This window comes from Bifidobacterium sp. UTCIF-38, from assembly GCF_006454495.1.
Classification (GTDB): domain Bacteria; phylum Actinomycetota; class Actinomycetes; order Actinomycetales; family Bifidobacteriaceae; genus Bifidobacterium; species Bifidobacterium callitrichos.
On record NZ_JFAL01000019.1, the window covers coordinates 115,344 to 173,014 of the forward strand.

The 57,671-nt window shown below is 65.2% G+C and carries 49 protein-coding genes and 1 pseudogene (1 of these 50 only partly in view); 15 read left to right on the forward strand and 35 right to left on the reverse strand.

Annotation, left to right across the window (positions count from 1 at the left end; translation table 11 throughout):
• The 5 genes from sufU to sufB form a co-directional block, all read right to left on the reverse strand.
• Window positions 1-168, reverse strand: the 5' portion of a protein-coding gene (gene sufU / locus BW11_RS06775; protein WP_140445035.1) for a Fe-S cluster assembly sulfur transfer protein SufU. 396 nt of this gene lie to the left of the window's left edge; 168 of the gene's 564 nt are visible here — the first part of the coding sequence; it begins with the start codon at window positions 166-168; its stop codon lies beyond the left edge, outside the window.
• A 61-nt stretch (window positions 169-229) separates the two neighbouring features.
• Window positions 230-1,501, reverse strand: a complete 1,272-nt coding sequence (locus BW11_RS06780; RefSeq protein WP_140445036.1) for a cysteine desulfurase — start codon at window positions 1,499-1,501, stop codon at window positions 230-232.
• 126 nt (window positions 1,502-1,627) lie between these two features.
• Window positions 1,628-2,416, reverse strand: a complete 789-nt coding sequence (gene sufC / locus BW11_RS06785; RefSeq protein WP_043164121.1) for a Fe-S cluster assembly ATPase SufC — start codon at window positions 2,414-2,416, stop codon at window positions 1,628-1,630.
• A 3-nt stretch (window positions 2,417-2,419) separates the two neighbouring features.
• Window positions 2,420-3,649 carry a Fe-S cluster assembly protein SufD gene (gene sufD, locus BW11_RS06790; RefSeq protein ID WP_140445037.1) on the reverse strand — a complete coding sequence of 410 codons (1,230 nt, stop codon included), beginning with the start codon at window positions 3,647-3,649 and terminating at the stop codon, window positions 2,420-2,422.
• Between the two features lie 5 nt (window positions 3,650-3,654).
• Entirely contained in the window at window positions 3,655-5,172 is a 1,518-nt protein-coding gene (gene sufB / locus BW11_RS06795; RefSeq protein ID WP_274518257.1) for a Fe-S cluster assembly protein SufB, read from the reverse strand.
• Between the two features lie 220 nt (window positions 5,173-5,392).
• Between sufB and BW11_RS06800 the strand changes: the two genes are divergently transcribed.
• From BW11_RS06800 to BW11_RS06810, 3 genes are read left to right on the forward strand one after another with little or no spacing between them, the layout of a single operon-like run.
• Complete coding sequence (locus tag BW11_RS06800; protein WP_140445038.1) at window positions 5,393-6,064, forward strand: response regulator transcription factor; 672 nt, start codon at window positions 5,393-5,395, stop codon at window positions 6,062-6,064.
• Complete coding sequence (locus BW11_RS06805; protein WP_140445039.1) at window positions 6,061-7,299, forward strand: sensor histidine kinase; 1,239 nt, start codon at window positions 6,061-6,063, stop codon at window positions 7,297-7,299. Before BW11_RS06800 ends, BW11_RS06805 begins: the two co-directional genes overlap by 4 nt.
• Window positions 7,300-7,356: 57 nt before the next feature.
• Entirely contained in the window at window positions 7,357-8,265 is a 909-nt protein-coding gene (locus tag BW11_RS06810; protein WP_140445040.1) for a TraX family protein, read from the forward strand.
• 131 nt (window positions 8,266-8,396) lie between these two features.
• On the opposite strand, the gene BW11_RS06815 is transcribed toward BW11_RS06810, so the two are convergent.
• The 4 genes from BW11_RS06815 to aroC all read right to left on the reverse strand — a co-directional run bounded on the left by BW11_RS06815 (window position 8,397) and on the right by aroC (window position 13,719).
• Window positions 8,397-10,058, reverse strand: coding sequence for a CTP synthase (locus BW11_RS06815; protein WP_107044014.1), 1,662 nt, complete (start codon window positions 10,056-10,058; stop codon window positions 8,397-8,399).
• 65 nt (window positions 10,059-10,123) lie between these two features.
• On the reverse strand, window positions 10,124-10,573 hold the full coding sequence (aroQ, locus tag BW11_RS06820) for a type II 3-dehydroquinate dehydratase (protein ID WP_140445041.1): 450 nt from the start codon (window positions 10,571-10,573) through the stop codon (window positions 10,124-10,126).
• A 45-nt stretch (window positions 10,574-10,618) separates the two neighbouring features.
• Window positions 10,619-12,271, reverse strand: a complete 1,653-nt coding sequence (locus tag BW11_RS06825) for a bifunctional shikimate kinase/3-dehydroquinate synthase (RefSeq protein WP_140445042.1) — start codon at window positions 12,269-12,271, stop codon at window positions 10,619-10,621.
• A gap of 254 nt (window positions 12,272-12,525) precedes the next feature.
• Window positions 12,526-13,719 carry a chorismate synthase gene (aroC, locus tag BW11_RS06830; RefSeq protein ID WP_140445043.1) on the reverse strand — a complete coding sequence of 398 codons (1,194 nt, stop codon included), beginning with the start codon at window positions 13,717-13,719 and terminating at the stop codon, window positions 12,526-12,528.
• A 173-nt stretch (window positions 13,720-13,892) separates the two neighbouring features.
• On the opposite strand from aroC, the gene BW11_RS06835 reads away from it, so the two are divergent.
• Window positions 13,893-14,351: a prepilin peptidase gene (locus BW11_RS06835; RefSeq protein WP_140445044.1), complete on the forward strand. Its 459-nt coding sequence runs from the start codon at window positions 13,893-13,895 to the stop codon at window positions 14,349-14,351.
• Window positions 14,352-14,479: 128 nt separating this feature from the next.
• On the opposite strand, the gene mltG is transcribed toward BW11_RS06835, so the two are convergent.
• The 10 genes and pseudogenes from mltG to BW11_RS06885 form a co-directional block, all read right to left on the reverse strand.
• On the reverse strand, window positions 14,480-15,658 hold the full coding sequence (gene mltG, locus BW11_RS06840) for an endolytic transglycosylase MltG (RefSeq protein WP_107044010.1): 1,179 nt from the start codon (window positions 15,656-15,658) through the stop codon (window positions 14,480-14,482).
• 10 nt (window positions 15,659-15,668) lie between these two features.
• Window positions 15,669-16,124 (reverse strand): Holliday junction resolvase RuvX, encoded by a 456-nt coding sequence (ruvX, locus tag BW11_RS06845; RefSeq protein ID WP_140445045.1) that lies wholly within the window; start codon window positions 16,122-16,124, stop codon window positions 15,669-15,671.
• 5 nt (window positions 16,125-16,129) lie between these two features.
• Window positions 16,130-18,814: an alanine--tRNA ligase gene (alaS, locus tag BW11_RS06850; protein WP_140445046.1), complete on the reverse strand. Its 2,685-nt coding sequence runs from the start codon at window positions 18,812-18,814 to the stop codon at window positions 16,130-16,132.
• Between the two features lie 174 nt (window positions 18,815-18,988).
• Window positions 18,989-19,225, reverse strand: a complete 237-nt coding sequence (locus BW11_RS06855) for a hypothetical protein (RefSeq protein ID WP_107044007.1) — start codon at window positions 19,223-19,225, stop codon at window positions 18,989-18,991.
• The gene (locus BW11_RS06860) at window positions 19,225-19,608 is read right to left on the reverse strand and encodes a DUF948 domain-containing protein (protein WP_140445047.1); all 384 of its coding nucleotides are present in this window, start codon (window positions 19,606-19,608) and stop codon (window positions 19,225-19,227) included. Before BW11_RS06860 ends, BW11_RS06855 begins: the two co-directional genes overlap by 1 nt.
• Window positions 19,609-19,644: 36 nt before the next feature.
• Entirely contained in the window at window positions 19,645-20,319 is a 675-nt protein-coding gene (locus tag BW11_RS06865) for a histidine phosphatase family protein (RefSeq protein ID WP_140445048.1), read from the reverse strand.
• A gap of 141 nt (window positions 20,320-20,460) precedes the next feature.
• A complete protein-coding gene (gene rpsD, locus BW11_RS06870; RefSeq protein WP_043164149.1) occupies window positions 20,461-21,087 on the reverse strand; it encodes a 30S ribosomal protein S4 in 627 nt (208 codons plus the stop codon).
• Between the two features lie 217 nt (window positions 21,088-21,304).
• A pseudogene (locus BW11_RS06875) lies at window positions 21,305-21,526 on the reverse strand (ABC transporter ATP-binding protein); the annotation flags it as partial.
• Window positions 21,459-21,839, reverse strand: coding sequence for a DUF4418 family protein (locus BW11_RS06880; RefSeq protein ID WP_140445049.1), 381 nt, complete (start codon window positions 21,837-21,839; stop codon window positions 21,459-21,461). The pseudogene BW11_RS06875 and the gene BW11_RS06880, both read right to left, overlap by 68 nt.
• Complete coding sequence (locus BW11_RS06885; protein ID WP_140445050.1) at window positions 21,836-24,481, reverse strand: ATP-dependent helicase; 2,646 nt, start codon at window positions 24,479-24,481, stop codon at window positions 21,836-21,838. Before BW11_RS06885 ends, BW11_RS06880 begins: the two co-directional genes overlap by 4 nt.
• 231 nt (window positions 24,482-24,712) lie before the next feature.
• On the opposite strand from BW11_RS06885, the gene BW11_RS06890 reads away from it, so the two are divergent.
• The 4 genes from BW11_RS06890 (at window position 24,713) to BW11_RS06905 (ending at window position 28,495) form a co-directional block, all read left to right on the forward strand.
• Window positions 24,713-25,294 (forward strand): xanthine phosphoribosyltransferase, encoded by a 582-nt coding sequence (locus BW11_RS06890; RefSeq protein WP_107044002.1) that lies wholly within the window; start codon window positions 24,713-24,715, stop codon window positions 25,292-25,294.
• 234 nt (window positions 25,295-25,528) lie between these two features.
• Window positions 25,529-26,848 carry a nucleobase:cation symporter-2 family protein gene (locus BW11_RS06895; protein ID WP_140445093.1) on the forward strand — a complete coding sequence of 440 codons (1,320 nt, stop codon included), beginning with the start codon at window positions 25,529-25,531 and terminating at the stop codon, window positions 26,846-26,848.
• Between the two features lie 347 nt (window positions 26,849-27,195).
• On the forward strand, window positions 27,196-27,444 hold the full coding sequence (locus tag BW11_RS06900; protein ID WP_181162525.1) for a helix-turn-helix domain-containing protein: 249 nt from the start codon (window positions 27,196-27,198) through the stop codon (window positions 27,442-27,444).
• Window positions 27,445-27,697: 253 nt separating this feature from the next.
• Window positions 27,698-28,495, forward strand: coding sequence for an AIM24 family protein (locus BW11_RS06905; RefSeq protein WP_219846732.1), 798 nt, complete (start codon window positions 27,698-27,700; stop codon window positions 28,493-28,495).
• A 201-nt stretch (window positions 28,496-28,696) separates the two neighbouring features.
• On the opposite strand, the gene BW11_RS06910 is transcribed toward BW11_RS06905, so the two are convergent.
• Window positions 28,697-30,178: a DUF1846 domain-containing protein gene (locus BW11_RS06910; protein ID WP_140445053.1), complete on the reverse strand. Its 1,482-nt coding sequence runs from the start codon at window positions 30,176-30,178 to the stop codon at window positions 28,697-28,699.
• Between the two features lie 140 nt (window positions 30,179-30,318).
• On the opposite strand from BW11_RS06910, the gene BW11_RS06915 reads away from it, so the two are divergent.
• On the forward strand, window positions 30,319-31,806 hold the full coding sequence (locus tag BW11_RS06915) for an ATP-binding protein (protein ID WP_140445054.1): 1,488 nt from the start codon (window positions 30,319-30,321) through the stop codon (window positions 31,804-31,806).
• A gap of 16 nt (window positions 31,807-31,822) precedes the next feature.
• Here BW11_RS06915 and BW11_RS06920 read toward each other — a convergent pair whose 3' ends face one another.
• The 3 genes from BW11_RS06920 to BW11_RS06930 are packed head-to-tail and all read right to left on the reverse strand — an operon-like array spanning window position 31,823 to window position 35,393.
• Window positions 31,823-33,172 (reverse strand): ABC transporter permease, encoded by a 1,350-nt coding sequence (locus BW11_RS06920; protein ID WP_140445055.1) that lies wholly within the window; start codon window positions 33,170-33,172, stop codon window positions 31,823-31,825.
• Window positions 33,159-34,382, reverse strand: coding sequence for an ABC transporter permease (locus BW11_RS06925; RefSeq protein WP_140445056.1), 1,224 nt, complete (start codon window positions 34,380-34,382; stop codon window positions 33,159-33,161). The genes BW11_RS06920 and BW11_RS06925 overlap by 14 nt, the downstream gene beginning before the upstream one ends.
• A 57-nt stretch (window positions 34,383-34,439) precedes the next feature.
• Entirely contained in the window at window positions 34,440-35,393 is a 954-nt protein-coding gene (locus tag BW11_RS06930) for an ABC transporter ATP-binding protein (protein ID WP_140445057.1), read from the reverse strand.
• 252 nt (window positions 35,394-35,645) lie between these two features.
• On the opposite strand from BW11_RS06930, the gene BW11_RS06935 reads away from it, so the two are divergent.
• Together BW11_RS06935 and BW11_RS06940 are read left to right on the forward strand one after the other, a co-directional pair.
• Window positions 35,646-37,016, forward strand: a complete 1,371-nt coding sequence (locus tag BW11_RS06935) for a sensor histidine kinase (RefSeq protein WP_140445058.1) — start codon at window positions 35,646-35,648, stop codon at window positions 37,014-37,016.
• Complete coding sequence (locus BW11_RS06940) at window positions 37,013-37,702, forward strand: response regulator transcription factor (RefSeq protein ID WP_140445059.1); 690 nt, start codon at window positions 37,013-37,015, stop codon at window positions 37,700-37,702. The genes BW11_RS06935 and BW11_RS06940 overlap by 4 nt, the downstream gene beginning before the upstream one ends.
• 39 nt (window positions 37,703-37,741) lie before the next feature.
• Here BW11_RS06940 and BW11_RS06945 read toward each other — a convergent pair whose 3' ends face one another.
• The 3 genes from BW11_RS06945 to BW11_RS06955 are packed head-to-tail and all read right to left on the reverse strand — an operon-like array spanning window position 37,742 to window position 43,358.
• Window positions 37,742-39,910 carry a hypothetical protein gene (locus BW11_RS06945; RefSeq protein WP_140445060.1) on the reverse strand — a complete coding sequence of 723 codons (2,169 nt, stop codon included), beginning with the start codon at window positions 39,908-39,910 and terminating at the stop codon, window positions 37,742-37,744.
• Window positions 39,907-41,460 carry a hypothetical protein gene (locus BW11_RS06950; RefSeq protein WP_140445061.1) on the reverse strand — a complete coding sequence of 518 codons (1,554 nt, stop codon included), beginning with the start codon at window positions 41,458-41,460 and terminating at the stop codon, window positions 39,907-39,909. Before BW11_RS06950 ends, BW11_RS06945 begins: the two co-directional genes overlap by 4 nt.
• Window positions 41,457-43,358, reverse strand: a complete 1,902-nt coding sequence (locus BW11_RS06955) for a DUF6020 family protein (protein WP_140445062.1) — start codon at window positions 43,356-43,358, stop codon at window positions 41,457-41,459. The genes BW11_RS06950 and BW11_RS06955 overlap by 4 nt, the downstream gene beginning before the upstream one ends.
• A gap of 289 nt (window positions 43,359-43,647) precedes the next feature.
• On the opposite strand from BW11_RS06955, the gene BW11_RS06960 reads away from it, so the two are divergent.
• Complete coding sequence (locus BW11_RS06960) at window positions 43,648-44,979, forward strand: alpha-amylase family protein (RefSeq protein ID WP_181162526.1); 1,332 nt, start codon at window positions 43,648-43,650, stop codon at window positions 44,977-44,979.
• Here BW11_RS06960 and BW11_RS06965 read toward each other — a convergent pair.
• The 3 genes from BW11_RS06965 to BW11_RS06975 all read right to left on the reverse strand — a co-directional run bounded on the left by BW11_RS06965 (window position 44,967) and on the right by BW11_RS06975 (window position 47,885).
• Window positions 44,967-46,751, reverse strand: coding sequence for a DEAD/DEAH box helicase (locus BW11_RS06965; RefSeq protein WP_140445064.1), 1,785 nt, complete (start codon window positions 46,749-46,751; stop codon window positions 44,967-44,969). The genes BW11_RS06960 and BW11_RS06965 overlap by 13 nt on opposite strands.
• A 157-nt stretch (window positions 46,752-46,908) precedes the next feature.
• Window positions 46,909-47,622: an SDR family oxidoreductase gene (locus BW11_RS06970; RefSeq protein WP_140445065.1), complete on the reverse strand. Its 714-nt coding sequence runs from the start codon at window positions 47,620-47,622 to the stop codon at window positions 46,909-46,911.
• A gap of 80 nt (window positions 47,623-47,702) precedes the next feature.
• Window positions 47,703-47,885, reverse strand: coding sequence for a hypothetical protein (locus tag BW11_RS06975; RefSeq protein WP_107044752.1), 183 nt, complete (start codon window positions 47,883-47,885; stop codon window positions 47,703-47,705).
• Window positions 47,886-48,136: 251 nt separating this feature from the next.
• Between BW11_RS06975 and BW11_RS06980 the strand changes: the two genes are divergently transcribed.
• Window positions 48,137-49,171, forward strand: coding sequence for an AraC family transcriptional regulator (locus BW11_RS06980; protein ID WP_140445066.1), 1,035 nt, complete (start codon window positions 48,137-48,139; stop codon window positions 49,169-49,171).
• 339 nt (window positions 49,172-49,510) lie between these two features.
• Window positions 49,511-50,710, forward strand: a complete 1,200-nt coding sequence (locus BW11_RS06990; RefSeq protein ID WP_140445068.1) for an IS110 family transposase — start codon at window positions 49,511-49,513, stop codon at window positions 50,708-50,710.
• A gap of 647 nt (window positions 50,711-51,357) precedes the next feature.
• Here BW11_RS06990 and BW11_RS06995 read toward each other — a convergent pair.
• The 3 genes from BW11_RS06995 to BW11_RS07005 all read right to left on the reverse strand — a co-directional run bounded on the left by BW11_RS06995 (window position 51,358) and on the right by BW11_RS07005 (window position 54,513).
• Window positions 51,358-52,665, reverse strand: a complete 1,308-nt coding sequence (locus BW11_RS06995) for a uracil-xanthine permease family protein (protein WP_140445069.1) — start codon at window positions 52,663-52,665, stop codon at window positions 51,358-51,360.
• Window positions 52,666-52,765: 100 nt separating this feature from the next.
• Window positions 52,766-53,596, reverse strand: coding sequence for a histidine phosphatase family protein (locus BW11_RS07000; protein ID WP_107044755.1), 831 nt, complete (start codon window positions 53,594-53,596; stop codon window positions 52,766-52,768).
• A gap of 185 nt (window positions 53,597-53,781) precedes the next feature.
• On the reverse strand, window positions 53,782-54,513 hold the full coding sequence (locus BW11_RS07005; protein WP_375137645.1) for a L,D-transpeptidase: 732 nt from the start codon (window positions 54,511-54,513) through the stop codon (window positions 53,782-53,784).
• 202 nt (window positions 54,514-54,715) lie between these two features.
• Between BW11_RS07005 and BW11_RS07010 the strand changes: the two genes are divergently transcribed.
• Window positions 54,716-55,501, forward strand: a complete 786-nt coding sequence (locus BW11_RS07010) for an SDR family oxidoreductase (protein WP_140445070.1) — start codon at window positions 54,716-54,718, stop codon at window positions 55,499-55,501.
• Here the strand turns inward: BW11_RS07010 and BW11_RS07015 are convergent.
• Genes BW11_RS07015 through BW11_RS07025 form a run of 3 tightly spaced genes read right to left on the reverse strand, consistent with a single transcriptional unit; the run spans window position 55,498 to window position 57,606 of the window.
• On the reverse strand, window positions 55,498-56,475 hold the full coding sequence (locus BW11_RS07015) for an AEC family transporter (protein ID WP_140445071.1): 978 nt from the start codon (window positions 56,473-56,475) through the stop codon (window positions 55,498-55,500). The two genes, BW11_RS07010 and BW11_RS07015, sit on opposite strands and share 4 nt — an antisense overlap.
• A 19-nt stretch (window positions 56,476-56,494) precedes the next feature.
• Window positions 56,495-56,827 carry a branched-chain amino acid transporter permease gene (locus BW11_RS07020; RefSeq protein WP_140445072.1) on the reverse strand — a complete coding sequence of 111 codons (333 nt, stop codon included), beginning with the start codon at window positions 56,825-56,827 and terminating at the stop codon, window positions 56,495-56,497.
• Window positions 56,824-57,606, reverse strand: a complete 783-nt coding sequence (locus BW11_RS07025) for an AzlC family ABC transporter permease (RefSeq protein WP_181162527.1) — start codon at window positions 57,604-57,606, stop codon at window positions 56,824-56,826. Before BW11_RS07025 ends, BW11_RS07020 begins: the two co-directional genes overlap by 4 nt.
• Between the last annotated feature and the right edge of the window lie 65 nt (window positions 57,607-57,671).

The following is a 57,671-nucleotide window of genomic DNA, read 5'->3' on the forward strand; positions in this document are numbered from 1 at the left end:
GTGCGTGGCCCGCACCACGGTCTCGCCCGAGACGTTGCCGTCACCGGCGGTCTCCTTGGTCAGGTCCGTTGCGAAATGCTCCTTGCCGTGCGGATTCTTCGCCGCTTCGAGGATGACCTCCTGATACATCTGTTCGAGGTCATCGCCGCTCATGCCGTAATCGTTCATAGTCTCCTCAATATAGCGCCCTCCCCTTGACGGGGAGGGCGAAACAACAGTTTTGGGCTTTTCAGGCTCCGAAGAACTTCCTGATGCCCTTCGCCGCCTCGACGAGCGCCTGCGCGTCCTCGACGGTGTTGTACACGCCGGACGAGGCACGGTTGGAGGCGTACAGGCCGAAGTGACGGTGCACCGGCTGCGCGCAGTGGTGACCGACGCGGATGGCGATGCCCTGCGCGTCGATGTACTGGCCGACGTCGTGCGGGTGCACGCCCTTGACGTCGAACGCGACGGTGCCGATGCGGTCCACGTTCTCACGCGGGCCCAGAATGCGGATGCCGTCGATGTCGCCGAGCTTGAGCAGTTCGGCGGCGATGGTCCGCTCATGGGCCTCGATGTTCTCGAGCCCCACCTTCATCATCCATTCGGCGGCGACGCCTGCGGCCACGACCTGCGCGACCGGCTGGGTGCCGGCCTCGAAGCGTGCCGGAGGCTCCATGTACTGGGCGGGCTGGTCCATCCACGCGAGTTCGACCATGGACCCGCCGAAGCTTGCCGGCGGCAGGGCCTCGAGCAGTTCGCGGCGTCCGTAGAGGAAGCCGACGCCGGTGGGACCGTACATCTTGTGCGCGCTCCACGCGGCGAAGTCCACGTCGAGCGCATGGAAGTCGACCTTGAGATGCGGCACCGACTGGCAGGCGTCGAGGATGAAGATCGCGCCGACCGCGTGCGCGCGGGCGATGATCGGGGCGATGTCGGTGATCGCGCCGGTGGTGTTGCCCACGTGCGTGACGGCGACGACCTTGGTGCGTTCGGTGATGACCTCGTCGAGGTTGTCGGTGCGCACGCGGCCGTCCTCGGTCAGGTCGATCCACTTGAACGTGGCGCCCGTACGGTAGGCGAGCTCCTGGAACGGCAGCAGCACGGAGTGGTGCTCGGCCTTGGAGACGACGATCTCGTCACCGGGCTTCAGCGCGAAACGCCTGGCGGCCTCTCCCCCACGGCCGAGCGACGCGTTGCCGAATGCGGTGGCCAGCAGGTTGAGACCCGCGGTGGCACCCGCCGTGACGACGATCTCCTCCTCGCCTTCGGCGGCGTTCGCGCCGACCAGCTTGGCGACCTTGGCACGGGCGTCCTCGAAGGCCATCGTGCTGCGGGCCGCAAGCTCATGGGCGCCACGGTGCACGCCGGCGTTGATCGTGCGGTAGAACTCGCTCTCCGCGTCGATCACGCACTGCGGCTTCTGCGAGGTGGCCGCCGAGTCGAGATACACGAGCGGATGCCCGTGGATCTCCTGCTTCAGAATCGGGAACTCGTCCCGAATGCTTGCGAAGTCTGTCATGTTTCCCCCTTGCCCATACAGTGGCTGACGAGTGTGGGATTGCGGCGTCCGATTCTCGACCGTAGGCTTGGCCGAACGACCTTGAGTGCGTCGAGAACCGGACACCGCAATCCCACACGGAAGTTTTCAGGCGAGTGCCGATTCGGAATCCGCGCCCTCCGGCAGATACTCGTCGTAGCCGTGCTCCTCGAGGTAGTCGGCGAGCTCCGGGCCGCCGGTCTTGACGAAGTGGCCGTCGGCGAAGACGTGCACGATGTCCGGCTTGATGTACTTGAGGATGCGCGTGTAGTGCGTGACCATGAGGATGCCGAGGTCGGTGTTCTCCTTGGCGCGGTTGACGCCTTCGGACACGATGCGCAGCGCGTCGACGTCGAGGCCGGAGTCGGTCTCGTCCATGATCGCGAACTTCGGCTTGAGCAGCTCGAGCTGCAGGACCTCGGCACGCTTCTTCTCGCCGCCGGAGAAGCCGTCGTTGACGGAGCGGGACGCGAACTTCGGGTCCATGCGCAGGCGCTTCATCGCCTCGCCGAGCTCCTTGGCCCACGTGCGGATGGCCGGGGCCTGGCCGTCGATCTCGGTCTTGGCGGTGCGCAGGAAGTTGGTCATGGAGACGCCCGGCACCTCGACCGGGTACTGCATGGCGAGGAAGAGGCCCTCCTTGGCGCGCAGGTCCGGGGTCTGCTTGAGGATGTCGACGCCGTCGAGCAGCGCCTGACCGGAGTCGACCTCGTACTTGGGGTGTCCGGCGAGCGTGTAGGCGAGCGTGGACTTGCCGGAGCCGTTGGGGCCCATGATGGCGTGGGTCTCGCCCGAGTGGACGGTGAGGTTCACGCCTTTGAGGATCTGCTTGCGACCCTCCTTGGTCTCCACGGATGCGTACAGATCCTTGATTTCGAGGGTGTGCTGTCCAGCCATCGTTTACTTGTCCTCCAATACGGCTTGCATGGCGTCGCTTTCTCCTCGTGCGAGACGCCGGTCGATTACGTCCATCAGGTGTTCGGAAATATAGGGCACGCCGATCTCCTCGACGAGTTCGCCGAAGAAGCCGCGCACGACGAGCTTGCGCGCGTCGGTCTCGCTGATGCCGCGGGACTCCAGGTAGAACAGCTCCTCGTCGTCGAAGCGGCCCACGGAGCTCGCGTGTCCGGCGCCGATGATGTTGCCGTTCTCGATCTCGAGGTTCGGCTCGGAATCGGCGATGGCGCCCGGGGTGAGCACCAGATTGCGGTTGAGCTCGTAGGAGTCGGTGCCGGGGGCGGTCGGCTGGATGAGCGCGTTGCCGACCCATGTGGAGTGCGCGTCCTTGCCGTCGAGCGCACCCTTGTAGACGACGCGGGACTTGCACTCGGGGGCGTTGTGCACCACCATCGTGCGGTGCTCGATGTGCTCGCCGGGATCGACGAAGTAGATGCCGAGCATGTTGAGGTCGCCTTGCTCGCCGCCGAAGTCCTGATCCATGCGGATGCGGACCACGTCGCCGCCGAGCGTGACGACGGAGTGGCGCAGGGATGCGCCCTCGCCCACCCGGATGCGGTGGTTGGCGACGTGCTTGGAGCCCTTCGCCCATTCCTGCACGAACGTGGCGGACACGTGCGAGTACCTGCCGGTGACGATCTCCACACCCTCGGCGAGACGCGCGAGTCCGTGGTGTTCGACGATGACGTCGGCGTGGGTGTTGTCGGCGGCCGCGATGACCAGATGCAGCGCGTCGAGATCGGCGCCCTGTCCGTTGACGTCGATGAGCACCGGCTGGTCGATCTCGCCGTTCAGTTCGACGATGGTCGCGGTGCGGCCGGAGTTCCATTCGACGACGGAGGCGCGGTCGTTCGGCTTGGAGACGGTGCCGGACAGGCCCTCGCCGAGCGGCACCTGGCTGATGCGCACACGCTCGGGGTCGACCGGCGAGCCGTCGGAGTAGCCCACTGCGATGGTCGTCTCGCCGCTCGGGGAGAACACGTCGAAGAACTCCTCGATGCGTTCGAGCGGGGTGTAGCGCCAATCCTCCTGCTTGCGGGTCGGCATGGCGAAGTCGTTCACGTCGAAGGAACGGGGTTCCTTGTCGGCGCTGGACGGCATGGCCGCCGGAATCGCGTACGGATCGTTCGGATCCGCGACGGGGATAGTGATTTCAGTGTTGTTCTGCGCCATGGGAATCAGCCCACCGATCCTTCCATCTGCAGTTCGACCAAACGGTTCAATTCGAGCGCGTACTCCATCGGCAGCTCGCGGCTGATCGGCTCGACGAAGCCGCGTACGATCATGCCCATGGCCTCCTTCTCCTCGAGGCCGCGGCTCATCAGGTAGAACAGCTGGTCCTCGGAGACCTTGGAGACGGTGGCCTCATGCGCCATCGTCACGTCGTCCTCTCGAACGTCGACATGCGGGTACGTGTCGGAGCGGCTGAAGTCGTCGACGAGCAGCGCGTCGCACACGGTGGAGTTGGACGAGCCTTCGGCGCCGTCGACGATCTTGACGAGTCCGCGGTAGGCGGAGCGGCCGCCGCCACGCGAGATCGACTTGGCGACGATCGTGGAGCTGGTGTGCGGGGCGAGGTGGATCATCTTCGCGCCGGTGTCCTGATACTGGCCCTTGCCGGCGAAGCCGAGGGACATGGTCTCCGCCTTCGCGTACGGCTCGGCGAGGATGCAGGCCGGGTACTTCATCGTGGCCTTGGAGCCGATGTTGCCGTCGACCCACTCCATCGTGCCGCCCTCGCGCACGTAGGCGCGCTGGGTGACGAGGTTGTACACGTTGTTCGACCAGTTCTGCACGGTGGTGTAGCGCACGCGCGCGTGCTTCTCGACGATGATCTCGACGATGGCGGCGTGCAGCGAGTCCTCGGACCAGATCGGGGCGGTGCAGCCCTCCACGTAGTGCACATAGGAGCCTTCGTCGGCGATGATCAGGGTGCGCTCGAACTGGCCCATGGCCGGGGTGTTGATGCGGAAGTAGGCCTGCAGCGGGATGTCCACGTGCACGCCCTTCGGCACGTAGACGAACGAGCCACCGGACCATGCGGCGGTGTTGAGCGCGCCGAACTTGTTGTCCTCCGGCGGAACGACGGTGCCGAAGTACTTCCGGACGAGATCCGGGTACTCGCGCACGGCGGTGTCGGTGTCGACGAAGATCACGCCCTGCTTCTTGAGGTCCTCCTGGATGGAGTTGTAGATGACCTCGGACTCGTACTGCGCGGCGACGCCGGAGACGAGACGGTTCTTCTCCGCCTCGGGGATGCCGAGACGATCATACGTGTTGCGGATGTCGTCGGGCAGCTCGTCCCAGCTCTTGGCCTGCTTGTCGATCGGCTTGACGTAGTACTTGAAGTCGTCGGCGTTGAATCCGGACAGGTCGACGCCCCAGTCGGGCATCGGCTTGTCGAGGAACGCCTTGTAGCCGCGCAGACGCATGTCGAGCATCCATTCCGGCTCGTGCTTGTCCGCGGAGATGGCGCGCACGACGTTCTCGTCGATGCCTCGCTTCGCGGCCTCGCCGGCCGCGTCGGAATCATGCCAGCCGTAGGTGTAGTCACCGAATTGGCTGATGATCTCGTCATCCTTCTTCAGTTTCTCTTCGTCCACACGCGCTCGATCGGCCACATACTGGCTCATCTCCACGTCGGACGCGGCGTTGGGCGCCTGTTGGGTGTCGCTCACCTTGACGCTGCCTCCCATCGTTCGAAAGTTCCTACGTAAACCTAGCAGAAGGGCCGCCGGAACTCCATAACGACACCGCATGTCGGCTATGCGCGCAACGTGAGCTTGATTACGACGGGTTCCGTTACGACGGGATCTTCTGCTTCGGCCGTTCCCGTGTTCACAGACGGTGCGATGACCAGTGTGATAATGATGCGGGAAACCTGTCTCCTATAGTCTCTTACGAGAGGACACGAACATGGATGCACACGATTGGCGTCTGGGATTGGTCGATGATGACGCGCTGACTCTGGCGGCGTTGTCCTCGCTGGTCAGATCCAGATTCGCCGATGACGGCATCTCGGTGGCGTGGTCGGTCCGTTCGGGAGATGAAGCGGTCGACATGTGCGTCGATCGGAGTACTCGTCCGGATGCGGTTGTGGTGGATATGGGGATGGATGATGTGGACGGCGCGATGACGATGCGCCGCATCCGTCGACTGTCAACCCGAATCATGCTGCTTGCGATGACCTCGCATTCGTTGACGAGATACCGGGAGCTGGCCCGATCCTCCGGAGCCGCCGTCCTGCTCGACAAGGCGGACTTCTCCGGTCTGGCCTGCTGTCTGCGTGACTGCGCCGCGGGGAAACAGCCGCGGAACGGATTCGGCACGGTGATGCGAGGATCCGCGTCCACCGGAGAGCAGGCCGCTCCTCTTTCAGGATCACGAACCGTGCGCTCCCTGTCCGCGCGGGAGATGGAGGTCATGGATTGGACCATTGAAGGACTGACGGCCAAGGAGGTCGCCGCGAAGATGGCGATCTCCGAACCTACGGTGAAGACTCATATCCGTCATGTCATCATCAAACTTCAGGTGAGGAACAAACTACAGGCGATACGCCTGTGGTCTGAAATGAGGAGGGGTGGATGAGACGGATGTTTCCTCATATCCGTGCGTTCGATCGGCTCCGACGCCCCTATGTTGCGGCGATGATCATCGTCACGATCATATGCACGGCGCTCACCTATGTCACCGATGGCGACTATTCACTGCTGCAGACGGCGTACTCATTCGCCCATATATGTCTTCTCATGGGGTTGTACTGGCATCCGACCTCCTGCGCCTGTGCGATCATCTCTCTGTCGATCGCAGCGGAGTTCCCGCCTGATGCCGTGTTCATGAAACAGCTCTGGTGCCTTTGGCTAGCGGCGGGGCTGCTCGGATATCATCGACGTCTCCGAATCGCGTTCTCGCTGCTGCTGATCCAGACGTTCAGTATGATGACGTCGTTGCCGGAACAACATCAGATGGCCGACTGGAATGTCCCGGGAGTGCTGTCGTTCAACATCGTCTGCGCGATCATGGCCGTCGTTGGCTATGCATTGGCGGAGCATCAGGAGGCTTATCGGCTGCGTAGGGAGGCGCAGGAGAGGGAACGTCTGGAGATCGAACAGGAACGTCTGCGCCGTGATATGGCTCTGGCAAGTCGAATCCATGATTCGACGACCCGCGGTCTGACTCTCATCTCGCTGCTGTCGGAACAATGCGTTGCGGAAAGGGCTAATGCCGGGCTGTCCGACGGGCTGACGGAGCGAATCGCCCTCATCGGTTCGACTGCGCGGTCCACCCTGCAGGACGTCCGCAAGGTGATCGACGTGTTGAACCGTGACGAGCTGGATGAGCGAGACGCGGATGCGAAAGCCGAAAGCGTCTCAGACGAGCCGATGGAATCGATGCTGACCCGTCTCCTGACCGATAACGACGAACACATGGCGGCCATCGGCATACAGGGAAGCAGCGCCATGACGTCATCCGCATCATCGGGCATGACCGTATCGTGCATCGATCAGGAGACGATGCGGGAGATCAGGGATCTCATCAATCAGATGTACACCAACATCGCGGTTCACGGCGCGCATGGTACGGACGTCTACCACGTGCGTATGGAACTTACCGATCGCGCGCTTCGCATACGGGAATTCAACGCCATCGGCCGGACCGACGGCCGTTTTCACTCAGGCAAGGGCCTATCCATGCACCGAACGCGCATCATGGCAATGGGTGGAATGCTCCATACTCGTCATAGTGAGGATGATATATGGACTTTGCAGGTGGAAATACCCATACAGTCTCACGCATCGTCCCACTCATCTTTTAGACTATGACGGTGGAAGAGCCGTTACGTTGCATGGTATGAGCAATAATCGAGTCGGGATGACGACATGAACAGTTTCCAACTGAAGGTCCTTGCCTGCGTGCTCATGTTCATCGATCATGTGGCTGAATTCCTGCCGGGCATGCCGATATGGATGCATTGGATCGGACGACTGTCGGCACCCATCTTCTACTTCCTCATCGGATGGAGCTGCGTCTACACCAGCAACCGCAAACGGTTCCTGCTCCGATTGTATGTTGCCAGCGTCGGGATGTCCGTCATCCAGGCGCTGTCGTCCGTGTTCTCGTCCGCCTTGCCGGAGCTCAACGTGTATCCGATCGAGAACAACATCTTCGCTACTCTGTTCCAGATGAGTCTCGTCATCTGTCTGCTGACCGCAACGTCATGGCGGAAGCGACTGCGCAACATCTCGATCTATGTCCTCATCCAACTTGTCATCAGCATCCCTCTGTATTTCCTGACGAACGTCATCGACAGACTGCCCTATGGGGAGACCCTCGACTACATACTGCTCCGCGCAAGCGGTACAGTGCTGGATCTTGAGGGAGGGCTGTTCGCCGTCGCGATCGGCGTCGTGCTATGGGCTACGCATGATCATCGCTTGCGTCTGTCTTTGGCTCTAGTCGGACTGGCTGCGACGGATCTGGTCCTGAACGCGTTGGGCGTTCTATATTCGATCACGACCGCTCTCATGTACAGGTTCCCGGATCCGGCGCAGGTGGCCGTATCGATGAATCGTATATGGGACGTGATGGGATTCTCCCCGTTCAACTTCGGGCAGTCCCCCATCACCGTGAACTACCAGTGGATGAAAGTCTTCGCGCTGCCGTTCATGCTGCTGTACAACCATCAGCGTGGGCCGCACGTCAAATGGTTCTTCTATGTGTTCTACCCGGCGCACATCGTCGTGCTGTATCTCATCGGCATGGTGATGAACAACTTTATGGCTGGTTGATCTCAGGTTTCTCTCCCCCAGTCAGCTACTCCGATAAACAATATGAGGCGGATGCCATGAACCATTACGGTCATGGCATCCGCCTCATGTCATTGCCGGAGGTTGGGACCCCCGACCGGCAGCCGATCAGATCAGCGCGCTTCCTTGTGGTCGAGCGCGGCCTTGACGAGGCCCGCGAACAGCGGGTGCGGCTTGGTCGGGCGGGACTTGAACTCCGGGTGCGCCTGGGTGGCCACGTAGAACGGGTGAACCTCCTGCGGCAGCTCGACGAACTCGGTGAGCTCGCCGTCCGGGCTCTGGCCGGAGATGCGCAGGCCGCCCTCGCGCAGACGATCCTTGTAGGCGACGTTCACCTCGTAACGGTGACGGTGACGCTCGGTGACATGCGTGGTTCCGTACAGTTCGGCGACCAGCGAGCCCTCCTCGAGCTCGGCCGGGTAGGAGCCGAGACGCATGGTGTGGCCCATATCGCCGTGACCGGCGACGATGTCCTTCTGCTCCTCCATCGTGGCGATGACCGGGTTGGCGCAATCCGGCTCGAACTCGGTGGAGTTCGCATCCTCGATGCCGAGCACGTGACGCGCGTATTCGATGACCATCGACTGCAGACCCAGGCACAGGCCCAGCGCCGGCAGCCTGTTCTCACGGGCGAACTTCAGCGCGCCGATCTTGCCTTCGATGCCGCGGATGCCGAAGCCGCCGGGGATCACGATGCCGTCGATGTTGTCGAGCGCGGCGGCCGCACCCTCCTCGGTCTCGCAGCGGTCCGCGGCGACCCACTTGACGTTGACCTTCGCCCAGTTGGCGAAGCCGCCGGCCTTGATGGCCTCGGTGACGGACAGGTACGCATCCGGCAGGTCGATGTACTTGCCGACGATCGCGACGTTGACCTCGTGCTTCGGGTGATGGACGCGTTCGAGCAGATCCTCCCACTCGTCCCAGTCGACGTCGTGGAACGGCAGGCCGAGCTCACGCACGACGTAGGCGTCGAGACCCTCGTCGAACAGAATCTTCGGCACGTCGTAGATGCTCTGGGCATCCACGCAGTTGACCACGCCCTCCTCGTCCACATCGCACATGAGGCTGATCTTGTCCTTGATGGACTGGTTGAGCGGACGGTCGGAGCGCAGCACGAGCGCATCCGGCGTGATGCCGAGCTGACGCAGCATCATGACGGAATGCTGAGTGGGCTTGGTCTTGAGCTCGTGGGCGGCGGAGATGTACGGCACGAGGGAGACGTGCACGAACATGCAGTTGTCGCTTCCGAGATCGCGACGCACCTCACGGGCCGCCTCGAGGAACGGCTGGGATTCGATGTCGCCGACGGTGCCGCCGATCTCGGTGATGATCACGTCCACGTCATCGCTCGCCTGGGCGCGCATACGGGACTTGATCTCGTTGGTGATGTGCGGAATGACCTGCACGCACTGGCCGAGGTACTCGCCGGCACGCTCCTTGCGCAGCACCTCCTGGTAGATCTGGCCGGTGGTGACGTTGGCCTTCTGGGAGAGGAAGACATCGAGGAAGCGCTCGTAGTGGCCGATGTCGAGATCCGTCTCGGCACCGTCCTCGGTGACGTACACCTCGCCATGCTGGAACGGGTTCATCGTGCCCGGGTCGACGTTGATGTACGGATCGAGCTTCTGCTGCAGCACATGCAGACCGCGGGAACGCAGCAGACGGCCGAGGGAGGATGCGGTCAGGCCCTTGCCGAGGGAGGAAACCACGCCACCGGTGACGAAGATATGCTTGGTGACGTGCTCTTGGGAATTGCCATGTGTTCTTCTAACCATGGAATTTCATCCTATCATCCGTCCGTGACGCGGCGTGTTCCCTTTCCCTCGTTCGGTTAGTCGTTTCAGGCGTTGACGAGATGGGCGATGGCTTCGAGGGCCAGCTTGTAGCCGTAGAAGCCGAGACCGGTGATGGTGCCGGTGGCCACCGGGGAGATCACGGAGCGCTTGCGGAACTCGTCGCGGGCGGACGGGTTGGAGATATGCACCTCCATGAGCGGCAGACCCGCATCGCCGACCATGTGCGCGGCGTCGGCCAGCGCGTACGAGTAGTGGGTGAACGCGGCCGGGTTCATGACGATCGGCGTCTTCTCGTCGGCGGCCTGATGCATCCAGTGCACCATCTCGGCTTCGTCGTCGGTCTGGCGCACCTCGACCTCGAGCCCCAGCGCCGTACCCCATTCGGTGCACAGGCGGCGGAGCTCCTCGAGATCCTGACGGCCGTACACGTCGGGCTGGCGCACGCCGAGACGACCGAGGTTCGGTCCGTTGACGACAACGACTTTCGTGGTCATGATGACTGATTCTCCTTTCGGTAATGAACGCTCGGGAACGAATGCTCAGGAACGAATGCGGCGGAACGCCTCTTCGACGGCGTCGGCCGGCGGGTTTTCCAAGTGGATGACGTTGCCGGGGCCGCCGTCGAGCACGACGAAGCGCAGCATGTTGCCGCGCGCCTTCTTGTCCTTGTGCATCAACGCGAGCACGTCCTCGAACGAGCCGCCATTCCATGAGGTCGGCAGACCCAACGAGGAGAGCAGCGAGCGATGGTAGTCGACGAGATCCCGATCGATGTAGCCGAGGATGTGCGCCAGTTCGGCGGCGTACACGGTGCCGACGGCCACCGCGTTGCCGTGGCGCCAGCGGAAGTGCTCAAGCTTCTCGATCGCGTGGGCGAGCGTATGTCCGTAGTTGAGGAACTCGCGCTTGCCTTTCTCCTTCAAGTCCGCGGACACGTGGTGGACCTTGACCGTCACGGTGCGTTCGATGAGTTCGGAGACGACGTCCTCGAGGCCGGAGCCGAGGAACGTGGCGCCGTCGAAGGCGCGCAGTTCGTCCGCATGCGCCTCGAGGATCCTCAGGATCTCCGTATCCTCGATGAAGCCGGATTTCGCGACTTCGCCGAGTCCCTCGATGAAGATGTCATTCGGCAGCGAGGCCAGCGTCTTCGTATCGGCGAACACGCCTGCGGGCGTGTAGAACGATCCGACGAGGTTCTTGCCGGCGCTCGTGTTGACGCCGGTCTTGCCGCCGGTGGAGGCGTCGACCATGGCCAGCAGCGAGGTCGGGCAGTTGGCGTAGCGGATGCCACGCATCCATGTGGCGGCGATGAAGCCGGCCAGATCGGTGGCGGCTCCACCGCCCACACCGACGATCGCGTCGGAACGGGTGAAGCCCTCATCGCCGAGACGTTCCCAGATGCGGTTGGCGACCTCGACGGTCTTGCCCGCCTCGGCGTCCGGCACGACGATGTCGGAGACCTCGTAGCCGGCCTGACGCAGCAGGGCGCGGGCGCGGTCCGAGTGCCGCTGCACCGGCTGCGTGTGGATGAGCGCCACCTTGTTGACCGTGTCTCCGAAGACCTCGGTCACATGATTCATCGTGCCTTCGCCGATCACCACATCATAGGGTTCGATTGCGGTGCCGGTCACATGCACGCGACGTTCGGAAATCATGTCCATCACCTTTCTCGCGGCGACCTGCGGCGTCTGCCGGCGCGTATGCACCAGCACGTTCGCGACTTCGCGGAACACCGGATCGCGTTGTTTGTAGAGCTTCTTCCATCGGGCGTTGGCGTCGCCGGCGAGCATCGGGCGTCCGCCTCCGCGGTTGGCGCGCTCCATCGCCTCCTTGGGGTCGGCGTCGAGGTAGACGACGCGACCACCCGCGGCGATGTAGTCGGCCAGGGCATCCTGCGTCGAGGGGGTCATCGGGGCTCCTCCACCGAGGGAGAAGATGCCGTCGAAGTCCTCCAGGAAGTCGGCGATCAGATCGGCCTCGACCTTGCGGAACGCGGGTTCCCCGTACTTGTCGAAGTACGCGGGGATCTTCATGCCGACCTCGCGCTCGATCTCCACGTCCGCGTCGGCGAACGGGATGCGCATCATGTGCGCGACCTCCTTGCCGACGCGAGTCTTGCCCGCGCCCATCATGCCGATGATGACGGCACGCGGGCGTTTCACCTGGGGGTTCCGGGAATCCTGAAGATCCATGGAATCCCGCAACTCCTGCGCGCGGGGGGCATGGGTATGGGCATGTTCGTTACGTGCGCCGGCATCATGCGCTCTTGTCGACCTATGGCGCCTGATACGCGGGTTGCGGGACGCGCCGTCTGAGGCGCGGGATGACCGAGAGGCGCGATTGCGGCGACCGCGTCCATTGCCTCGTCCGCCGTTGTGCTCGCCGCCACGGCCGTTGCCGTTGCGTTCGCCGCCGTCGTGTTCGCTGTGATTACGGTTCATACGGCTCAACGCATGTGCTCCGGCCAGGAGGCGAGGTAGTTCTCGCAGTTGCGACGGGTCTCCTCCAAGGAATCACCGCCGAACTTCTCGAGCGCGTACTTGGCGAGGGTCAGGCGCACCATCGCCTCCGCCACGACGGATGCGGCGGGCACGGCGGTGGAGTCGGAACGCTGGTTGATGGCGGATGCGGCCTCGCCGTTGGTGACGTCCACCGTCCTCAGCGCACGCGGAATGGAGGGAATCGGCTTCATCGCGGCGCGCACGCGGATCGGCTGGCCGTTGGACATGCCGCCCTCGATGCCGCCCGCGCGGTTGGTGAGCCGGGTGATATGACCATCCTCGCCGGGAACCATCTCGTCATGCGCGGCGGAGCCGGGGCGCACGGCCTCGAGGAAGCCGTCGCCGATCTCCACGCCCTTGATGGCCTGGATGCCCATGACGGCGGAGGCGAGAGCCGCGTCGAGACGACGGTCGGACTCCACGTAGGTGCCGATGCCGGCGGGCACGCCGTAGGCGATGACCTCGATGACGCCGCCGACGGTGTCGGCGTTGGCCTTGATCTCGTCGATGCGCCTGATCATGCGCTCCTCGGCGGCCTTGTCGAGCGTGCGCACCGGCGAGGCGTCGAGCGCGGCGACATCGTCCGGAGTGGGCAGCGGCGCATTGTCGGCGTCCTCGACGCCGGCGCCGCCGATGGAGATCACGTGGGCGACGGTGCGGATGCCGAACGCCTGCTCGAGGAACTTCGCCGCCACGGCGCCGAGTGCGACGCGCGACGCGGTCTCGCGGGCGCTGGAGCGCTCGAGCACCGGGCGGGCGTCGTCGAAGCCGTACTTGCGCATGCCGGTCAGATCGGCATGGCCGGGGCGCGGGCGGGTCAGCGGCGCGTTGCGGCCCTCGCGGGGAATGTCATGATCCAGCGGATCGGCGCTCATGACCTCGGTCCACTTGGGCCATTCCGTGTTGGCGATCTCGATGGCGATCGGGCCACCGAGCGTGGAACCATGGCGGACGCCGGTGAGCAGACGCACCTTGTCCTGTTCGAACTTCATGCGGGCGCCGCGGCCGTAGCCGAGACGGCGGCGTGCCAGTGCATCCACCACATCGCCGCTGGTCACCTTCACTCCCGCGGGCAGGCCCTCGATCATGGCGACCAACGCCTCTCCGTGCGACTCCCCCGCCGTCTGCCAACGCAACATATCTGCTTTCTCCTCCCATGATGGGTTGTCACGGCTGTTCACGAATCACCGGGATGGCCGTACACGAACCGACACGCCTTGCGAAACGGCTTTACGCCCATAGCGTGACGAAACGCATGCAACTGCGGGATCGCGAGCCGTTGTGCGTGTTCACTAGGGGTTAATGTTAAAACATGCCGTACCTGTATTGTTTACCGAGTCTCATTTGCGCCGTCGCTCTGAGCGTTGAGGACATACGCAGACGCCGTGTGCCGCGCGTGTGGGTGGCGGTGTTCTCCGTCATCCAGCTGTTGGCCGATCTGGTGTGGGCGGGGATGGCGAACCAGTTCTTCATCGTGCTGCAGGCGCTGTTGTTCGCGCTGCTGTGCGCGTTCGTCCAGCTGCTGCTGGCGTTGGTGAAGCCGGGCGCCCTCGGCCTTGGGGATGTAACCGCGATGCTGCCGCTGGGGCTTGCGGTCGGCATGTACGGTCTGGAGAGCGTCATCGTCTGGTGGGTGGCGATGAGCCTGTTCGGGCTTGCATGGGTGATGTTCTGGACCCGATTCGACCCTCAGCGTCACACCGAGTATCGGGGAAGGACGCCGTTCGTACCCGCCATCGCGGTTGGCGCGATCGCCGCGGTGCTGATCTGAACCGGGCCTCCCGGACCTCATGAATCTCCGGCTCTGCTTATGAAAACGGCTCCCCCTGCAAAGGGGGAGCCGGGGATGGCGTCAGGGACATCTGGGATGTCTGGTGACGCCTGCTGGCGCCTGAGGGATCAGTTCGCGTCCTTGTTGGTGGTCTTGTACTCCTGAACGAACTTCTGGAACTCCTGCTCGTTGTCGGTGAACTTGGTCTCGCCGGATTCGAGGTTGGTGGTCACGAAGTACAGCCAGTTGCCGTCCTCGGGGCTGATGGCGGCCTTGATCGCGTTGTCTCCCGGGTTGGAGATCGGCGTGGGCGGCAGACCCTTGTTGACTCGCGTGTTGTACGGATTGGACTTGTCCGCGAGCTGCGCGTTGGTGAGCTTGTTCGCGGTGGTGCCAAGACCGTAGGCGACGGTCGTGTCCATGCCGAGCGGCATGTCCTTGGCGAGCCTGTTGAGGATCACGCGGGTGACCTTGCCGTAGTAGTCCTGCGAGTTGACCTCGGATTCGGCGATGGATGCGATGATGAGCAGACGTTCGCGCTCGTCGCCGGTGGGGGCGTCGAGCGAGTCGAGTTTCGCGATGCGCCTGTCGACCATCATCTTGAGGATGTCGGACGCGGACTTCTTGGACTTCACGTCATACTGCCCCGGTTCGAGCCATCCCTCGAACTTGCCCTTCGCCTCGGCGGGCAGGATGCCGTCTCCCCCGTCGTCGACGATGGACTGGAACTCGCTCTCGTCGATGCCGCTCAGTTGGGCCGCCGCCTTGATGACGTCGGAGACGCGATCACCCGACTTGACGTCAAGGAAGCCCGTGGCCTTCGTCTGGTCGGAAAGGATGGCCACGGCGTCGGCCGAACGCATATGCTTCTTGAGCTGGAACGTGCCCGGGTAGAGCGTCGCCGAGTTGGCGGAGACGGACGAGGCGAACGCCTCCGCTGACTTGACGACCTCGGCCTTGACCAGGCGCTTGCCCACGGAGACGGAATCCTCGCCCTGCTCGATCGTGAACATGACCGAACCGGTGCCGGGACCCGGATAATCCTGCGAGACGCGGTCATTGTAGTCGTTGACCGCGCGGATCGCGGCGATGCGACGATAACCGAAGAAGCAGCCGGCTGCGACCAGAGCGATGACGAGAGCCACGACGATGGCTACGATGACGTTCTTACGACGGTGGGTCTTGCGCCGCTTGCGCATTTCCTTGCGCGACTTCGGCGGACGTGGAGGCTCCGCTGCGGGAACCGCCGTATTGCCCGACACCCACTGTGTGTTCTCCTCGAAGAAATCGTTGAAGCTCTCGGCCATTACCTCTCCCCTAGTGCTCACTGCGATCCAACGCGGACTGCAATATCACGACCGCGGACTGCTGGTCGACTACAGGCCTGTGCTTCCTGCCTGCGATATTCGCGTCATGCAACTGACGATGTGCGCTGACCGTGGTCAGCCGTTCGTCCACCAATTCTATCTCAGGTACGGTTTCCAGTTCGATCTGTCCGTCCGCCATCAGCCGTTCGATGCGATTGGCGAGGTTCGAAGCCCACCTGCGCGCCTTCTTGGCGCTCTTTCCTTCAGTGCCGTCCAGCAGCAACGGCAGCCCGACGATGACACGATCGATGTGCTCGTCTTCGATGGTATCGATAACATCATCAAGCGCGCGGAACGAGTCACCGTACACCTGGATGTTGCCGATGGGATGTGCCAAGGTGAGCTCCGGGTCGGACAATGCCAGTCCGACCCGGGCGTCACCCAAATCAATGCCAAGCCAAGTCAAACGGCTCAGCCCTTCAGCGCCTCGCGTTCGAGAGCGGAAACCGCCTCATCGAGCTTCGACGCGTCGGCGCCGCCACCCTGGGCGAAGTCCGGCTTGCCGCCGCCACCGCCGCCGAGGATCTTGGATGCGCCGCGCACGAGGTCGCCGGCCTTGATGCCGAGCTTGCGCGCCGCCTCATTGGTGGCGACGGCGACCATCGGCTTGTCGTCGGCGCTGACGCCGGCCAGAGCCACAACCACCGGGGACTCCTCGCCGAGACGGGAGCGCACGTCGAGCACGGTCTTGCGAAGCGCGTCGAACGAGCCGAAGTGGCCGACGTTCTTCGCGGCGACCTTCACTGCAGCCGTGGAGGCCTCGGCGTTCTTGACGAGCTCCGGGATGGCGGCGGACAGCTGACCCTCGTACATGGCGGCGAGCCTGCGGTCCGACTCCTTGAGCTTGGCGAGCAGCGCGTTGACGCGCTCGGCCAGCTCGTCCGGGCGGGCGTTGAGCTTGTCGCTCAGCTGGGAGACAAGCGCGTGCTCGCGGGCGTTGAACTCGTAGGCACCGGCGCCCACCACGGCGTCGACGCGACGCACGCCGGAGCCGATGGAGGATTCGGACATAATGTTGATCGCGCCGATCTTGCCGACGTGGTCGACGTGGGTGCCGCCGCACAGCTCGCGGCTCCAGCCGTCCTCGCCGATGGACACGACACGCACGATGTCGCCGTACTTCTCGCCGAACAGGTGCATGGCGCCGAGCGCGATGGCGTCGTCGAACTTCATCTCCTTGGTGGTGACGACGAGGTTGTCGCGCAGACGGTCGTTGACGCGCTCCTCGACGGCGCTCATGACCTGCTTGGTCGGGGCGCTGGACCACTGGAAGTCGAATCGCAGACGATTCGGGGCGTCTTCGGATCCGCGCTGCGTGGCCTGCGGGCCGAGCTCCTCGCGCAGCGCCTTGTGCACCATGTGCGTGGCGGTGTGCGAGCGGGCGATGGCGCCGCGGCGGGCCAGATCGATGCTGGCGTTGACCTGCGTGCCGACGACCAGCGTGCCCTCGGTCAGACGGCACTGGTGGACGATGAGGTCCTTGATGGGCTTCTGCACGTCGTCGACCTCGAGCACCGCGCCGTCGTCGGACAGGATCTCGCCCTGATCGGCGAGCTGGCCGCCGGCCTCCGCGTAGAACGGGGTGCGGTCGAGGATGACCTCGATGTTGGCCGGACCGGTGACGGCCGGCACGGAGCCCTTGCCCTCCTGCATGATGCCGAGCACGGTGGCGCGCGCGGACATGTCGGTGTAGCCGAGGAAGTCGATCGGCTTGGCGAGGGTCTTCTTGAAGTCGTCGTAGACGGACAGGTCCACGTTGTGACGCTTCTTGAGCGCGTCGGCACGGGCGCGGTTCTTCTGCTCGGCCATCAGCTCGCGGAACTTGGCCTCGTCGACCTTCACGCCCTGATCGGCGGCCATCTCGAGGGTCAGCTCGATCGGGAAGCCGTAGGTGTCGTGCAGCTTGAACGCGTCGTCGCCGGAGACGACGGCGTTCGCGCCGGACTCCTGCTTGGCTTTGTTCACGGCCACGTCGAGGATGTCGATGCCGGCGGACAGGGTGCGGCGGAACGCGTCCTCCTCGCCGTACGCGGACTCGGACACCTCGTGGAAGGTGTCGTTGAGCTCCGGGTAGCTGGGCTCCATCGCGGCCTTGGAGGTCGGGAAGAGGGTCGGCAGGACCGCATCCTCGACACCGAGCACGCGCATGGCCTCGATGGTGCGGCGCAGCAGACGGCGCAGCACGTAGCCACGGCCGTTGTTGGACGGGCGCACGCCGTCGGACATGATCATCAGGGCGGAGCGCACGTGGTCGGCCACGACGCGGAACTTGACGTCCATCGCCTCGTCCTCGCCGTACTTGCGGCCCGAAAGCTTCTCCGCGGCCTCGATGACCGGGTAGACCTCGTCGGTCTCGTAGATGTTGCCCTTGCCCTGCATCAGGTAGGCGAGGCGCTCGAGGCCCGCACCGGTATCGATGTTCTTGTGCTCGAGCTCGCCGACGATGTGCAGGTCCGTCTTGGACTTGACGTTGTCGACCTCGTAGTTCTCGAAGACCAGATCCCAGATCTCGATGTAGCGGTTCTCGTCGGCGATCGGGCCGCCCTCCTTGCCGAAGGCCGGGCCGCGGTCGACGTAGATCTCGGAGCACGGGCCGCCGGGGCCGGGGCCGCCGGTGGTCCAGAAGTTGTCCTCCATGCCCATGATCTGGATGTGCTCGGGGTCGACGCCCTCGTTCTTCCACATCGAGCGGGCTTCCTCGTCATCGGTGAAGGTGGTCATCCACAGCTTCTCCGGGTCGAAGCCGTAGCCGCCCTTATCCTGCGGGGTGGTCAGCAGCTCGTAGGCGTAGTGGATGGCCTCCTCCTTGAAGTAGTCGCCGAAGGAGAAGTTGCCGAGCATCTGGAAGAAGGTGCCGTGACGGGTGGTCTTGCCGACCTCGTCGATGTCGAGCGTGCGCACGCACTTCTGGTTGGAGGCCATACGGTGCTTCGGCGGGGTCTGCTCACCCATCAGGTACGGGATGAACGGCACCATGCCGGCGATGGTGAACAGCGTGGTCGGGTTCGGCGAAATCAGCGACGCCGACGGGACGACCAGATGGTCGTGCGCGGCGAAGTAGTCGAGATAGCGCTTCGCGATTTCTGAGGTGCGCATAAGCGGTTGGAACTCCTTGTGTGTGTTTGCGGGCATGGTGAAGCCCTGGAAAGACTGTGATATGCGATTATCGATGGACGTCGGCGACCGGGCGATCATTTCCGGCCGATCCGTCACAGCGGGACATGGGGTCGGGTGACCGGCTCCGTGCTCGTGCGTCCGACCCGCCTCCGTTTAGTGGACGGTCTTCGAATACCGCTCGTTGAGCTCATGCTCACGGGCCTTGCGCGCGGTATTGAATTCATCGAACAGGCCGGCCAGCGTCCTGACGGCGACATTGTCCTGATCGGGGCCGAGCAGGAACTGGCGTGCGGCGTCGGGGGTGTTGGCCTTGACGTAGGCCTGGGCCTTGGAGACGGCGATCACGCCGAGACCGAAGCCGAGACCGACCCAGAAGATGCGCTTGAACATCACTTCTCCTCCTGCTTCGCCGCGGACTTGCCCTCGGCGAGGAAGGAAGCGGCGGTGGACTTCAGGGCGTATGCGGCCGATGCGATCTTGATCACCGGCTTGCCGAGGAAGGAACCGTACAGGTCGGTCAGTGCGCCGACGTTGTTGGCGGTGGTCGACGCTGCCGCCGAGATCTTGTTGACGTCCTCGAGCGACTTGTTGACCTGCTTGACGGTGGTGACTCCCTCATCGAGCGCGGGGATGGCGTGGTCACCGGATTCCTTGACGGTTGCGGCGATCTGGTCGAACAGCTTGCCCAGACGGATCAGCGGATAGATCATGAACCCGGCGAGCACGGCGAACGCGATGGCGGCCACCAGTCCGGCGATCTCTCCAACTCCCATAAAGCCTCCTATGTCACAGTTACTCGCAATAGGGTATCACTTGCCGTACGACACGATGGTGATCGCCTCGGCAAACGGCTTGGACGTATCGAAGTCGATGTCGGTGACGGAGCCGTTCTTCGGTCTCTCGCTCAGATCGAGATCGCTGCCGCCGAAGCGGTGTCCAAGACTCAGGAGCGTGTTGCCGTGCGAGATCTGGAGCACGTCGTCGCCGTCCCTGAGATCCGGATTGGATGCGATGAGCGCGAACGCGCCCTCGACGCGGGTCCAGTATTCCTCGTCCGATTCCGCATCGTGGAACGGGTCGGCCTCCTTGAGGAAGTCTCGGGTGGCGGCGAGACCGAACTTCTCGACGATCTCGTTGTAGTTCCTGGCGCCGTGGGGGCCGCCGGCGGCGGTCCATGCCAGGGACATGTCCTGCCCCTCGAAGTAGCCGTAGCACTGCTCGCGGAAGTGCATGTCGGAGACGAGCTCAGGACGGGCGTGGCCGGCGGCCTCGTTGATGTCGAGGATGCGGGTGGCGGTGATCTGGGCGCGAGAGGTGTCCGAGCAGTACGCGGCGGCAAAGTCGTAGCCGGACAGGCGGTGTCCGGCCTTGTCGGCGTCGGCGAGACCGGATTCGGTCAGCGGGGCGTTGCACCATCCCTGAAGACGGTTGTAGCGGTTGAACGTGGTCTGCCCGTGGCGGACCAGATGCAGATGGAGAATCATGGGTCCACTCTACCGCCGTGGCAGCGGCCGCGCGAGTCCGCACTCACTTCCCTATAACGCGGGAACCCCGCGTCCCAGACGGGAGCGCGGGGTTCGGGCGGTATGTCCTTGACTGTAAATGGATACAGAAGTGGGCCCGGATCAGCGGGCGTAGAACTCGACCACGTACTGGATGTTGACCTGCACCGGGATCTGATCGACCTCCGGCTTGCGGGTCAGGGTGGCCTTGAGGGACGGCAGGTTCACGTCGAGGTAGCCGGGGACCGCGGGCAGCACGTCACGGTGCACGCCCTCGGCGGCGATCTGGAACGGAACCATGGTCTGGCTCTTCGGCTTGACCTGGATGGTCTGGCCGGGCTTGACGCGGTAGGACGGGCGGTTGACGATGTTGCCGTCCACGAGGATGTGGCGGTGGGTCACGAACTGACGGGCCTGGGCGGTGGTGCGGGCGAAGCCGGAACGCAGGACCAGGTTGTCGAGACGGACCTCGAGATCGGCCAGCATGGCGTTACCGGTCTGACCCGGAACGTGGGTGGCCTGCTCGTAGGCGCGGCGCAGCTGCTTCTCGGACACGCCGTACTGGGCGCGCAGACGCTGCTTCTCGCGCAGACGCACGGCGTAATCGGACTCGGTGCGACGACGGGTGCGGCCGTGCTCACCCGGGGCGTACGGGCGCTTCTCGAAGATGCGCTGGGCCTTCGGGGTCAGGGCGATGCCGAGGGCGCGGGAAAGGCGCACCTGACGGCGGGAACGCTGAACGTTCGTCATGATTATTCCTTTATCTTTCTGTCGTTATCTGAACGGAACGTGGCATGGTCTTGTTGGCCTTCCACGCTGAGTCGGGCCTCTCCAACGCTTCGTCGTGATCACTCACGAGCGGCCTGTTTCCCTTGGGAAATTCCCAAGCGGCAAGCCGCCGACCCGTTGATGGGCTAAGACTCCAGACGTATCCGCCTTGCGGCAGACACAAACGACCAATATACACCTATGCCCGGGACAGCACCCCGGCATCCATTCGATATACCGTGTCGGCGTAGCTGACCGCGTCCGGATCGTGCGTGACCATGAGCACTCCCGCGCCGGCATTCGCCCGTTGGCGCAGCAATCGCATGACCATGGTGGTGCTGTCCATGTCGAGATCACCGGTCGGTTCGTCCGCGATGATGAGTCTCGGCGAGCCGATGAGCGCGCGAGTCGAACCAGACCGCGATGGCGGCGAAGACGATCTCGAGCACGCCGAGCACGATGAGCGTCGGCAGCATCACCATGCGGCAGTGCATCATCTGCCCCGGGCAGATGCCGATGAGAATCGTGGGAACGGCGAGCATCAGCAGCGCATCGATGATCACGGCGATGTTGAGACCGACACGGATCCTGCCCTCGACGAATAGCGAAACGATACCGAGGGCAAGGATCGCGACACCGATGCCGGTGACGACCTGCTGCGAGTAGTGGCAGGCTCCGAACGTGTCATGCCCCTGGCATGCGTGGGCGAAGGTCTGCGGCGCGATGGCGGTCAGAGCTTCTCGATCGGCGCGTTCTTGAGCGACAGACGCTTGACCCCGTCGGAGCCGAAGTCGACCGTGATCACCGGCCTCGGGCCCGCAGCCTGGATGTCGATGATCTTGCCCATGCCGAAGCGGTCGTGGGTGATGCGGTCGCCGATCGAGAAATCGGCGACGTCAAGACCGTTGTCCCGCACGCCCTGCGAGGCCGCCGAGGCGGCGGACGCCTTCGGGGTGATGCGGCGGGTTGACACCTTGCCGGAGCGTCCACTCGAGGAGGACGAGCCGGAGCGGGAGGACGATCCATACGACGAGGACGAACCGTAGGACGAGGAGCCATAGGCGGAGGATCCGCGTCGGCCCGAGCCTCGCGAGCCGTAGGACGAGGAACCGGAGCCGCCATAGGACGAACCGTAGGAGGACGAACCGTAGGAGGATCCCCCATACGTGGAGCCGTAAGAGGAGCCTCCGTACGAGGACGAACCGCGCGAACCATAGGACGATGAGCCATAGGAGCCGGAACCGCCGAAGGTCGGGCCGGAGGAGAAATCGTCGTCCCAGCCGCCGAACTCGTCATCGTCCCAGTTGGCGCGCATGCGCTCGACGTCGGATTCACAGCGCTTCCAGTCGATGAGCTCGTCGGGGATCTCATCGAGGAACTGGCTGGGGAGCATCTCGGCGGCCTTGCCCCACTGGCTGCGCACGGCGGCGCGCGTGACGTACAGGCGGCGCTTGGCGCGAGTGATGCCCACGTAGGCGAGACGACGCTCCTCGGACAGTTCGCTCGTGTCCTCGAGGGAGCGCGAATGCGGGAACGTGCCCTGCTCCATGCCGGTGAGGAACACCACCGGGTATTCGAGGCCCTTGGCGGTGTGCAGGGTCATGAGCGTGACCTTGCCGGAGTCCTCGCCCTCGCCGGGAAGCTGGTCGGAGTCCGCCACGAGCGCCGTGGTCTCGAGGAAGCCGCCGAGCGTGGCGTCGGGGGTCTTCTGCTCGAACTCGGCCGCGGTGGACTGCAGCTGGGAGAGGTTCTCGATGCGCGACTCGTCCTGCGGGTCGGCGGACTTGCGCAGCTCGTCGAGCAGCCCGGACTTGTCGAGTACCTCGGCGACGACGTCGCTGGGATGCGCGTCATTGGCGCGCGCGAACGCGGACAGGCCGGCCATGAGATCGCGGAAGGCGTGCAGCTGGTTGAGGGTGCGGGTGGGCATGCCCTCGATCTCGTCCATGTGCATGAGGCCGTAGAAGAAGCTGCCGCCATTGGCGCGCGCATAGTCGAGGATGATGCCTTCGGCCCGGGTGCCGAGTCCTCGCTTGGGCACGTTGAGGATGCGACGCAGGTTCACGTCGTCGTCCGGGTTGACGATGGCCTGCAGATAGGCCATCGCGTCCTTGATCTCGCGGCGCTCGTAGAATCTGGTGCCGCCGACCAGCTGGTAGGGCATCCCGGCGTTGATGAGCGCCTCCTCCAGCGAGCGGGACTGCGCGTTGGCGCGGTACATGACCGCCATGTCCGAGTAGGCGATGGACTCCTCGCTGTGGAGCCTAGCGATCTCGCCAGCGACCCACTGGGCCTCCTGCTGGGCGTTGTCGGCCGCATAGCCGACGATCGGCTCCCCCTTGCCGATGGCGGTCCACAGCTTCTTGGGCTTGCGTCCCTCGTTGTTCGAGATCACCGCGTTGGCGGCATCGAGGATGGTCTGCGTGGAACGGTAGTTCTGCTCGAGCATGATGGTCTTCGCATCCGGGAAGTCCTTTTCGAAGTCCTGGATGTTGCGGATGTCGGCGCCGCGGAACGCGTAGATCGACTGGTCGGAATCACCCACCACGGTGATCCACGCCGGATCCTGACCGTCGTGCGAGTCGACGCCGGCGAGCTCACGCACGAGCACGTACTGCGCGTGGTTGGTGTCCTGATACTCGTCGACGAGGATGTATCGGAACTTGTGGCGGTAGTATTCGGCGGCCTGCGGATGATCGCGCAGCAGTTCGACGGTGCGCACGATGAGATCGTCGAAGTCCACGGCGTTGGCGAGGGCGAGGCGGTGCTCGTACTCGGCGTAGACGATCGCGTACAGCTCCTCGACGTTGTCGAAGCTGCTGATCCGGTAGCCGCGCTGGCCGGGCTTGAAGTCGGGCGCGTAGGCGGCCAGCTGCGTCGAGACGGAGATGAGCTGGTTCTTGTAGTCGGAGATGCGTCCGAGGATCGAGCGTGGCGTATAGCGCTTGACGTCGATGTTGAATTCGGTGGCGATGATCTTGACGAGGCGCTCGGAGTCGGCGGAGTCGTAGATCGAGAAGCCGCTCTTGAGCCCGATCTCCTTGCCGTCGCGCCTGAGGATCCTTACGCACGCCGAGTGGAAGGTCGACACCCACATGCGCTGGGCCACCGGGCCGATCAGCGTCTGGAGGCGCTCACGCATCTCGGCGGCGGCCTTGTTGGTGAACGTGATGGCGAGGATCTGGCTGGGCCATGCGCCGAACTGGCTCAGGATCCACGCGATGCGACGGGTCAGCACGCGGGTCTTGCCGGAGCCGGCGCCCGCGCCGATCAGCAGCGCCGGCCCACGATACTGCACCGCCTGGGACTGCTGCGGGTTGAGATCCCCCACGAGCTCCTCGGCGCTTCTTGCGATGACATCCGGATCCTGTTGCACGCTGCTCCCCTGTCGTGTGAACTGAACTGTGAACGTATTGGCGAACCGTTCTGCCGTGTAAATTTTCGGCCATATATGTCTACCACACGGCCTCGTCGGCCGGACGATGCGGGATGATTGCGTGAGGACGACGTGAGACGGATCGCGCGGCTCCCCCGTGGCGGTCACCGACGCGACGTACACTGACAGTTCAACCATTCGTTACCCGTCATTCGTCAAAAAGGGGTTGTTTTGAAGGAACTTGAGGAACGCATCCGCAAGGAGGGCACGGTCAAGCCCGGCAATGTGTTGAAGGTGGACGCCTTTCTGAACCACCAGTGCGATGTGACGCTGTTCGACCACATGGGCGCGGCCTGGGCCGAGCACTTCGCCGGCAGGACCATCACGAAGATCCTCACCATCGAGGCCTCCGGCATCGGCATCGCATGCATCGCGGCGCGCCACTTCGACGGCGTTCCGGTGGTGTTCGCGAAGAAGGCGCAGTCGATCAACCTCGACGGCGAGCAGTACACCACCACCGTCTACTCCTTCACCAAGCAGAAGGAGTTCCCGGTGATCGTCGCGAAGAAGTACCTCAGCGCCGGCGACCATGTCCTGCTCATCGACGACTTCCTCGCCAACGGCAAGGCGCTGCACGGACTCATCGATCTGTGCAAGGAGGCCGGAGCCGTGGTCGAGGGCATCGGCATCGCCGTGGAGAAGGGCTTCCAGGGCGGCGGCGACACGTTGCGCGCCGAGGGCTACGACGTCGATTCGCTCGCCATCGTCGAGTCGATGGACGCCGAGACCGGCGAGATCACGTTCCGCGACTGACGTCCGCGAGGACGCATCCGCATGCATTCCACGGCTCCCCGTCGGGGAGCCGTTTTCATGATGTTGTCGTATTCAATCAACATGTTGTTCGATTTGAAGATCGATACCTCGATAACAGTGAACAACATGTTGATTTTATATTGAGAGGAACCAATGGAAGAACAGGAAGAGCAGAAGAACGCCGGCGCGAACGCCGCCGGCAAGGTCGACAAGGCGGGCAAGGCCGGCATCTCGATGGAGGCGCTGACCTCCCTCGACGCGCCGGTGTCGTTCGTCAAGGGCATCCCCTTCGGCCTGCAGCATGTGATGGCGATGTTCGTCGCGAACCTCGCCCCGATCTTCATCGTCGCCTCTGCCGCGAAGATGAGCCCAGCCCAGTCGGCCGCGGTCATCCAGGCCGGTCTGCTGGTGGCGGGTCTCGGCACCTGCCTGCAGCTGTACGGTGCGTGGCGCATCGGCTCGAAGCTGCCGATGGTCACCGGTATCTCGTTCACGTACGTGGCGGCCGCGGTCGCGATCTGCGCGGACAAGGGCTACGGCGCGGTCGTCGGCGCGGTGATCGTCGGAGGCCTGCTGGAACTGGTGCTGGGCCTGACGGCGCAGTACTGGCGCCGGTTCGTGCCGCCGATCGTCTCCGCGATCGTCGTGACCTCGATCGGTTTCTCGCTGCTCAACGTGGGCGCCACCTCGTTCGGCGGCGGCTCCGGAGCCAAGGACTTCGGATCGTGGCAGAACCTCACGCTGGGTCTGATTTCGCTGGTCGCATGTTTGGCATTCCAGCTGCTCATGAAGGGCACGGCCAAGCAGCTGTCCGTGCTGTTCGGCCTCGTCGTCGGCTATGTGGCGGCGATTGCCATGGGCAAGGTCGACTTCTCCGGGTTCCAGCATCTCGCGATCGTATCCGTGCCGCAGTTCATGCCGTTCAAGCCGGAGTTCGATCCCGGCGCGATCATCTCGCTGGCCCTGCTTTACGTCGTCTCCTCGGTCGAGGTGCTCGGCGACACCGCCGCCCTGACGAAGGTGGGTCTCAACCGCCTGCCCACCGAAAGGGAGACCGCCGGCGCGATCGCGGGCGACGGCCTCATCTCCTCGGTGTCCGGCCTGTTCGGCTGCCTGCCGCTCACCTCGTTCGCGCAGAACATCGGACTGGTGGCGATGACCAAGGTCGTCAACCGCAAGGTCATCCTCTCCGGCGGCCTGATCCTCGTGGTGGCGAGCTTCGTGCCGGCCATCGCTGAGGTGTTCAATTCCCTGCCGCAGGCGGTGCTCGGCGGCTGCACGATCATGATGTTCGGCAACATCATCCTCTCCGGCTTCCAGATGATCGCCGAGGCCGGTTTCACGCAGCGCAACATCACGATCGCCGCACTCTCCCTGACGATCGGCATCGGCTTCACCCAGGTGAGCGACATCTTCGCCCAGTTCCCTGCCCTGTTCCAGCAGATCTTCGCCTCGAACTGCATCGCCGTCGCGTTCGTCGTCGCCGTGATCCTCAACGCCGTCCTGCCGAGCGAGGACCACTTCCTCTCGGCACCGAAGGAGCAGGAGGCGTAAGAAAGAAACGCTTTCCAACCTATCCAAATAAAGGGGGGCACCACATGGTGTCCCCTTTATTGTTATTGTTCATTGCCGAAACGGTGGCATTCGAATCCGGTGGCATTCGAATGCTCGGTTCCGAATTGTTCCGCCGATTTGCGTGCTCTTCTATGGTCCGTCTCGGTAGCTCGCAGGGGACTCAGTGCATCCAAAGCCGATTCCGCGTCTGAGCCCCGCCCTTAGCTCGCATCCGCAGTTTTGTCGCACATCCACAACGCGTATCATCGATGATACAATCGTATGTCCGAAGCATCCCCACGATCGAGGATGTAACCGACAATCAGAGAAACAGGAGATCACAGAACATGACCACCGCCACAGGCAACACGGCAGCCAGGGAACGCATCTACCCCGAGGTGGGGGCGGCGCTGCTTCAGGCGCGCAAGGAGTGCGGGATGACCCAGCAGCAGCTGGCCGATGCGACCGGGGTCTCGCGCATCACGATCCAGCGCATCGAACAGGCCCACATCAACCCGTCGTTCCGTTCGCTCGAGGCGCTTGCCCACGGCATGGGCCGCAAGCTCACCATCAGCTTCGACCCCCTCGACGAGTAAGACCCCCAGAATCTCTCAGGACGCTCAGGACTGACGCCGGCTCAATTCGGCCGGGTTATTGACATATCGCCGGAGTTGTCCACAGGCGTCGACAGGTCCGTATCGGGCTCGCGAACCCTACGGTATGTTGGAAGTCGTGGCGGAAAGAAGTCAGGCACCCGTCAATCGCACACTGTCCGGCATCGCCGGATAAACGGCCACCGAACATCACCGGAGGAATCATCTGGGAGCCATCCGGGCAAAGGAGCACATCGTGAGGATCTACAATTTCACCGACAACGACGACGTCGACATCGTCGCGCGGCAGGGCGCGTTCCAGGTCATCGAATGGAAGCGCGACCTGTCCGTCGACTACGGCGGCGCGGCGGCCGCCTACTTCGCGTCCGAGATGAACGTGCGACGCCGTCAGGTGGTGTGCACGCTCGACGGGAAGACCGGCATCACCGTGCAGGCCGGCGCCATGCAGTGGACGGCCGGGCACGTCCAGGCGACCACGGGCGTGAAGGGCGTGGGCGACTTCCTCGGCAAGATGGCGCGCGGCGCGGTCACCAAGGAATCGGCCATCAAGCCCGAATACCAGGGTGTCGGCATGCTCGTGCTCGAACCGACGTACCGGCACATCCTGCTCATCGACCCGGCGCAGATGGGCGGCTCGATGACCGTCAACGACGGCCTGTTCTACGCATGCGAATCGACCGTGCAACAGCGGGCCGTGATGGTCTCCCGTCCGAGCGCGATGGTCGCCGGCGGCGAGGGCCTGTTCAACCTCGCGTTGCAGGGGCAGGGCACGGTCGCGCTGGAATCGCCCGTCCCCGCATCCGAACTCGTCACCATTGATCTGGAGGACGATGAGCTGAAGGTCGACGGCAATTTCGCCATCGCGTGGACCACGGGACTCCAGTTCACGGTGGAGCGCTCCGGCAAGTCGCTGATCGGCTCGGCCGCCAGCGGCGAGGGACTCGTGAACGTGTACCGAGGCACCGGCCGCGTGCTGCTCGCGCCGGTCGCCTCCCCCACCTTCAACCCGAACGCCGGCACCGGCACGGTGTGAATGGGTGTGAGTGGGTCCGTAGGCCACTGGGTCCGGCGTCGGGGCGACTCCGGTACGTTTCCCGGGGTCAACCGGCATGGCACCCCGTTCTCCGTACGCTGAGGTGATGGAGACGTACGGGGAACGGGATCTTATCAACTTCACCCCCTGTTTTCGTACGCTGCGGGATGGCAGGCGTACGAAAACAGGGGGTCGCCCCGCCTACTTGTGGTAGAGGCTCACGCGTTCGTACTTGGGCTCGCAGGAGACGTTGATGCCGAGCTTGCGGTAGAGCGCCTCGTCGGCCGCCGAGATGATGACCGAGAAGAAGGCGTCGCAGCCGCGCAGGCGCTCAAGGCCTGCGATCACACGGGCCGCAGTCTCATCCGTCGAACTCGTGATGGACAGTGCGATCAGCGTCTCGTCGGAATGCAGTCGACGGTTCACGCTGTTGAGGTGTTCGGTCTTCAGACGGCAGATCGGCTCGATCGCCTTGTCGTCGATCACCAGCAGATCGTCGTCCACTCCGGTGACGGCCTTGAGCGCGTTCATCAGCAGTGCGCTCGCCGCGCCGAGCAGCGTGCCGGTCCTACCGGTGACGACCCTGCCGTCGGGCAGCACCATCGCGCCGGCCGGAGCGCCGGTCTCCCGCTCGCGGCCGAGCGCCGCCGCACGCGCCGGGGAGAGATCCTCGTCGACGCCGGCCTTCTTCATGATCGAACGCAGACGCTCGACCTGATCCTCGCCCTCGCCGGTGCGCTTGAACTGCACGGCCGCGGTGAAGTAGCGGCGCACGATCTCGAGATTCGCGGCCTCGCGGCACGCCTCGTCGTCGCTGATCGCATAGCCGACCATGTTGACGCCCATGTCGGTGGGGCTCTGGTAGGGGCTCTGACCCATGATCCGCTCCATCATGGCCTTGAGCACCGGGAACGCCTCGACGTCGCGGTTGTAGTTGACGGTGGTCTCGCCGTGCGCCTCCAGCTGGAACGGGTCGATGATGTTCGCGTCATCCAGATCGACCGTGGCCGCCTCGTAGGCGATGTTCACCGGATGGTTGAGCGGCAGGTTCCACACCGGGAACGTCTCGTACTTCGCGTACCCGGCCTTCACGCCGCGACGATGCTCGTGGTAGAGCTGCGACAGGCACGTGGCGAGCTTGCCGGAGCCCGGCCCCGGAGCGGTGACGACGACGAGCGGGCGGCTCGTCTCGATATAGTCGTTGCGTCCGTACCCCTCGTCCGAGACGATGCGTTCGATGTCATGCGGATAGCCGGCGATCGGATAGTGCAGATAGCAGGTGACGCCCAGCTGGGCGAGACGACGCCGATACGCCTCGGCGGCGGGCTGACCCGCATACTGGGTGAGCACCACCGAACCGACATGGAAGCCGCGCGAACGGAACACGTCGATCAGACGCAGCACATCCTCGTCGTAGGTGATGCCGAGGTCGCCTCGCGTCTTGGCCTTCTCAATGTGGTTCGCGTTGACCGCGATGACGATCTCCACGTCGTCGACGAGGCTGGAGAGCATGCGGAACTTGACGTCCGGCTCGAATCCGGGCAGCACGCGCGCCGCGTGATGGTCATCGAACAGCTTGCCGCCGAACTCCAGATAGAGCTTGCCGCCGAAGCGGTCGATCCGCTCGCGGATCCTCGCGGCCTGCATTTCGATGTACTTGTCGTTGTCGAATCCCTGTCGCATGTGCTGTGGCAACCTTTCGAACGGCGCGAACTGAACGGAAGAATTATAGATGAATTCTCCATGAACCGGACGTTCGGGAGGGTCGGAACGGGGTGCGAGGGCGCAGGCGTGCGGCACAATGGTGGCAAGGAGGCCCCGTCATGGTCGATGACTACACCGCGAAGATGACCGAGCTGATCGAGCTGATGCGCGCGATCGGCAACGATACGCAGCAGTGCGAGGTCAAGGAGTGCAAGCGCAAGATCTCCTCGACCATCACGGACACGCTGTCCGCGTTCTCGAACGGTTCGGGCGGCTGGATCATCCTCGGCCTGTCCGAGAAGGAGGGGTTCACGCCGGTCGAGGGCTTCAACGCGCGCTCCATGCAGGAGGCGCTGAGTCAGGCGTGCGAGAAGATGACCCCGGTGGTCCGTCCGGTGATCGTCACCTGCCCGTTCGAGGGGACGAATCTCGTGTTCGCGCGCGTCGACGAGATGCTGCCGCGCGACAAGCCGTGCTTCATCACGGCGCTGGGACCGCACACCGGCTCCTACATCCGCACCGGCGACGGTGACCGGCGCATGACCTCCTACGAGGTCGACAGGCTCATCGAGGAGCATCTGCAGCCCACCTACGATGTGGACATCGTGTCCGGCGCCACGCCGGACGACCTCGATCCGACGCTGGTCGACGGCCTGCTCACGCGGGTGCGCGAGCAGCATCCGCACGTGTTCGCCGGACGCTCCGACACGGACATGATGCTTGATCTGGAGATACTGCGCCACGACGATTCGGCGGCCGAGACCCTCGGGGTCGGCGGCGTCCTCAGGCCCACGCTGGCCGGTCTGCTCGCATTGGGCCGCTATCCGCAGAAGTTCTATCCGCGCCTGTCCATCTCGATCGCCGTGTTTCCCGGCACGGACCGCGACGACGTGTTCCGAGGCGACGAGCGCCTCGTCTACTCGGGCAGTGTGGTCGGTTCGATCCCGGTGATGATCGATGACGCGGTCGAGTCGCTGATGCGCTGGATCGGCGCGAAGAAGCCCGACTATCCGCCGACCGTCCTGCGCGAGGCGATCGCGAACGCGCTCACGCACCGCGACTACTCCCCCGACGCACGCGGTACGCAGGTGCGGATCAACGTGTTCACGGACCGCATCGAGATCACGAACCCGGGCGGCCTGTTCGGCACGGTCACGCACGACGTGCTCGCCAACCCGCACCCGGTCACGGGCGTGCCGTTCGTCTCCACGAGGAACCAGTTCCTGTTCACGCTACTCGAGTCGACCCCGTATCCGAACGGCGGCTACGTGAACCCGGAGGGCGGCGACGGCTACCAGCGGATCGCGGCGACCCTGCGCGAGGCGGGGATCGAACCGGCGACCACGCGCAACACGATCAACACGTTCACGATGACGATCACCCGGCATCGCACCACCAAACGCGGGTCGACCGGCGACGTGTCGAAGGCGATCCTCGACGTGCTGGAACGCCATTCCGCGATGAGTCTGAAGGAGATCCTGCGCGAACTGCAGTTGACGCCTCTGGCGGCGACCTCCGGCATGCGCGAACTGTTGAAGGAAGGTCGGGTCATCCAGGTGAGGTTCCGGGACGACCCGACCCAGCGCTATCGGCTTAAGACCGCGTGAGCGGCCATGTGACTGCTCACGCCTCGGTCAGCTGCGTGGTCGTCGAGGCGAATGACGCCGGGCGCAGGCGCCTGACGCGTCCGACGGCGAGTCCGATGCAGACGAACGCCACGGCGAACAGGGCGACGATTCCGATCGACAGTCCCCAGCCGATCGCATCCACGCCGTCGGTCGACGCCGAGCCGATGCCGAGCGCGTCGTCGATCGAGGCGCAGTACCACCATCCGGGCAGCATCCTGCCGAGCGCGATCATCGGCGCGGGCATCAGGTCCAGAGGGAAGGTGACGCCGGAGGTGAACAGGATGACCAGTCCGAACACGTTCGCGAACCCGTTGGCCATGATGTCGTTGAACCCGCATTCGCCGAGCAGGAAACCGCAGGCGACGGTCATCAGCGCGTACACGCAGGTCGACGTGACCGTCATCGCCACGCCGGTCGGAGCGAGCGAGCTCGGGTCCACGCCGGCCGCGGCCATCATCGCAAGGACGATGGCGAAGTAGCCGGCCACGACGACCAGCGCGAACCCGCACAGGGTGGCCATGCGCTGCAGGCTCATCGTCGAGGAACGCTGCGGCGAGGCGTACAGGCGACGGCGCGTCTCGCCGGCATTGAACACGCCCAGCACAAGGGATGTGCAGACGGTCATGGCGAGGAACAGCGGGTAGAGCACGACCTCCATCAGACCGCCGAATCCGTCCGCGGCCCGGTCGGGCGTACGTTCGGTGGTGGAAGCGGAAGCATCGGCGGCGCTGTGGTCGACGGCGATCGCGTGGTTCGCGGCCTTGTCGCGGGCGGTGTCGACGGCGCGTTTCGTCGCCGCCTTGAGGTCACCCACGGCGAGGCCCTTGAGCGCGCCTTCGGACGGCTGCGCGGGGTCGACCGTGACGTTGCCGCCGATCAGCGCGGTGCGGGTCAGGGACAGGAAGCCGCTGACGTCCATCGAAGCCATCGCGCCCAGTCCGGACGTGTAGCTGGTGACGGTCTCGACCTCGGGTGTCTTGCCGCCTTCCGACGAGACGGAGTCGACCAGCTTGTCTGCGTACCCGTCGGGGATGATGACGATCAGGTCCACCCAGTTCGAGGCGACCGCCTGCTGCAAGGTTTCGGGATCGTCGTCGAGGTCGGTCAGATCGTTGTCGACGGCGAGGTAGGCGCGCATCGCGTCGGCCACTCCCCCGCGGTTGGCGTCCCTGTCGATGACCGCAACGTCGGCTTTGCCGGGCGTGTACGTGTCGCCGACCGGGCGGCTCCCGGACAGTTGGGAGCCGCCGAGCGCGAGCATCATGACGCCGATGCCGATCAGGTAGATGAGGATGTAGATGCGGTGCGCGATGAGCACGCGCAGCGTGGCCTTACAGGTGTTCATAGCGTTGCTCCTTGAGCATGATCGCCCCCGCGGCGAGGAACAGTGCGCTCATGGCGAGGAGCACGCCGCAGGTGGCAAGGAACGGACGGTAGCTGTCGAAGTAGAGGATGTCGTAGAACAGGTTCACGACCTGCTGGGTGGGGTTGACGAGGGCGAGCACGGGCAGGTTGCGGGCGATCCAGTCGCTCAGGGACATCGCGAACGCTCCGTACAGTCCGGAGAACAGCGACAGGGTGCAGGCGATGGCGCTGGTCATGCCGACCTTGACCCCATGGGAGAGTTTCGGTATCGCGCCGATCATCGTGCCGAACGCGCAGGCCATGAACGAGGCGACCGCCACGGCGAGGACGGCGGCGGGTTCGCGTCCGCCGAACGGGACGTCGAGGACGTAGCGGATGTAGGCGAGCGCGACGAGCAGGCAGACCGAGGCGCACAGCCAGCTGGCAAGGAACCCGGCGATGAGCTGCCGCGTGCGGCTCAGGGGCGCGATCGAACGGCGTATGCCCAGTGCGGACAGGTTGGCCTGCGCGGTGACGACGGCCCTGATCGAATAGGACATCGCCATGAGGCATGCCATGGCGAGCAGCGCGTAGAAGTACCGTGTGGCGACGTCGGGGGCGAAGTTGGTGAGCGTGGTCTCGCGGGTCATGCCGGTGGTGGAGCCGATGGAGGCCCAGAAGGTCCGGCTGGTCGCGGCCCAGGGGTTGTCGGCGATGAGCTTGCGGGTGAGCGTGTCGGTGCGGTTGTACAGGCTGATGGCGCCGTCGAGGGCCGAGATGGTGATGGACTTGCCCGAGACCGCCGCGCTGGAGCCGTCCATGCCGGCGACGGTGTCCGAGGCGAGGGTCAGGGTGATGCGCCCCTGCTTGTCGACGGTCAGGTAGCCGTCCGCGTCGCCCTTCGAGATGAGGTCGCGGGCCTTGTCGACCGAGTCGACGGGGGTCGCTTCGAGCAGCGACCGGCTGATGCCGGTGGTGTCCTTGGCTTCGCCCGACAGCGCGTCGATGAATGCGGAAGCCCCCTTGGCGTTGTTCCAGTTCACGTCCTGGACCGTGGCGAGGGGCACCGCCTTGAGCTCGTATTGCTCGCCGAGGTCGGCGAACATCATGTTGAACAGGGTGGCGAGCGCGAGGGGGAAGACGATGAGCCAGAACATCGACGCTTTGTCCTGCAGGTTCGTTCTGAGGGTCATGACGAAGGTGGACCACATGGTGCGTCTCCTTTCCGTGTTTCCATGAGGTGCGTGGGGTAGGTGCGTGGGGTGGGGTCAGTCGCGCAGGGCCGTGCCGGTCAGTTCGAGGAACACGTCGTTCAGGGTGGGCGGCCGGCTGGTGAGGTGGCCGATGCTCGCGCCTCCCGCACGCAGCACGCCGATGAGGTCGACGAGGTTGTGCTCGCCCCGCCGGCAGGTGACGTCGAGTTCGCGGCCGTCCCATGCGGCGTCGGTGACGAAGTCGAGCGCGCGTACGGCGGTGAGGGTGTCGTCGTCCAGATCGAGGGTCTCGATGGTGATGCGTTCGCCGGTGTCGATCATGTTCTTGAGTTCGTCGGCGGTGCCGAGGGCGAGGTGCCGGCCGTGGTCCATGATGAGGATGCGGTCGCAGATCTCCTCGACCTCCTCCATGTAGTGGCTGGTGTAGATGATGGTGGCGCCGTCCCGGTTGAGCCGCCGGATGCCTTCGAGGATCGCGTTGCGGCTTTGCGGGTCGACCGCGACGGTGGGTTCGTCGAAGAAGATGAGGTCGGGTCTGTGGGCGATGCCGCAGGCGATGTTGAGCCTGCGCAGGAGTCCGCCGGAGAGTTTGCCGGGGCGATACTTGCGGAATTCCCTCAATTCGGCGAAGTCGATGGCCTGTTCGACGAGCGGGGCGCGTTCGGCCTTCTTCGGCACGTACAGGGAGCAGAAGTAGTCGATGTTCTCCTCGACGGTGAGCTCGTTGAAGACGGCGACGTTCTGGGGTACGAGTCCGATGCGGCGTTTGAGCGCGTAGCTGGTGGGGGTCATGGGTTCGCCGAAGACGCGGATGGCGCCCGCCTCGTAGGCGAGTAGGGCGAGGATGCAGTTGATCGCGGTGGTCTTGCCGGAGCCGTTGGGTCCGAGCAGGCCGAAGATCTCGCCCTGGCGCACGTCGAGGTCGAAGTAGTCGAGCGCCGTCATGTCGCCGTAGTGTTTGACGAGCTTGGAGACGCTGACCGCCGGGGTCGTGGTGTTGGTCGTCATGTCCGCTCCTTTCCTGTCTGGGTTGGTTCCATCATGCCGTCCGGCGGGGTGTCGGGGCCACCGGCAAACGTCACGATCGGCCCCAAGGCGAGATGACATTTGTCACGGGTTGCGATCCTCGCGCGTCTGCCCCGATCAGGCGGCTTGATGCGGGTAGGCTTGTGGTGATGGATGCGCCCCTCCGACGCGGGAACCGAGACGTGACCGGAGAGGAACGGGACGCCGGGCGAGCCGAAGCGGGGGTGAGGGCGTATGCGTGCGATGACCGAGAAGGCGCTGCTGGCCGTGCTGGGCGTGGTGCTGGCCGTGGTCGCGCGCATGCCGGTGGACGAGACCCTGGTCGTGGCACTGCTGACCGCAGTGTCGGTGACGAGCGCCGTCGCGTGGATGCCGTCCACCCGGCTCGCATGGCTGTCGATCGCCATGTTCGTGATCGTCGCCGCATTCGTGCCGGTCTGGCGACTGTTCCTGCCGTTGGCCGCGTATGACGAGGCGCGCATGACACTGCCGGATGTGCGACCGGCACGTTCCGGTGCGTGGCGGGACGCCGTCGTGTTTCGGGCGATCCCGCTGCTGCGATGGCTGTGGCTGCTGCCGATGATCCCCCTGATCGCGTCCCTCGTCACGGCCGGCGGGCCGGGGCAGGCCGGCGCGGAATCGTCCGGTCTTGTCGATTCGGCCGGTCTGACAGGCATGCCCGCCCCGGCCTTCGTCGGGCTGCTCGTCATCGTCTCATGCGTGGGATGCGCGCTGGGGTTCGAGTCGCGCGCCGTCTCCTCGCTGCACGGCGAGACGCGGCGGTTGCGGGACGATGCGCGCGAACGCTCCCGCGCGAACCGTATCCGGCTGGCCGACGTGGCCGAGGAGCGCGCGCAGTCGGTGCGCTTGGCCACGCTCGGCGAGCGCACGCGCATCGCCCGCGAGATCCACGACAACGTCGGCCATCTGCTCACCCGTGCGATCATGCAGGCGCAGGCGTCGCGCGCGGTGGCCGAGGCGACCGGCGACGACATGGCGGCGCAGGGGTTCGGCGCACTGTCCTCCACGTTGGACGACGCGATGACGATGGTGCGCCGGTCCGTGCATGATCTGGAGGACGACGGCACCGATTTCGCCGCGCAGATCGACGCCGCGGTCCGATCGTTCGACGGAGTCTCCCCCGGCTTCCGCGTCTCGCTGACGAACGACATCACCGACGCGCCGGCGCCCGTGGCGCGCTGCTTCGCAACGGTGATCCGCGAGGCGCTGTCCAACGTGGTGCATCACAGCGACGCGCACGAGGCGCAGGTCACGCTGCGTGACCTGCCGGCCCTGTGGCAGTTGGTCGTCCAGGATCCAGGGCCGGCGGCGTCGGCACCGAAGCCATCCAAGGATTCCGCCCCCGCCGTTCTACTGGACGGTCGTGGACGCGGTGACGGCGAGCAGGGCCGTGGCATGGGGATCGCGGACATCGAATCGCGGGCGCGGGCCCTGGGAGGCACGGCCCTGTGCGGACCGTACGGCGACGGGTGGCGCGTGTTCGTGTCCCTGCCGAAGGCGCGGTGGGCCGCACACGCCGGCGATCGCATCGAAAAGCACGGGAACAGGGACGACAAGGACAAGCAGGAAGGGAGCGCATCGTGAGCGTCGCGATCGTGGATGATGATCCGATCGTCTGCCAGTCGCTGCAGACCATTCTCACCGCCACCGGCGCGGCGGAGGTGCTGTGGACGGCGAACGACGGGCAGGCCGCCGTATCCCGGTATTTCGACTCCCCTTCGGACAGACCGGACGTGCTGCTCATCGACATCCAGATGCCCGGCATGGATGGGCTGGACGCGGCGCGCGCGATCCTTGCGCGCGATCCGGCGGCGCGCATCCTGTTCCTGACGACGTTCGCCGACCGCACGTACATCGCCCAGGCCATGGCGCTCGGTGCCAGGGGGTATCTCATCAAGCAGGACGTGGCCGCAGTGGCGCCGGCGATCCAGTCGGTGATGGCCGGACAGGTGGTGATGGGATCGGACGTGCTCGGCAAGCTCACCGATGCGGTCGCCTCATCCGGCAATTCGAATGGCGCCACGGCGAGGCGGACCTCCGCTCCGCCCGTCGGGAGCTCCCCCGCGCTGGACGGACCGGTCGACGATCTTACCGATCGCGAACGTGAGATCGCATCGCTGGTGGCCGAGGGACTCGACAACCGGGACATCGCGCATCGGCTGTATCTGAGCGAGGGCACCGTGCGCAACCGGGTGAGCGCCCTGCTCGACAAGCTGGGCCTGTCCAACCGCACCCAGCTGGCGATCCTGTGGATCAACGCGCACCGGTAGAAGGGAATCCAGGAGGGAATCGGTCTTCGGCCGAGCCGCTCACATGAAGAGGAACCAGGAGGCGACGTCCCAGCGGATGCGCACGGGCATGTTCATGCCGTCGGCGAACTGCTTGAGGAACAGGAACAGGAACGCGAGCGCCACCGCAATCGCGAACCCGCCGAACACGAGCCGCCGCAGCGTGTCATGCGCGTCGAGGACGCTCGCCTGCGCATCCGGACCCGGCATGATGTCCGCGCAGGCATTGGCGTCCCCGACGGCGTTGAGCTCGGTGTCGAGCGCGTAGAGCGCCACGAGCACCGCGATCATGATCATCCATGCGAAGTCGATCTCGTACCGGTAGTCGACGCCGGTGATGCGTGCGTTGATGAGGAAGGCGAGCAGAGCGCTCGTCAGGGCCCCGGCGACGAGCCCCGTGGCCCTGACCCGTCGGGCGAGCGGCCGCCACAGGACGACGGCGAACAGGATCAGGGCGAACGGCGCGTCGGTCATGAACCATCCGCCGAAATGCGGGTGCTCGGAACGCCACGTGGTCAGCGGAATCGCATCCCATCCGACGAACGGGAAGTGCGCCGTCAGGTTCGGCGGCTGGAACAGGTAGTGGAAGACGAACGCCGGATACTGGGTGAGCGGCGCGTGGAAGTGCGTCATGTCGTATCCGGTGAGATTGTAGGTGGCGCCGAAGTTCGTCGGCGAGCCGAACCGGACCATGTTGTACGCGAACTGCGGCGCGAACACGAGCAGGTACGGCACGATGGCGCACGCCCATACCGCAGCCTCCCGTACGAGGCCGCGACGGCCGGCGAGCCCGCCCCGCCACAGTCGCACGATGTCGTCGGCGAACAGGGGTATCGCGATCAGGGACGCGAGGATCACCTGCGGACGGCAGGCGATGGTCAGGGCCATGAGCAGCGACCCTCCGGCGAGGAACCGCAGGTCGAGGCCGCGCAGTCTCGCCTCGATCCACAGGCAGATGCCCCCGGCCGCGCAGGCCACCGCCATCTCCTGCGGGATCTGGTAGAACAGACCCAGCTGGATGAGCATGGCGATGCCGTTGCCGAGCATGATCATGACCATGCCGAGCATCACGGCGCCGAGCGAGACGGGGCGCCGGCGCGCGATCAGACGGGCGATCTGAATGACGAGCAGCGCGCATGCGACGGATGCGAGCAGGGCGCTGATGGCGACGCCCGCATTGGTGGGCAGACGCATGCCGGTGACGGCCTTGAACGGGGCGAACAGGAGCAGCGCCGGCAGGACGCCGAAGTAGCTGTAGTATTTGCCGTCGTGGAAGGCCACATCGAAGTAGATGGGCGTCTCGGGGTGATTCAGGGCGAGCAGCGTGCGCGAGCGCGTGTCGTACGGGTTGGCCATGTCTGCGAACGCGCCGTTGACCGGATAGTCGAGCCACGGACGGCCGTGGAGTATCGCGTCGGCGAGCCGCTGGTACTGGTCGGTGGCCTGATACGTGGCGTAGAAGTCCCAGTAGACGGGGTCCGGGCTCTCCTGCGGCGCGGCCATCGCGAACAGGGCAAGCGGCGTCAGACAGGTGAGCGCCGCGCATGCGCCGAGCGGCACGATGCAGGCGCGGCCGCGGCCGAAGGGCGTGCGGTAGAGGCGCGACGAGGGTCGGAACAGCACGATGAGCGCGGCGATGATGATCTCGACCGCCACTCGCAGCGGTTCGAATCGCAGCGGCACCCGGGGGTTGACGGTGATGGGGTTGTACGGGATGACCGCCCCCTTGTCCATCTGGTAGCGGATGCGCACGCGGGTGGCCCGTCCGCCGACCCTCGAATAGCGTGACGCCTCGGACGAGGGCGAGTATCCGACGTCGGCGTTGGCGTCGTACCAGCCTCCGTCGGTGTTCTTCGCGGTGGAGATCCGCCAGCGTACGGGATCGCCCTGATGGGGGTGTTCGGAGTTCGTATGCCCCATGTACAGGTATTCGATCCACTGGTCGGAGGAGATGTCGCGCCACGCCTGATCGGGGTCGGTGACGACGGCGATGCCTCCCTCCTCGACCACGAGTCCGGTGCCGACGCCGTCGTCATGCGCCTCGACGGGATGGCTCCCAAGCGTCTGCCAGAACGGCAGGTTGAAGACGAACAGTTCGAGGATAATGACGATGACGGCCGCGATGACGGCCGCGGCGTGTCTTCTGAAGGCGCTCGTCATAGCGGCGCGCGGATCGCTCTGCGGGGTCATCGGGCGGCTCCGTCAATGCCGGTGGCACCCGACGCGGCGCCATGCGCGGCGGACGCCGCGGCGGTCGGCATCCGCCGCATGTCGTCGCGTCCATGGCCGAGCCCCGAGGCGAACCGCCTGATCTGCGTGAGGTCGAGGATGCCCATGGCGACGAGCAGCGTCAGATATGCGGCGTATTCGAGCGCGTATACGAGGACGAGCACGATGAAGTTGCGGGTGGGCAGCACAGCGCCGAGCGCCGCCATGACGATCCACAGGACGACGTTGACGCCGACGGCGCGCCACGCGGTCTTCGACATGACGTCGCCGAACCTGCGACGCACCTGGACGTAGGAGACGGTCATCGTGGCGAACGTGGAGGCCATGCTCACGCCGGCCACGGCGGTGATGCCGCCGAAGCGCGCGGCGAGGACGAACGCGACGACCACGACCGGCAGGGAGATGCCGGAGAGCACGTCGGAGAACCGCGTGTCCCTCTCGGCGTTGAGCACCATGTTGAGCATCACGGTGGCGCCCATGAAGAAGCTGGAGAGCGACAGGCACGACAGGGCGGGTGCCGCCACGGCGAACTGCTGCGAGTAGAAGGACGACAGGAGGTTCGTGCTCGTCGCCGAGATCGAGACGGCCATCGGCAGGATGAACACCACCGCCAGCAGGACCAGTTCGCGCGCCTTGCCGAGCGCCTCGTCGCGAAGCCCCTGGCCGATCAGGCCGGAGACGACGGGCAGGATGATCACGGCGAACGCCTGCAGCAGATAGTAGGTGGTCTTGCCGAAGTTCATCGCACCCGTGTAGAAGCCGGCCATCCCGTCGGGCAGGTTCGCCTTGACGACGAGCGTGTCGGCGCTCAGCACCAGGGACGCCATGATGAAGAACAGGGAGAACGACAGCGTGCCGCGCGCGGCCTGACGCCAGCCGATGCGCGGCGCGCGCGATCCGTTCCCGTCCCCTCGCTTCAGGTCGATCAGATGGGGGGCGAGCATGAGCATGCCGAGCACGATGACGAGGACCATCGACGCGCAGTAGCCGACCTCGACGCCGATGACCGGGCGGTCGGGGAACACGAACATGATCAGCGGGATCGTGCCGAGCTTGATCAGCGGATACAGCGTGGACAGGAGCGCGCTGTGGCCGAAGCGCCTGAGGCCGTCGTTGATGCCGAGCATCACCACGTACAATCCGTTGGCCGGCACGAGGAAGGCGGCCAGACGCATGTACAGGTCGAGGGAGCGGTCGCCCAGCACGCGTCCGAACACGGGGGCGCCGGCCACGTCGATGAGCACGAACACGGCCACGATGCCCATCTGCACGGCCAGGGTCTTGACGATCAGGTCACGCGGATCGTAGCGTCCCGCCGACAGGGTGCGTGACAGTGACTGGCGTGCGCCGTTGGACACGAACAGGTATTCGATGTCGAGCACGGTGATCACCGTGCCGACCACTCCGTAGGCTGCGGGCGAGGCGAATCCGCCGAGGAAGAAGTGGATCGCGTAGCCGCTGATGAAGAACGCGAGGTTGCTGATGAGGTTCAGGATGAGTCCGCGATTCATCGGGCGTTTCCTTCTTTCTCTTGCTTTGGATTCGATGCGTTCGACGTGTTCGGTGCGCATGCGCACAGGGCGAGCGTGAACGGGATGACGACGAGCGCCCACAGCATGTATCGGCTCGCCGTGGGCTTGAGCGGGACGGAGATGGCGTTGGGCAGCAGGGAGAGCAGCGACCAGACCAGTGGCGCCGCGTAGACGGCCGGCAGCGCGGTGCGCATTCCCGGCGCCTTCGATCCGGTGCGCGCCCGTGGCCGCGCCAGACGGAACAGCAGGAACATGGGCGCGACGAACGTCCACAGTGCGGTGAGCGTGAGCACGTCGAGCACCGGCGTCGACTGCCAGAACCCCCACAGCGCATAGGCGCGCGCCTGTCCGTCCGGGTTCGACCGGTACGGGGGCATGCGGGAGAACGGCGGGCTGATCGCGTTGGCGATCTGGAACCAGATGCGGTTGGCCGTCGCCCGCGGCGCGGCCTGCGCAAGCTCGTCGAGGCCGATCCCCCGGTCGGTGACGTTCAGCGGCGTGCGCTTCAACGCGAACCATCCCGATTCCAGAGCGGCGAACGCCTGGATGTAGGAGTCCGGATGCCGCAGACCCATCGAGGCCCATGCCCTGAGATAGTCGCCGACGCCCGCGGGATCACGCAGCGAGTACTGGATGATCGGATCGGCGAGATACGGGTTGTAGTGTGCGGCCATGTCCTCGAACGGCACGTGGTTGACCCGGTCGATGGCGGCACGTTCGGCGTCGGTCACGTCGTCGGGATGGTCGAGCGCGTACCGTGCGGTCATCTGCATCGGCACGACCAGCAGCTGGTTGCGATCCTCGGCCACCACGTGCAATGGTCCGCGCACGGCGGCGGGGAACACGATCATGGCGATGATGGCCGTCACGGCCGCACAGGAGATGGCGCGCAGCCGGTCCGCGCGTGTCGGACCGTCATGCCGTCGCGCAGTGAGTCCGACCCGAGTCAGCGGCAGGCAGCACAGGGTCAGCACCGTCACGTACAGGCCGGTCATCGTGGTCAGGGCCGCGAGGACGGACAGGATCGTCAGACCCATCGCGAAACGGGGCGAGCGCAACGCCTTCAGACGGGTGCGCGCGGTCTCGGCGACCATCACGAGCCACGGCACGAACGCCAGCAGATGCAGGGAGTCCTTGACGATCGACATCATGAAGATCGGGAACGCGGGGAACAGCGAGAAGAACACGAAGAGCGCAATCCCCGCGCCACGCCCCGCCCCCGGCCGGCCGACGCGCGCCACGTATCGGCATACGCCCGTCAGCTCCAGCGCCATGATCACGCATTGCACGAGGATGTATGCGCTGATGCCGGTCTGATAGTCGCCGGCGAGCGCGTCGCCCAGCCGGGCGAGGGATCCGAAGACGATGGTGTCGAGGACGGGGTGGTGCGAGGAGATCGATCCGGCGGGCTGCCCGTAGGCCTCGATGCCGTACCATTGGGCGATCTGGTCGCCGGTGTCGTACCAGATGGTGCCCGGGTACATCATGACGATGATCGGACTCCAGCACAGGAGCATGAGGAGGGCGGGGAAGACGAGACGGCCCACGGGCGGCAGCGCGTGATAGCGCTCGGCGACGGCGGATGCGGCGCGGCGGAACGCGGCGGCGAGGTTCGCGAGTCGGCCGGCGTGGCGCTCGTCGCGGCGCCGGCCGGCATGGGGGACGCCGGGTTCGGTGGGCGTCATCAGCGCCTCGACGAGAAGGAACGCGACGAGCAGGACGACGGCGACAAGGATACTTCCGCCAACGAAACGGATGTCGAACGGGTCGATGGCCGCCACGGTGGCTGCCTCGTCCGCGGCCGTCACGATCGCGCCGGATACGAGGCAGATCGCCGCCTGTAGCGCCGACGGCGATCTGAACCTGCCCACAATCATGATTACGACGATAGGGGACGTCTCTTTCCTCAGGCGGCCAATTGGCTCATTGTTCACCGAGCGGTGTCATTGTGGTAACGCTCGGCGGGCATGTCCGTCGGCGTTTCCCCTCACGGGTGACTCGTACGAACGGGCGGACGGGCGGCCGATGCGCCGGCCTCGCACGGCGATCCGCCCGATATGAGAAAATAGACATGGTGTCAATATTCAGTGTTCGCGATGTTCCTGAAACGGGATTCTTGAATGGAGGTACCCCATGACCCATCACGGCAGGATCGATACGATGCGTATGGCCGACACGACAGGCGCTGCCGGATCAACGGTGACGGAGACGGATCCAAGGCTGACCGGATCACTGCCCGACTGGGTGCGTCACGGAATCTTCTGGCATGTCTACCCGCTGGGATTCTGCGGATGCGACATCCGCCCCCGGGGTCCGCGCGAATTCCACGGACGCGGACTCGACGCGCTGATCCCCTGGCTCGGCTACGCCCGTGACATGGGCGTCTCCGGTCTGCTGCTGGGGCCGATCTTCGAATCCGACACGCATGGCTACGACACGCTCGACCATATGCACGTCGACGTGCGTCTCGGCGGCGACCGCGCGTTCGACGCCCTGGCCGATGCCTGCCGCGACATGGGCCTGTCCATCGTCCTCGACGGCGTGTTCAACCACGTCTCGCGCAATCATCCCGCCGTCCGCGCGGCGATCGACGAGGCGTCCGGCAGCCTCTCCCCCGATGACGAGCCGTGGCGCGGACTGGTCCGGGCAAGGCTCGACGCCGCAGGAGCCCCCGTTCTGGACGTATTCGAGGGCCACGACAGGCTGGTCGACCTCGATCACGACAGTCCCGCGACCGTCGACTACGTCACCCGCGTGATGAACCACTGGCTTGATCGGGGCGCCTCGGGATGGCGCCTCGACGCCGCGTACGCGGTGCCGACCGGCTTCTGGGAGAAGGTGCTGCCGCGCGTCAGGCAGGCGCACCCGTACACGTGGATCTTCGGCGAGGTCATCCACGGCGACTATCCGGCGATCGTGGAGCGCTCGACGATGGACGCGGTCACGCAGTACGAGCTGTGGAAGTCGATCCAGCATGCGCTCGAGACCGACAACTTCTTCGAGCTCGACTGGAACCTCACACGCCACAACGCGTTCCTCGACGCGTTCGTGCCGCAGACGTTCATCGGCAACCACGACGTGACGCGCATCGCCTCGCAGATCGGCGCCGACAAGGCGGCGCTCGCCCTCGCGGTGCTGATGACGGTCGGCGGCGTGCCGAGCATCTACTACGGCGACGAACAGGGCTATGTGGGCGTCAAGCGCGAGGTGCTCGGCGGCGATGACGACATCAGGCCGAAGTTCCCCGACTTCCCCGACGAGCTGTCGAGGCTCGGCGAACCCGTCTACCGACTGCATCAGGCGCTGATCGCCCTGCGCAGGCGCAACCCGTGGCTGCTGGACGCGCGCACCGAGAAGGTGCTGCTCGAAAACAGGCGGTTCGTCTACCGTTCGATCGCCACGGACGGCTCCGACCGGCTCACCGTCGAGTTGGACATCGAGTCGAAGCCGTCCTTCGAGATCCAGGACGCATCCGGCACCGTTCTCTACCGGTACTGACGGCCGCGACGACGCCCCGCCGAGCGCCTGCCGGCCGTCTCGCGCTTAGCGCCGTAGCGCGCCTCCATGCGTCGTTCGTGGCGCTTGACCGCCTCGGAGCGCTCATCGGTGACGATGCGGTTCTCGTCGTGCCGGTGGATGCGCTTGCCGCCGTCGGAGGCGGAGGCGGATCCGGAACGCGGCTTCGAACCGTGCGACCGGCGACCCGAGACCGTACCGACCCCCCGACGGGAATCAGCGCGACGCGCCTCGGACCGGCCGCGATCGCGACGCCGACGGTCCGGCCTCGTCTCCCCCGGCTCCTTCGCATCCGCTCGACCGCGATCCGCGCCGTCCGACGACGCCTTGGGCATGTGCGCGAGCGCCTTGGCCCGATCGGCGCGAGCTGCTCCGGCCGACCGGACGGTCTTCGCCGCGCCGGATCTGCCGGATCTGCCGTTTCCGGCGTTTGCGCCGCCACGCGGGTCGACGGCCGGCTGAGTCTCGTCGAGGCTCCAGTCCTTGACGATCGGGGCCTTGACCCCCATGAGCTCCTTGACCTCGTCCGAGGCGTGCGTGACCTTCACCGGCCTGACCGTGATCCCCGCGGCCTTGAGCAGTCGGGAGACCTCGCGGCGCTCGTAGGGCAGCACGAGCGTGACCACGTCGCCGGCGCGGCCCGCTCGCGCGGTACGGCCGGAACGATGCGTGAACGACTTCGGGTCGGCGGGCGGGTCGACCTGGACGACGAGTTCGACGCCGGAGACGTCGATGCCGCGCGCCGCCACGTCGGTGGCGACCATCACGTTGACATCGCCCTGTTCGAACGCGGCGAGGTTGCGGTCGCGCTGGTTCTGGCTCAGGTTGCCGTGCAGCTGGGCCGCGGGCACGCCGCTGTTGGTCAGGCTCTTGGCGAGCTTCTTGGCCTGGAACTTGGTGCGGGTGAACAGGATGCGCCGGCCCGTGCCCGAGGCGAGCTGACGGACCACCTCGAACTTGTCGGCCTTCTCCACCTCGAACACGTGCTGGGTCATGAGGTCCGGCTCGGTGTTCACGTCGTCGACGCTGTGGGTCTTGGGATCGTGCAGGAACTCGCGCACCAGCTCGTCGACGCCATGGTCGAGCGTGGCGGAGAACAGCATGTGCTGGGCATCGGCCGGAATGCGCTTGAGGATGCGGCGCACCTGGGGCAGGAAGCCCATGTCGGCCATCTCGTCGGCCTCGTCGAGCACGACGACCCCTACGTCGGATAGGGTGAGCAGACGCTGATTGAGCAGGTCCTCGAGGCGCCCCGGGCATGCGACGACGATGTCGGCGCCCGCCATGAGGTCGCGCACCTGACGGTTCTGCTTGACGCCGCCGTACACGGTGGTGGTGGTCATGCCCGCCATCTGCGCGAGCGGCTGGATGACCTCGTTGATCTGGTTGGCGAGTTCGCGCGTCGGCGCGAGGATGAGCCCGCGCGGATGCGGGTGGAAGCCGCCGGCCTCGCGTTCGGCGAGATGCTCCCGGCGGATGGCCTTGACGTTGCGGCGGTATTCGGCCATCGGCATGCCCGGCTCCCACGCGGCCTCCATGAGACGCGCGGCGAGCGGGATCGAGAATGCGAGGGTCTTGCCGGAGCCGGTGCGGCCTCGGCCGAGGATGTCACGGCCGGCCAGCGAATCGGGCAGGGTGTCGGCCTGGATGGGGAACGCCTCGCTCTTGCCGTCGGCGGCGAGCACGCGCAGCAGCGGGCCGGGTACGCCGAGATCGGCGAAGGTGACGGCCTGTCCGTCACCCTCGCCGCCCATGTTCGGCGAAGCGGATGATACTGAAGAATCGGTAATGGGCACGATGGCCTTTCATATGTAGGGGAAAACGCGCGTCCCGCGCGCAAACTCCCCTACATTACCCCGTGCCCGATACTTTGCCTTTGCCGTCCGTGCCGGCGTCGCCCTGTGCCGGCGTTCAGCGGTAGTTGCGTTCGATGAGGATGTCGGAGACGGTCAGGTTGGCGTCGTTGACGAGGTTGAACAGGATCACGTCGGCGAGCTCGCCGGGGTCCATGAACGTGTGCTGCTTCTCCTCGGACACGTAGTCGTGGCTGTCGCGGTAGAAGTCGGTGTCGATGCCGCCGGGGTATACGCCGACGATCTTGACGCTCGAGCCCTTGTAGGCGGCCTTGAGGCTCTGCGTGTAGCCCTTCTCGCCCCACTTGGCGGCGCAGTAGACCGATTCGTTGGCGTTGCCGCGCGTGGCGGCGGTGCTCATCACGTTCGCGATCTTGAGGTCCGTCTCGCCGTCGGCCTTGAGCGTCTCGACGCTCCACAGGATCATGCCCTTGAGCCCCTTGAGACAACGGTCGACGTCGGCGCCCTCGTAGGCGATGGGCGCCTTGAACGAGGGCTGTCCGGCGTTGTTGATCAGCAGGTCGATGTGGCCGAGGCCCGCGATCTCGGCGACGGACGCCTTCACGAACGCCTCGTCGGACACGTCGCCGACGAAGGCGCGGTACGAGTCGGCGCCGAGGGCCTCGGCGAGCGCGGCCTGACGTTCGGCGTCGAAGTCGACGCCGGCCACGAACCAGCCGCGCTCCGTGAGGCGCACGGCCAGTTCCCGGCCGAGCCCGGAGGCGCTTCCGGTGACGATCGCGATCCTCTTCCCGTTCGTTGCGTGAGCCATGATGATTCCCTGCCTTCCGACGTATCCGTCCGATGGTGTGATTGTCACGGTCAGCGTATCGAACCGTTCAGACGCACGTTTCAGGCGATCTGCGAGGCGGATGCGGGGATCCACATCGCGAACCAGTTCTCCTCGTCGGGGCGGGCGATGTGGTCGGCGGTCCAGCGGCGGCATGCGGCGAAGAACCCCCGCATGAGTTCCGCGTACGCCGCCCTGAGACGGGTGAGCGGGGTGACGTTCGTGTGGATGTGTGCTGCGGTCATGGCGGTCAGTGCTCCTTCGGACATTGGTGCCGATACGGCACGGCCCGTATGCGGATATGACAATCCTCCATATGAGCCATTCGTACCGGTTGGTCTATGCACTTCTTCGCTGCAGCCCGAAGCTGATTACAGGATACGTTCTGGGAAGGCTCGCCACGGTGCGGGAAATGTCGCTTGCGGATGCCGTAATAGTAAAATCGTGCGCAGCCGAGATCATATGATCATATGCGCATGACGTGAAGGAGCAGGGCATGGGGATGACGGCAGAACCGCAGGAGACGCGGCGGCTGTCGCTGCTGTCGGATCTGTCGGAACGGGTGCCGTATGCGGTGCGGGGGCTGCCGGTGTACGCCCGATGCGATTCGCTGTCGATCTACGACTACCGGTGCGCATGCCACTGGCACCGGGATCTGGAGTTCGTGCGTGTGGTCAGCGGCACGATGCGCTATTTCGTCAACGGCGCGGTCACACGGCTCGCGGCGGGCGAGGGGCTGGTGGTCAACTCGAGCCGGCTGCACTACGGCTTCTCCCCCGACCGGCAGGAGGCCCGGTTCTCCTGCGCGGTGATCGACCCGCAGCTCGTCGAGGGGTTTTCGCAGGGCGTGGCCGCACGCTGCGAGCGCGCGTTCGCGCAGGACATGGACGACCTGCTGTTCCTCTCCCCCGACGTGGATTGGCAGCGCGGCGTGCTCATGGACATCGACAGGATCGTCGAACAGCTGCACGGCGAACGGCGTCTGCGCCCGTCGGAGGTGGGCCGGCCGATGGACGACGCGGACGACCTCGACCCGCTGCCGGCGGCGATGACCGCGATCGGCCTGATCGATCAGGTGCTGGACCGGTTCCGGCCGGCCCGTCGATCGGACGGGACAGGACCGGCGCCGTATGGCATCCACGGCGACGGCACGGCCGACACGACCGGCACAACCGCCGGCCCCGATCCCGTCGTATCGGCGTCGGACGACCAGCGTGACCGCCTCACCGTGCTGCGCATGACCGGACTGATCCAGCGCCGGTTCGCCGAACCGCTGTCGCTGGACGACATCGCGGCGGCCGGCAGCGTGGGCCGTAGCCGATGCTGCGCGCTGTTCCGGCGTTACGTGGGACGCACACCGAACGAGTATCTCGCCGACCGGCGTCTGGAGGAGGCGAAGCGCCTGCTCGACGGCACGAACGGGTCGGTCGCGGAGATCGCGCGCGCCTGTGGCTTCGCGTCGTCGAGCTACTTCATCAGCGTCTTCCGGCGGCGCACCGGCCTGACCCCCAAGGCCTACCGGGCGCGGTAGCACCGTCCGGTGCATCCGTCCTTCACCCGATGCGGCGTCTCCCGCGGCCCCTTCGGACCGCTTCTTCTCTCCCCATTACCATGTTTTGTAGGCCTCGTTAGTCGGGGTCTGGTCGCCGGTTCCGGTATGACTCTCTTGCCCTGTCGTTGATGATCCGGGGGTGTTGTCGCCGGGAGCGGGGGCGTTCGCAGACCGCTGATAGGAATCAGGCCGCCCGCACGGACGCTTCGGGACGCATGGCGCAGGTCTCTTCGTAATGTGGATGCGGCGCGGACGCCCGGACCCGCATCCATACGGGGTCCACGGCGGCCGAAACGACCAGCGGAAGGAAAACGGACGATGACACCGGACGACATCGACCTCTGGGTCGGACTGGACGTGGGCAAGAGCGCGCACCACGCGTGCGCCCTCGACCGCGACGGCCGCACCGTGTACGACAAGCCGCTCAAGCAGGACGAGAGGGCCATCCGCGCCATGCTCGAACGGCTCTCCGGGCGGGGGCGGGTGCTGCTGGTCGTCGACCAGCCCAACACCATCGGGTCCCTGCCCCTGACCGTGGCGCGCGACATGGGCGTGCGGGTCGCCTACCTGCCCGGCTCGTCGATGCGCAAGACCGCGGACCTGCTGCCCGGCAAGGCCAAGACCGACAGGCGCGACGCGTACGTGATCGCATGGGCCGCGCTCAAGCTCCCCGAGAGCCTGCGGGACGCGGGCCCGGACGACGAGACCCTCGCCGCCCTGAAGATCCTGGCCGGCCACGACGAGGACCTCGCCCACGAATCCACCCGGCACATCAACCGCCTGCGCAGCCTGCTGCTGCACACCCACCCCGCGTTCGAACGCGCCCTGAAGGGCGAACGCATCACGCGCGACGCGACCCTCGCGCTGCTCGAACGCTACGGCGGGCCCGCGGCCATGAACGCCGCGGGCGCCGACGAGGTCCGCCGGTGGGCGCGCGACAACCGGCTGCACGCCGGACGGATCATCGACGACATGTTCGGGGCGATCGGCGAGCAGACCGTCACCGTGCCCGGCACCGCCACGGCCGAGAGCATCATCCCCGCCATCGTCCGGGACATCAGGGCCATCAAGGAACGCCGCCGGCAGGTCGGCGAACAGGTCGAGTCCCTGCTGGAGGACCACCCTCTTCTCACGGTCCTGACGTCGATGCCCGGGATAGGCGTCAGGACCGCAAGCAACATCCTGCTCTCCATCGGCGGCGACGTCACCGGCTTCGCATCGGCCGCGCACCTGGCCTCATACGCCGGCATCGCGCCCGTCACCAGCCAGTCCGGCACCAGCATCAAAGGCGAGAAGCCCGCACGCGCCGGCAACAAACGCCTCAAGAACGCCCTCTGGCAGGCCGCGTTCGTCGCCTCCGTCAAACACCCCGCCTCCAGGACCTACTACAAACGCAAACGCGAACAGGGCAAGCACCACAACGCCGCCATCATCTGCCTCGCCCGACGACGCTGCGACGTGATCTACAGCATGCTCAAAAACGGCACCCTCTACCAGGAACAAACCCTCGCCGCCTGAAACCAACCGACACGGACCACGGCAACGAACAGCCAAGGCCAAGGCGAAGCACGCCCATCACAACCAACCCAGACACGACACAACAACCCCTCACAAGGTTGACAAAAACATAGGAACACATTACCAGTACGCAATGGCGAGGCGGAACGGGGATGCGCTGCCACTCAACGCGATAATCGCCGAAAATCGCGTTCGGCGGCACAGGATGCTGCCACTCAACGCATTTTTGGCCGCATTCTTCATTGAGCGGCAGCAGTCAGCCCATAAGGCACGATTCTCCGTTGAAACGCGTCTCTCAAAAACGTTGGAAAATGGCCATTTTGGGTATCGCGACGATTCACACCGGATGATAGGAGTCGCGTGATCGCTGCCACTCAACGCGAAAACTGCCGAAAAACACATTGAGCGGCAGCATCTCGTGCCACTCAGCGCGGATTACGGGGATTATCGCATTGAGTGGCAAATCAACCGCCAATCCAAACCCATAACATGCCTATCAATCAACAGAAAAGCTTCCGAAAGGTCTTCTCGGCTTCCCTGCCGATCCCGCGAATGGTCATCGCCATATATGCCATCCGAAGATCTAGACATAAAAAGACGGCCCCCTAGCACATTGAAGGGGGCCGAACGGTTACCGGACGCGGTGACTACTGGATGTCGGGGTCGTCCTTCTCGATGGTGCCGGTGGCCTTGCCGATGGCCTTGAGGCCATGGTAGGCGACGAGGATCACGATCGTGCCGATGGCGATGCCGTTGAACTGGATGCCATTGAACGCGAACTCGAACTGGCCGATGGCGATGATCATCACGATCGCGGCGACCATGATGTTGAGCGGCTTGTCGAAGTTGACCTTGTTCTCCACCCAGATGCGGATGCCCATCATGCCGATCATGCCGTAGAGCAGCGTGGTGACGCCGCCGAGCACGCCGGCGGGGATCGTGTTGATGATCGCGCCGAACTTCGGGCACAGGCTCAAAAGGAGCGCGAAGCCGGCCGCGCACCAGTAGGCGGCGGTCGAATACACCTTGGTGGCGGCCATCACGCCGATGTTCTCGCCGTACGTGGTGGTGCCGGAGCCGCCGCCGAAGCCGGCGATCGCGGTGCCGAGGCCGTCGGCGAACAGGGCGGTGCCCATCTGGCCGTCGTAGTCGCGGCCGGTCATCTGCGCCACGGACTTGACGTGGCCGACGTTCTCGGCGACAAGCACGAGCACGACGGGCAGGAACATCGGCAGGATCGAGAAGTCGACCTGCGGGGTGTGGAACTGCGGCAGGCCCACCCACGCGGCCTTGCCGATCGCGGAGAAGTCGACCTGTCCGCGGACGCACGCGTACACGTAGCCGATGATCACGCCGAGCAGGATGTTGAGGCGTCCCGCCAGACCGCGGAACAGGACGGCGACGAGCAGCACGGCCACGAGCGTGACGAGCGCGGTGTCGGGGGCGGCCTTGAAGTTGTTCCACACGCTGGGCGCGAGGTTGAAGCCGATGATCGCGACGATGGCGCCGTTGACGACCGGCGGCATGATGATGTCGATCCACTTCGAGCCCGCGTAGTGCACGGCCACGCCGATCAACGCGAGCAGCAGGCCGGTGACCATGATGCCGAAGCTGGCGACGGCGATGCCCTTGCCCGCGGTCGTCACGGCGGTGATCGGCGCGATGAAGCCGAAGCTGGAGCCGAGGTAGCTCGGCAGCACGTTCCTGTTGATGAGCAGGAACAGCGCGGTCGACAGCGCAGTGAAGAACAGGGTGGTGGACGGGTCGAAGCCCGTGAGGATCGGCACGAGGAACGTGGCGCCGAACATGGCGACGACGTGCTGCGCGCCGATGCCGGCGGTGCGGCCCCACGTCAGGCGCTCATCGGGTTCGACGACCTCGCCGGGGCGCAGCGTCTTGCCGTCCCCGTGCAGATTCCATTGGAAGATGTTGCCTTTGGGCGCGGATGTGCTCATATGCGGCTCTCCTTAGCTTCTCTCGCGCGGGCATGACCTTCAGCCCGCGAATCCGAAGCCATTGTAGCCGCCTCACGGCACGTTCCGGTTCACCCGCCGTTCACTTGCCGTAATATTCGCGCAGATGCGGGTCGACGGCCTGCACCACATCGACCAGATCGCCGTTGGACAGGTAGGGGCGTTTGAACTCGCGCCACTCGTTGACCTTCACCTCCCACTTGCCGGTCTCCTCGTTGAGTACCGGGCGGGCGGTCTGCTCCCAGCGCACGCGCTTGGAGGTTCGTCCGGTCTCCGGGTCGCGGCGCGTGTAGTGCAGGCACGTGCAGTTGGTGATCGCCCAGTCCGGCGAGTCGGCGCGGTGAAGGAACTCCTCGTCGGAGAGGTCCTCGATGGTGAGCATCATGGCGAGCATGAAGTCGCCGTGCGTGACCATGACGACGCTGCCTGCATCCGACTTTCGCGACAGGGAGGTGAGCACGTTGTGCACGCGGTCCTCGGCCACGTCGGCGATGGATTCGCCTGCCGGCGGACGCCAGTAGAGCGGGTCCGTGTTCTTGAACATCCAGTTGCGCGCGTAGTTGGTGCGGAATTCGTCTTTGGTGATCGTGTTGATCTCGCCCCAGGAGCGTTCGCGGATGACGCGGTTCTCCTCCCATTTGGCCTTGGGCAGGGCCATGGTGGCGGCGGTCTCGCGCGTGCGCACGTATGGGGAAACCATGTAGCGGTCGAACAGCTGCTGCTGGCCGACGAGCCAGCGTCCGATGCAGTCGGCCTGCTTGCGGCCTATGGCGGTGAGCCTCCACGAACGGTCCGGCACGGTGACGTTGTCCTGTGTGTACAGGGAGTTGTCTCCCCTGTTGCCGGCGTTGACGATGACGTTCGCCTCGGATTCTCCATGCCGAATCACATACAAATCAAGCGGCATGCTCATACGGTCTTCCTCGTTTCGGGTTCCTTGAAGAGTTCCTTGAAATACCCGCACCAGCGTAGTCGATGCGCGACGTCGAGGTCCATGCGAGTGCGCCGGAGGCGGAAAAGTTCATCGAACGTTCAGACGCGCCGGCCCCGCGGACCCGACCGCGGTCAGGCGATCGGGGCATGCGACGTATGCGACCGTCAGGCGATGGTGACCGGTGTGCCGGACGGGATCTGGTCATAGAACCACTTCGCGTCCGCGATGCTGAGCCTGACGCAGCCGTGCGAGGCGGGACGACCCAGCTTGTCGCCCTCATCCGGAAGGTACTGTCCGGCGTTCTCGTTCGTCGGCACCGAGTGGAACAGGTACGGGCCCGTGATGCGCACCCAGTAGTCGGCGCCCATCCTCTCCTCGGGATTGTAGAAGTGGTCGCCGCGCACGCCGATGGTGAATGAGCCGTGCGGCGTGGTGTCGTTCATGCCGGTGCTCACGATCATGGAGTAGATGGTCTCGCCGTTCGATTTGATGTAGACACGCTGCTTGGCAAGGCTCACGTCGATGCTGAGGTTCCGGTAGCGCGACAGGTCCGGCTGGGCGCCGCCGGTGGGGTTCGTCCAGCGGGCGCGGGCGAGCTCCTGATTGACCGCGGGCACCTTCCCGCGGGTCAGCGCCGTCGATTTCGCTGACTTCCTCGCGGTATCGGCGGTATCGGCGGTATCGGCGTCGACCGTCCTGTCGGCCGCGGTCTCGACCTCGGCGACCGGCGCGCCTGCCGCGACGCTCGCCCGATCCGCCTCGACGGTGCGCGCATGCCACATGAGACCCGTCATGCACAGAATGACGGCGAGTACCGCACAGATGACGATCTGCGCGATGAGAAGGAGATCCGTATGGCTACGGTGACGACCGATGTATTCCGACTCGCGATCCATCTTCCGCCCCCTTGGTGTTCCGGCTGGAATGGTCCCGGCAATATCCGGAGAATCCGACACCTCATGGTACCGGATTCTCCGGACCCGCAACAGGCGCCCGGGCGTAGAATCACCCGTAAGAATAATCACCAATAATCACAGCCAATCACGGCATCGATCACGGGAAAAACGTGGGGATGCATGCAACGCAAGGGAGGCGGACATGGCGTACGCGGTGGTCACCGGAGCATCGAACGGCATCGGACGGGAGCTGGCGGCCCTGCTGGCGCGCGACGGGCATGATCTGGTGATCGTGGCCCGCGGCAGGGCGGGGCTTGACCGGGTGAAGTCGGTGCTGGAGCGCGACTTCGGCGTCCATGTGGAGACGCTCGCCGCGGACCTGTCCGAGGAAGGCGCGCCCGAGCGTCTGCACGAGTTCACCCGCTCGCGCGGGCTCCAAGTCGACACGCTGGTCAACAACGCCGGATTCAGCGAGTGGACGACGTACCTTGACGGCGACTGGGACCGCCAGCGGCGGATGATGCGTCTGAACATGGAGGCCCTCGCCACGCTCACCCGCCTGTACGGACGGGACATGCGCGACGCCGGATACGGCAGGATCCTCAACATCTCGTCGGTCGCCTCGATGATGGCCGGCCCCTGGATGGCGATGTACTTCGCGTCGAAGGCGTTCGTACGTTCGTTCTCCGAGGCGGTCGCCTACGAGCTCAAAGGCACGGGGGTGACGGTCACGTGCGTGTGCCCCGGCCCCACGTCCACCGGGTTCGCGAAGGCCGCGCACATGTCGGGACGGAACTTCTTCACAATGACCAGGCCCGCCACGGCCCGCGGGCTCGCCTTGTACGCGTATCGCAGGATGAACGCGGGCGCCGTGCTCGCCTACCCCGGAGCGTTCACGAAGGCCGGGGCGTTCGCCGAACGCGCGCTGCCGCGTGCGCTGACGCGCCGGATCGCCGCGTTCATGAACGGCGGGCGTCCCAAGGCCTAGAACACGAGGAACGAGACGGCGGTGAGCGTGAACAGACTCGCCACGGTGGTGGCGAGCACCATGCCGATCGCGTATTCGGGCTGGTTGCGCTCGCGTTCGGCGAACATGACCATCGTGCTCATCGTGGGCAGGCCGGAGATGAGCGTCATCATGTGCACCATGTCCGGGTTCGCGGGTGTAAGGCCGAGCATCGGCGGCACGAACGTGAGCAGCGCGTAGAATCCGATCGGGAACGCGAGCATCTTGGCCAGGATGCCGACGTACAGTTCGTATTTCCTCAGAACCCCGGTCCAGTCGCGGATCGCGAACAGTCCGCCCAGATACACCATCGACAGGGGCGAGGCGACGCCGCCGAGCTTCTGCAGCGGGGAGAGCAGCACCCCGGGCACGCGCACGTCGGCGAGGATGAGCACGACGGCGAGCACGACCGCGATCAGTGCGGGGCTCACGAGCGGGGAAAGACGGTCCAGCCAGCCATGCGCCGGACGTTCGTCGGCGACCGACTGACGGTCGTCGACCTTCTTGCACGTCCACACGCCGTACGTCCACAGCAGGAACTGGTCGACGATGCTCATGAGCGCGAAGTAGAGCGCGCCCTTGGTGGGGAACAGTGCGATGACGAGCGGCAGTCCGATGAATCCGGCGTTGCCGAACACGAAGCATCCGCGGAACATGCGGCCGCGTTCCCGCCTTAATCGCAGCACGTATGACAGTGCGGTGAACACGGCGATGAGCAGGCCGTACATAACGAGGGTCATCGCGATGATCGCGTCGGATCCGATGAGATCGGCGCGCGTGGTGCCGGCCACGGCGTTGGAGAACACCAGCAGCGGGATGCCGACCTTGAGGATCAGCGAGCAGATGCCGTTCAGCGCGGCCTCGCCCAGCACCCTGGTCTTCACGCAGATGTATCCGACCGCCATCATCACGGCCATGCCGATCATCTGGCCGAGCACGATATCGAACTGTTGCACGCTACTTCCCCCTTTTTTTTCAGAACACGAGCTGGACGAGCAGCATGTAGACGATCGTGCCGCCGGCGATGGAGACGAGCATGTTGCGCCGCCACAGATGCAGGGCGACGATCGCCGTGCATGCGATCAGCTCGGGCAGACCGTGGTCGCCGGTGGTGATCGGCGTGTCGCGCAGGGCGTAGACGACCAGCAGACCGGTCATCGCATACGGCAGCACCCTGCCGAAGTATTCGATGATGCGCGGCGGCCGCTTCGACTCGGGGAACACGAGGAACGGCACGAACCTGGTGAGCATCGTACCCGCCACCACGGCGAGGATCGTGAGGATTCCCTGCATTACGGTCATGGTCATCGCACCCGCTCCTTTCCCTCGGCGCCATTCCCATCGGTGTCATCGGCGACATCGGCCGCCGCGCCCGTCGCGAGGTCGTCGAGCCACGGGCGCAGCAGGACGAACAGGACGATCATCGCCGCCATCGCCGGGATCATGAACCCGTCAGAGCCGAACAGGGCGAGGCAGGCGATCGAGACGCCGACGCCGATCAGCGCGCTGATCCTGCCGCGACGGCCGGTGTCCGACCCCATCCACTGCTCGAGGAAGATGACCAGGAACATGGCGGTCAGCACGAACTCGAGGCCGGACGTGTCGAACGGCAGGTTCGCGCCGAGGATCCCGCCGAGCGTCGCGCCCGTCACCCAGTACGACTGGTTGAGCAGCGTGACCCACAGGTACAGCCATCCCCGGTCCACGCCCTCGGGAACATGGACGGACGAGTTGACGGCGAACGTCTCGTCGCACATGCCGAAGATCAGCAGCGGACGCTTCCAGCCGAGACCGCGGAACCGTCCCAGCATCGACAGCCCGTAGAACAGGTGCCGTGCGTTGACCATCAGGGCGAGCAGGAACGCGGCCAGCGGATTGAACGCGGACAGGAGCAGGTTCACGGTGACGAACTCCATGGATCCGGCGAAGATGAACGCGCTCATGCACATGGGCCATACGAACGAGAAGCCCTTGGTACCCATGAGCATGCCGTACGAGCAGCCGAGGAACAGGAAGCCCAGCGCGATCGGCACGGTCAGCGGGAACGCCGCCTTCAATGCCCTGATCCGTACGCCGCGCCCCGCCATGGCTCCGCCCCTTTCGTCCTGTGTTCGACCCTTCGTGTGGTCACCCGGGGCAATATAGCACCGTT

Excerpts from the sequence above, each read along its gene's own strand:
- BW11_RS06970 (WP_140445065.1), bottom strand. The coding sequence starts at position 47,622 with ATGGCTCACGCAACGAACGGGAAGAGGATCGCGATCGTCACCGGAAGC.
- BW11_RS07025 (WP_181162527.1), bottom strand. The coding sequence starts at position 57,606 with ATGGCGGGGCGCGGCGTACGGATCAGGGCATTGAAGGCGGCGTTCCCG.
- BW11_RS06975 (WP_107044752.1), bottom strand. The coding sequence starts at position 47,885 with ATGACCGCAGCACACATCCACACGAACGTCACCCCGCTCACCCGTCTC.
- BW11_RS06780 (WP_140445036.1), bottom strand. The coding sequence starts at position 1,501 with ATGACAGACTTCGCAAGCATTCGGGACGAGTTCCCGATTCTGAAGCAG.
- BW11_RS06810 (WP_140445040.1), top strand. The coding sequence starts at position 7,357 with ATGAACAGTTTCCAACTGAAGGTCCTTGCCTGCGTGCTCATGTTCATC.
- BW11_RS06945 (WP_140445060.1), bottom strand. The coding sequence starts at position 39,910 with ATGACCCCGCAGAGCGATCCGCGCGCCGCTATGACGAGCGCCTTCAGA.
- BW11_RS06995 (WP_140445069.1), bottom strand. The coding sequence starts at position 52,665 with ATGAGCACATCCGCGCCCAAAGGCAACATCTTCCAATGGAATCTGCAC.
- sufC (WP_043164121.1), bottom strand. The coding sequence starts at position 2,416 with ATGGCTGGACAGCACACCCTCGAAATCAAGGATCTGTACGCATCCGTG.
- BW11_RS06900 (WP_181162525.1), top strand. The coding sequence starts at position 27,196 with ATGACCACCGCCACAGGCAACACGGCAGCCAGGGAACGCATCTACCCC.
- BW11_RS06920 (WP_140445055.1), bottom strand. The coding sequence starts at position 33,172 with ATGAACACCTGTAAGGCCACGCTGCGCGTGCTCATCGCGCACCGCATC.
- BW11_RS07005 (WP_375137645.1), bottom strand. The coding sequence starts at position 54,513 with ATGGATCGCGAGTCGGAATACATCGGTCGTCACCGTAGCCATACGGAT.
- rpsD (WP_043164149.1), bottom strand. The coding sequence starts at position 21,087 with ATGACGAACGTTCAGCGTTCCCGCCGTCAGGTGCGCCTTTCCCGCGCC.
- BW11_RS06855 (WP_107044007.1), bottom strand. The coding sequence starts at position 19,225 with ATGTTCAAGCGCATCTTCTGGGTCGGTCTCGGCTTCGGTCTCGGCGTG.
- BW11_RS07010 (WP_140445070.1), top strand. The coding sequence starts at position 54,716 with ATGGCGTACGCGGTGGTCACCGGAGCATCGAACGGCATCGGACGGGAG.
- BW11_RS06930 (WP_140445057.1), bottom strand. The coding sequence starts at position 35,393 with ATGACGACCAACACCACGACCCCGGCGGTCAGCGTCTCCAAGCTCGTC.
- BW11_RS06980 (WP_140445066.1), top strand. The coding sequence starts at position 48,137 with ATGGGGATGACGGCAGAACCGCAGGAGACGCGGCGGCTGTCGCTGCTG.
- aroC (WP_140445043.1), bottom strand. The coding sequence starts at position 13,719 with ATGTTGCGTTGGCAGACGGCGGGGGAGTCGCACGGAGAGGCGTTGGTC.
- BW11_RS06960 (WP_181162526.1), top strand. The coding sequence starts at position 43,648 with ATGGCCGACACGACAGGCGCTGCCGGATCAACGGTGACGGAGACGGAT.
- BW11_RS06835 (WP_140445044.1), top strand. The coding sequence starts at position 13,893 with ATGCCGTACCTGTATTGTTTACCGAGTCTCATTTGCGCCGTCGCTCTG.
- BW11_RS06800 (WP_140445038.1), top strand. The coding sequence starts at position 5,393 with ATGGATGCACACGATTGGCGTCTGGGATTGGTCGATGATGACGCGCTG.
- alaS (WP_140445046.1), bottom strand. The coding sequence starts at position 18,814 with ATGCGCACCTCAGAAATCGCGAAGCGCTATCTCGACTACTTCGCCGCG.
- BW11_RS07020 (WP_140445072.1), bottom strand. The coding sequence starts at position 56,827 with ATGACCATGACCGTAATGCAGGGAATCCTCACGATCCTCGCCGTGGTG.
- BW11_RS06950 (WP_140445061.1), bottom strand. The coding sequence starts at position 41,460 with ATGAATCGCGGACTCATCCTGAACCTCATCAGCAACCTCGCGTTCTTC.
- BW11_RS06915 (WP_140445054.1), top strand. The coding sequence starts at position 30,319 with ATGGTCGATGACTACACCGCGAAGATGACCGAGCTGATCGAGCTGATG.
- BW11_RS06815 (WP_107044014.1), bottom strand. The coding sequence starts at position 10,058 with ATGGTTAGAAGAACACATGGCAATTCCCAAGAGCACGTCACCAAGCAT.
- mltG (WP_107044010.1), bottom strand. The coding sequence starts at position 15,658 with ATGGCCGAGAGCTTCAACGATTTCTTCGAGGAGAACACACAGTGGGTG.
- BW11_RS06990 (WP_140445068.1), top strand. The coding sequence starts at position 49,511 with ATGACACCGGACGACATCGACCTCTGGGTCGGACTGGACGTGGGCAAG.
- sufD (WP_140445037.1), bottom strand. The coding sequence starts at position 3,649 with ATGGCGCAGAACAACACTGAAATCACTATCCCCGTCGCGGATCCGAAC.
- BW11_RS06805 (WP_140445039.1), top strand. The coding sequence starts at position 6,061 with ATGAGACGGATGTTTCCTCATATCCGTGCGTTCGATCGGCTCCGACGC.
- sufB (WP_274518257.1), bottom strand. The coding sequence starts at position 5,172 with ATGGGAGGCAGCGTCAAGGTGAGCGACACCCAACAGGCGCCCAACGCC.
- BW11_RS06910 (WP_140445053.1), bottom strand. The coding sequence starts at position 30,178 with ATGCGACAGGGATTCGACAACGACAAGTACATCGAAATGCAGGCCGCG.
- BW11_RS06860 (WP_140445047.1), bottom strand. The coding sequence starts at position 19,608 with ATGGGAGTTGGAGAGATCGCCGGACTGGTGGCCGCCATCGCGTTCGCC.
- BW11_RS07000 (WP_107044755.1), bottom strand. The coding sequence starts at position 53,596 with ATGAGCATGCCGCTTGATTTGTATGTGATTCGGCATGGAGAATCCGAG.
- BW11_RS06925 (WP_140445056.1), bottom strand. The coding sequence starts at position 34,382 with ATGTGGTCCACCTTCGTCATGACCCTCAGAACGAACCTGCAGGACAAA.
- BW11_RS06825 (WP_140445042.1), bottom strand. The coding sequence starts at position 12,271 with ATGGATCTTCAGGATTCCCGGAACCCCCAGGTGAAACGCCCGCGTGCC.
- BW11_RS06895 (WP_140445093.1), top strand. The coding sequence starts at position 25,529 with ATGGAGGCGCTGACCTCCCTCGACGCGCCGGTGTCGTTCGTCAAGGGC.
- BW11_RS06935 (WP_140445058.1), top strand. The coding sequence starts at position 35,646 with ATGCGTGCGATGACCGAGAAGGCGCTGCTGGCCGTGCTGGGCGTGGTG.
- BW11_RS06955 (WP_140445062.1), bottom strand. The coding sequence starts at position 43,358 with ATGATTGTGGGCAGGTTCAGATCGCCGTCGGCGCTACAGGCGGCGATC.
- aroQ (WP_140445041.1), bottom strand. The coding sequence starts at position 10,573 with ATGACCACGAAAGTCGTTGTCGTCAACGGACCGAACCTCGGTCGTCTC.
- BW11_RS06865 (WP_140445048.1), bottom strand. The coding sequence starts at position 20,319 with ATGATTCTCCATCTGCATCTGGTCCGCCACGGGCAGACCACGTTCAAC.
- BW11_RS06965 (WP_140445064.1), bottom strand. The coding sequence starts at position 46,751 with ATGGGCGGCGAGGGTGACGGACAGGCCGTCACCTTCGCCGATCTCGGC.